The sequence below is a fragment of the Planctomycetota bacterium genome, from assembly GCA_016125255.1.
Lineage (GTDB): Bacteria > Planctomycetota > Phycisphaerae > Phycisphaerales > Zrk34 > RI-421.
The window spans coordinates 1-56,878 of sequence record WGMD01000025.1 but is presented as its reverse complement, the minus strand read 5'-3'; the positions used below and the strand labels follow the sequence as shown (position 1 = coordinate 56,878).

Sequence of the window (56,878 nt, the reverse complement as noted above, 5' to 3'; positions counted from 1 at the left end):
TGCGGAATGAGTCGAAACACGCGGCCATGTGCGGCGCGCATCGTTTCGAAAAGGCCCACGGCATGTTGCACCGACGCATCGAAAATGCTCAGACGCGCCCGGCTGGCGTCGACGAATTTGCCGTTGAGGTAGACCTTCATCGACCGTATCGTCCTGCGCGATGACGGTTTCGTCAACGCAGCCGGGGGGGCTTAAGTCCCCCCGCCTCATGCCAACGCGCGGTCAGTCCACCGTCAGTTCGCCGGCGAGCACGGTGACGGCCTGCCCGCTGAGGACGACGCGGTCGCGCTTGCGATGCGTGCGGACGAATCCGCCGCGCGGCGACGCCTGGTAGCCGACTAGTTCGTCATCGTCGAGTTTCTCGCTCCAGTAAGGCGAGAGCGTGCAGTGGGCGGACCCGGTGACGGGGTCTTCGTTGATGCCGAAGCGGGGGGCGAAGAAGCGGCTGATGAAGTCGTAGCGATCGTCATCGCTGGGCGCGGTGATGATGAACCCGCGCGCTTCGATGCGGGCGAGCCGGGCGAAATCGGGGATGAGCTGACGCACGACCTCCGCCGACTCGACTTCGACGAGAAAATCGCTCACGCCCCGGCGGATATGCACCATTTTCACGCCCAGCGCGTCGGCGATGCCCGGCGGCGGCGGCGTCGGCTGCGGCTCGTCGGCGGGGAAGTCCAGCTCGATCCACGGGCCGCGCTGCCGCGCGGTCAGCACGCCCGAGCGCGTGTGGAATGCGATCGGTCCTTCCGCGCGCTGGGTCTGCCAGAGCGCGTGCGCCGCCGCGAGCGTGGCGTGTCCGCACAGATCGACTTCCAGCAGCGGCGTGAACCAGCGCAGGCCGATGTGGTCTTCGTGAAGTTCGACGAAGGCCGTCTCGGACAGATTCATCTCCGCCGCCACGCGCTGCATCCACGTCGCCTTCGCCGGCCCTTCGAGAATCACCACCGTCGCCGGATTCCCGGCGAAGGGCGTGTCGGTGAACGCATCAATCTGAAAAATCGGCAGGGACATCAAGGACATGATAGCGGCGTGCCGAGGGCGCGCGTCTTAAGGTTTTTGGCCGGATGCTGCGTCGCGCTGTTTGTCGATGAACTCGATCCATTGGGCCGCTTCTTTGGCAATCGCAGCGTCGGGGTAGGCGACCACGATCTTGTCGTATTCCGCGCGGGCCAGATCAAGGCGACCGGCCTGCCGATAATTGTGCGCCATCTGCATCGTCTTGGCCGCCATCTCGTCGGCCGAGGGGGCTGCGGGCGCCGCCGGAGCCGCGGCGGCAGGCGCATTGCCGGGATCGGGAACAATCTTCAGAAGTAGTTCGAGTCCGACGAAGACATCTTCATTGCCGAAGCCCGCTTTGTAGTTGTTCGAAGCTGCGCCGTCATAGCAGAACATGCCCGCCGCTCGAACGAGACCGACGACGTCGTGAACCTGATCGGGTTTCCATTCGGCGACTTCATCGCCGCCGAAGAAATAGACGAAGTGTCGGGGCTTGCGTGCCTCCCATCTCTGGCGCAACATGGCCTTGTCTTCATCCTTTGCCTTGGCGATTTCCTCGCGGGCAGTGCGGGAGAGCGCGGCGGATGATCGCCAAGGAATCTCCATGACAATCAGATAGCGCCGCTTGCGGAAGTCCGCCAAAAGAACCTCATAGCGAGTCTTTTCAGCTTCATAATCCGCGCGGCGCGAGAGCGATTCATTTTCACCAACATACTTTGGCGGACGGGGCGGATCGCGCTGGATGACTTGCAAAACCGTCATTCGCTCGCGGACGGGCAGACCGATCATGGCGTCGATCATCTTGTTGGCCGCGTCATGTTGGTGACCGTAGAACTCGGAGGTCGCCAACTTGTCGGACCCGGCCGGGGGTTGGGCATGAACGATTGTTTCCAGTTGGGTGACCGTGCGCTGCGTCCATAGCGTCAATCGCTGCAACTTCGCGGGATCGGCAGCATCCGGCAATTTGTCGCGATCGCCGTAGATGCGGTAATCCGAGTTGTTCGTGATTATGGGCTGAACGTCATATTTATCGTGGACCAACTTAAAGCCATCCGCGAGCACCGACGGAGCGATGAGAAGTAGCGCGATCGTCATACGAACGTAAGACATGGTGGAGCACTCCGGAATGGGCGTTGACATTTTACCGTGGTGGTGAGATGCGCCAATTCGCACGCGGGGCGGTGCCCCGCCGCTAAACGGTGAGTGCCTGCATGAGGGGGGCGGCTTTGGTGAGGGTTTCGTGGTATTCGGCGGTGGGGTTGGAGTCGGCGACGATGCCGGCGCCGGTGGAGAAGGCGGCGCGGTACGTGGGGGAATCCGGGGCTCCCTGTTTCGCGAAGCCGCTACACATGGCGGCATCGCTGCGCTGAGCATTCGGGTTGGCGGGGGTGAGGAGAATGGTGCGGATGGCGATGTTGAGGTGCAGTTCGTCTTTGGCGATGTAGCCGAGGCAGCCGGTGTAAGGGCCTCGGGGGTTGGGTTCGAGTTCGTGGATGATTTGCATGGCTCGGATTTTGGGGGCGCCGGTGATGGATCCGCCGGGGAGGGTGGCGCGGAGGAGGTCGACGATGTCGCGGGAGGGGTGGAGGTCGGCTTCGATGGTGGCGGTGGTGTGGTCGATGGTGGGATGCGATTCGAGGGCGCGGGGGTCGGTGACGCGGATGGAGCCGTAGGTTGAGACGCGTCCGAGGTCGTTGCGCATCAGGTCGATGATCATGTTGAGTTCGGCGCGGTCTTTTTCGGAGGTCAGGAGATCGGAAACGGGGGGACTCAAGTCCCCCCGCCTTGGGGGGAGCGCGGGGCGGGTGCCTTTGATGGGGCGGGTGGTGATGTGGTTGTTTTTGACGTGGAGGAAGAGTTCGGGGCTGGTGGAGCGGATGGCGCGAGGGGGGGGGACGCGCGGGGCAAGCCCCGCCGCTAAATGGGGGAGTTCCATGTAGGCGCCGTACCAGGCGGGGCTGAGGGCGGCGAGGCGGTGGTAGAGGGCGCGGGGGCTACCGGTGAATTGGGTGGTGAAGGTTTGAGCGAGGTTCACCTGGAAGATGTCGCCGGCGGCGATGTATTGGAGGGCGCGGCGGACGGCGGATTCGTAGGCGTGTTGGGGGAGGTTGGAGGTGAACGCATCCGGGGCTCCATGCTCCGCGAAGCCGCTACGCATGGCGGCGTCGCTGCGCTCATCCCGCGGCTTTGTGGGCGGGTTTCCAGGGGGGAATTCGCGGGTGTGGGGGCAGTAGGCGAGTTGGACGAGGGGCCAGTCGTTGGGATGAACGGGGGTCAGTTTGGCGGGTTCGATGAGGGAGGCGAGGTCGTAACTGAAGTAGCCGAACCATCGACCGGGGAGGGTCGGGTCATTCAAGAGTGAACGCAGGTCGCGCCAGAGGTTGTGGGTCAATGGGCGGTCGAGGCCGGTCAGATGGGAGCGATGATCCGCGGTGTAGCGGAACCATGCGGCGGGCTGGGCGAGGAGGGAGCGGACGGCCCAGCGGGGATGCGGCCGACCGGAGTGCAGAAGCATGAGCGGATCGGCGGTCGCGGCGGCGAGCGCGGCAAGGGCTGAATCGGACTGCACTAATTGACTTGGCATCTGCGGATACTATACTCGACACCCCGAAAGCCACGGTACGGCCGCAAAACGGCGGGCTTTTTTCACGACTTACCGCATCACCAACCACACCGACAAAGGGTGAACGACCAATGGCCAAGAAGCAATCAGCGAAGTGGGTTTATTACTTTGGCAAGACCAAGACTGAAGGCAAGCGCGATCAGCGTCTGCTGCTGGGTGGCAAGGGGGCGAACCTGGCCGACATGACCAGCATCGGCCTGCCAGTGCCCGCGGGCTTCACGATCACAACCGAAGTCTGCGATCAATACTACAAGTCCGGCCGGAAGCTGCCTGCGGGGCTGATGGCGCAGGTCGAAGCGAACGTCGCGACGCTCGAAAAGGAAACCGGCAAGAAGTTCGGCGACAAGATGAACCCGCTGCTCGTGTCGGTCCGTTCGGGCGCCGCGTCGTCGATGCCGGGCATGATGAACACGATCCTGAACCTCGGGCTCAACGATCAGTCCGTGGTGGGCATCGCCAACGCGACGGCCAATGAGCGCTTCGCCTACGACAGCTACCGCCGACTGATCAACATGTACGGCGACGTGGTGATGAACGTCGACCACGAACACTTCGAAGTCGCGTTCGACAAGATCAAGCGGAAGTACAACGCCAAGCTCGACACGGATGTGCCGACGAAGGGCATGATCGAGCTGTGCGACGCGTACAAGGAAGTTTACCGCAAGCACGTCGGCTCGCCGTTCCCGCAGACGCCGATCAAGCAGCTTGAGCTGGCGATCGAAGCGGTGTTCAAGAGCTGGATGCAGCCGCGTGCGGTGCGGTATCGTCAGGTGGAGAACATCACGGGCCTGCTCGGCACGGCGGTGAACGTCCAGTCGATGGTGTTCGGCAACATGGGCGACGACTGCGGGACGGGCGTGGCCTTCACGCGCAATCCCTCGACCGGCGAGAACAAGTTCTACGGCGAGTTCCTCGTCAACGCGCAGGGCGAAGACGTCGTGGCGGGCATCCGCACGCCGCTGCCGGTGGCGGAGATGCCCAAGTGGAACAAGAAGGTGTACGGCGAACTGATCGCCATCAAGAGCAAGCTCGAGAAGCACTACAAGGACGTACAGGACATCGAGTTCACGATCGAGCGCGGCAAGCTTTTCATGCTTCAGACGCGCAACGGCAAGCGGACCGGCGTGGCGGCGGTGAAGATCGCCTGCGACATGGTCAAGGAAAAGCTCATCGACGAGAAGACGGCGGTGCTGCGCATTCCCGCGGCCGACCTGACGCAGCTTCTTCTGCCGAGCTTCGACCCCAAGGCCAAGAAGTCGGCGACCGTGCTGACGATCGGCCTTCCCGCTTCGCCGGGCGCGGCGGTGGGCAAGCTGGCGTTCACGGCCGAGGAAGCGGTCGAGCGCACGCACGCCGGCGAAAAGGTGCTGCTGGTCCGCAAGGAAACCAACCCCGAGGACATCGACGGGATGCACTCGGCGGCGGGCATTTTGACTTCGACGGGCGGGATGACGAGCCACGCGGCCGTGGTGGCCCGCGGCTGGGGCCGCTGCTGCGTCGCCGGAGCCGGTGCGATTCACATCGATGAGAAGAAGCGGATCATCACCGTCAACGGCAGAAAGTACACGCACAACGACACGCTGTCGATCGACGGCTCGACCGGCGAGGTCATGGCCGGGACGATCGCCCGCATGGAGCCCAAGCTTTCGGGCACGTTCGCGACGGTCATGGGCTGGGCGGACAAGTATCGCAAGATCGACATCCGCACCAACGCCGACACCCCCGCCGACGCCAAGCGCGCCCGCGAATTCGGGGCACAGGGCATCGGCCTCTGCCGCACGGAGCACATGTTCTTCGAAGGCGAGCGCATCATCGCGATGCGCGAGATGATTCTCGCGGAAAGCGAACCGGCCCGCCGCAAGGCGCTGGCGAAGCTGCTGCCGTTCCAGCGGAGCGACTTTGAAGGGATCTTCAAGGCGATGAACGGGCTGCCGGTGACGGTGCGCCTGCTCGATCCGCCGCTGCACGAGTTCGTGCCGCACGATGAGAAGGGTCAGAAGGAAGTCGCCAAGGCGCTGGGTGTCAAGAGCGACGCGGTCAAGCGTCGCGTCGCGGCGCTGCACGAGGCGAACCCGATGCTCGGTCATCGCGGATGTCGTCTGTCCGTGACGTATCCCGAGATTCTCGAGATGCAGGTGACGGCGATCACCGAAGCGGCGATCAACTGCCTCAAGAAGAAGATCAAGGCGATTCCGGAAATCATGATCCCGCTCGTGGGCACGAAGCGCGAGCTGGCCGTGCTGCGCGAGCTGACCGAGAAGGTCATCGCCGACATCAAGAAGGCCAGGAAGTACACGGGTAAGCTCGACATCACCATCGGCACGATGATCGAAATTCCCCGTGCCGCGCTGACCGCCGACGAAGTCGCGCAGGAAGCGGACTTCTTCAGCTTCGGGACCAACGACCTGACGCAGATGACCTTCGGGTACAGCCGCGACGACGTGAACACGTTCCTGCCCGACTACATCAAGCAGGAGATTCTGCCCATCGATCCGTTCCAGTCGCTGGACCAGTCGGGCGTGGGGCAGCTTGTCGATATGGCGGTGCGCAAGGGCCGCAGCACCAAGGGCAAGCTCAAGTGCGGCATCTGCGGCGAGCACGGGGGCGACCCGGCTTCGATCGCCTTCTGCGCGAAAGTCGGCCTGAACTACGTTTCGTGCAGCCCGTTCCGCGTGCCGGTCGCCCGGCTGGCGGCGGCTCAGGCGGCGTTGAAAATGTGATCTCTCGGCAGTCGTTTCCCGCTTAACGCCAACCCCCGGCAATGCCGGGGGTTTTTATTTGGCCGTCGTCGCCCCGTCCGATAGGAACGGCGTTTTTTGCGATTGGCGGGGGTAAGGTGATGCCCTGATTGAAGGCATTTGGCTGATTTGTCGATGATAGGAATATCCGCCGTAACCGGGTTCGCGTTGCCTCGGCCATGTCCGCCGCCGCAACGGGCCGTAACTATGAGGAGCCTGCCATGACTGCAGGAGCAAACGACATGTCGACGACCAAGCCGCAGGAACTGATGGAGATGCTTGCGAAGCTCGATGAGCATCGCAAGGATCCGCCCGTCGAAGTGCAGCGCCGCTACCAGCGATTCGTGGTGCGCGGCGAAGCGAAGCTTGAGCCCATCGACGAAATGGAGCTTGAGCATCCGATCCCCATTCTGCTGCGCGACATCAGCCGCGGCGGCGTGGGCTTCCTCTCCAACCAGTTCCTTGAGCCGTGCACCATGTGGCGCGTCCGCTTCGCCACCAAGGACTACGTCATCGGTTCGCAACCGATCATCATCCGCTTCTGCCGGGCCGTCCAGAGCGATCTGTATCTCGTCGGCGGCCAGGCCGTCATCGAGCCCTACATCCTCGGCATGCTCGGCGTCCCCGCCAATCAGCTCCGCCATGAAGACATGTGCACCTTCAGCGACCACGATGTGAGCAACTTCGTGCCGCCCGGCAAACTCGAAGAGGACTAAGCGCCCGATGCGGGAGGGCTGTGCCTTGACCGGATGGATCAGTTACACTGCACGGCGGCGGATCGACGTCAGACTCGTGTGGGAGATACATCCGTGACGCCAGCTTCATCCGACGCGGCCCCAGACAACGAACGTAAAGTCTTCGTCCTCGACACCAATGTCCTTCTGCACAATCCCGAATCGCTCTTCATGTTCGCTGACAACGAAGTGGTGATCCCCTTCGTCGTCATCGAAGAACTCGACGCCTTCAAGAAGCAGAACGACGACGTCGGCCGCAACGCCCGCCAGGTCATTCGCCATCTCGACAGTCTTCGCCGCAAGGGGAAGCTCAGCGATGGCGTGCGCTGGAACGGGCACGGCGGCACCGTGAAGATCGACTTCGCCGTCAACGACCCCCCCGCCGCGCTGCGCAATCCGACGCCCGACAACCGCATCATCTCCGTCGCTTATCAACACATGAAGCGCGGCGACCGCACGGTCTTCATCTCCAAGGACATCAATGCCCGCATCAAGTCCGATGCGCTGGGCATCCCCACGATGGACTTCGAGGCCCAGAAGGTCGACGCCGATCGTCTGTACACCGGGTATGTCACGCTCAACGTCGACACCGCCCTCATCAATCAGCTCTACGAAGAAAAGCAGATTCCGCTCTCGGACATCGAGCCGTACCTGCCCCGGCCCGAAGCGGACCCCGATGCCGAGCAGCACGCGCCCGCCGGAAAGCCGCAGCCGATCAAACTCCAGGCCAACCAGTTCGCCATGCTCCACGACAACCTCGACCCGTCGCACACGGGCCTCGGACGTCGGCTTGGCGAAACGAATCACCTCATCCCCGTCACCGCGCCGCGCAAAAGCGTCTTCGGCATCTTCGCCCGCAACGTGCAGCAGACCATGGCGCTGGACCTGCTGCTCGATGACGAGATTCGCCTCGTCACCCTGCTGGGCACCGCCGGGTCGGGGAAGACGCTCCTCGCACTCGCCGCCGGACTCGCCAAGGCGCTCAACGAGCAGCGGTACGACCGCGTGCTCGTGGCCCGGCCGATCATGCCCATGGGCCGCGACATCGGCTATCTGCCCGGCGACGTCGAGGACAAGCTGACGGCATGGATGCAGCCGATCTTCGATAACCTTACGTACCTGCTCTCCACCCGCGGCGCCGGCTCGCAGCACGCTGAATCCAAAACCCCCGAGCAGCGCATCAAAGCCCTCATCGACTCCGGCCAGATCGTCCTCGAACCCCTGACCTACATCCGAGGCAGGTCCATCCCCAATCAGTTCATGATCGTCGACGAAGCCCAGAACCTCACCCCCCACGAAGTCAAAACCATCGCCTCTCGCGTCGGCGAAGGCACGAAGCTGATCCTCACCGGCGACGTCCGACAGATCGACAACCCCTACCTCGATGGGTCGTCCAACGGACTCTCGTATCTTGTTGAGGCCATGAAAGGCGTCGGCATCGTCGGGCACGTCATGCTCGCCAAATCCGAACGCTCCGAACTGGCCAGTCTCATCGCCGATCGACTCTGATCGATCCGTTCATTTCATACGATGCGTCGCCCACGACTTGCCCTGCGTCGAGTACCCCGTGCCCGACTCCATGTCATCGTTGACGGACATCACGTAGAACTGTTCGAACTTCACACAGATGGTGCAGTTGTTGATCGCCTGCCAGACGCCCTTTCGCCCCGAGGCCGCCACCGCCACGTTGTTCTCCGCGAGGAGCCACTCCGTGAGGTTCGGGTCATCCTGTCGCCACTTCGAGCCGACAAGCCGGCTCGTCAGCGCGGTCTTGTCGGCGGCGGTCCCGGCTGCAGGCGCGGTTGCCGGAGCGCCGGCAGGTTTCTCCGCGCCCAAGAGCTGTTCCTTCGCGTCCTTGATGCGTATCGCTTCTTCGAGATTACCCGCCTTCGTCGCATCGACCATCGCTTCGTTCAGGTCCGCGATGAACTCCTTGCGGGCCGTGTCCAGCGCGCGGTTGTGATCCGCATCCGCCGTCTTGACCGTCTTCTCATACCGCACCGCCGCGCTCTTGGCCTTGATGGAAGTGAACGGCCAGCGCGGCTCGTCCGCCCACAACGCCGCCGCCCCGATCAGCGCCGCCAGCACGCACAGGTACGGGATCGATCGTTTCATCTTGCGTGACTCCATCTGCGTGAGGTGAATCGTCCCCTCATCATCGCGCGCCGGGCCACGTCGATCAACCCAAATCCCACAAAACATGACCGCGCCCGCCTCGTCTTCGGATATGCTCTAGTCATGCAACGTATCGTCGAGCAAATCAACGCTCGTCTCGCCGCCCTGGCGCAGCCCCGACTCATGATCGGCCTCACCGGCCCGCCCGGCAGCGGAAAGTCCACCTTCGCCCATCAACTGGCCCATCCGCTCGGCGGCCTCGTCCTCTCCCTCGACGGATTCCACTTCCGCAATGACCAGCTCGACGCCCGAGGACTTCGACCGCGCAAGGGTTCGCCCCCGACGTTCGATGTCGCCCGCTTCGTCATGACGCTCCAAGCCCTGCGGAAAGCCGATCAGCTTGTGCTCGCCCCCGTGTACTCCCGCGTGTTGCACGACCCGATCCCCGAAGCGATGCACATTCAGCCCGAGCACCGGCTGATCATCGTCGAAGGCAACTACCTGCTGCTCGACGAAGGCCCGTGGGCCCGCGTGCATCCGCTGCTCGATGAAGTGTGGTATCTCGACACGCCGCTCGATGTGTGCATGAAGCGCGTGCACGCACGCCATGTTCTAGGCGGTTCCACCAAGGCGCAGGCCGATGCGAAGATCGAGGCGAACGACAAACCCAACGCCGCGCTGATTCACGCCACGCGCCCGCGCGCCGACCGCATCATTGAACTCGATTAAAGCCGCTCACGGCGTCGCACGTTTACGCCACGACCGGATGCCCCTGCGGCAGGCGCTCCGCCGACCCGCGCGTCACATCGAAGCGCGCCAGCGGATTTGCCGCCGTGTGATACGTCTGGCCGTCGAACACAATCGGCCAAACCGTCATCTCTCCGCCATCGATCAGCACCGCACGGGGCTTCCCCGGAAATCCGTAGCTGCCCGTATTGATCACGACGCGGTCGGCGATTTTCCAGATGCCGTGCCGATGCGTGTGACCGAGAATGATGAAACGCGCCTCGGGCACCATCTGTGCCGCGAACTCCACCGCCAGGTGCGGAATGCGACGCCAGTATGCGAGCACCATCGGAATGATCCACGGCCGCTTGAGCACTTCCAGCGCCGTCGACTTCGGCGGCGCTTTTTCCAGATACGCCCACTCCGCATGCGCCGCGTGCTGCGCCGCCGCCAGCCGCTGCTCCAGATCACCGCGCAGCTCCGGCCGAATCTTCGCCATCGCCAGCTCGTACACCGTGCGGATCTTCTCCGCCGACGGACTCCACGGCGCGATCGACGGATGCATCACGTCGCCATGCGTCACGAACACCCGGCCCTGGCACAGATGCAGATGACGCCGATCGCTCAGATACGGATCGTGATTGCCCGAAAGCATCGTGACCGCCACACCGTCTTCTTCGCACATCTCCTGAAGCGCGACGACCTGCCGCGCCGCCGCTCCTCGGTGCACCGGATGATGCACCTCCGCCACGTCGCCATTCAATACCAGATGATCGACGCGCTGCCACAGCGGCCGCAGCGCCTGCGCCGATCGCGCCGCCGCTTCCGGACGTCCCAGATGCGTGTCCGATAAAATGAGAACGCGACCGTTCATACCGAATCAACATCGGTTCTACGCAACAGGCAATTTAGGGTAAACTCGCAACCGTGAAATCACTCTCGTTACAAACAGTACAAACCGCACTGCTGACCCTCGCCCCGCTTCAATTCGCCGAGGAATGGGACAACGTCGGCCTGCTCGTCGAGCCGACCAACCCCCGCCCGGTGCGCCGGCTGATGCTGACCATTGACCTGACCGAGCCGGTGCTCGACGAGGCGATCGCCCGCAAGACGGACATGATCGTCGCGTATCACCCGCCGATCTTCGAACCGGTCAAACGGCTTGTCGCCGCGCTGCCCAAGTCGCGCCTGCTCGTGCGCCTCCTCGAAGCCGGCATCGCCGTCTACTCGCCGCACACGGCGCTGGATGCCGCGCCCGGCGGCGTCAATGACTTCCTCGCCGACGGCCTCGGCGATGGGGACCGTCATCCGATTCAACCCGCGGCGCCGATCACGCACCATCAGACGCACAAGGTCGTCGTCTTCGTGCCGACCGAACATCTGCACAAGGTGCGCGAAGCGATGGCCTCCGCCGGCGCCGGGCACGTCGGCCACTACGATCACTGCTCGTTCAGTCTCCCCGGCATGGGCACGTTCCGCGGCGATGAAACGACAAACCCCGTCATCGGCGCCCCCGGCCAGCTCGAATCCGTCGAGGAAGTCCGACTCGAAATGGTCAGCGATCAGTGCGACCTCGCGCATGTCGCACAGGCGATTCTGCAAACGCATCCCTACGAAGAACCCGCATGGGAGATTCATCCCCTGACGCCCCGCCCGCGTGTCGGCATCGGCCCCGGCCGGGCGGTCACGCTCGATCGTCCCATTTCGATCGACGCACTCGTGACCCGCATCAAAAAGCATCTGGGCCTCAAGCATGTGCGCCTGGCCCGCTGCGAGCGCCATCGCCGGCGCGGTCACGCCGTCCGGGAGATCAAGCTCTGCGCCGGGGCCGGGGGATCACTCCTCAAGGGGCAAGGCGGGGATGCGTACCTGACCGGCGAGATGCGCCATCACGACATCCTCGCCGCCAACGCCGCCGGCATCTCCGTCATCCTCACCGATCACACGAACACCGAACGCCCCTACCTGCCCGTGCTCAAGGCGAATCTGCACAAATTGCTCGGCAAATCCGTGCGAATCGATATTTCCAAGATAGACGCCGATCCGCTCGTGATCGTCTGACCCCCTCTCCCTTCGGGAGAGGGCCGGGGTGAGGGTGCCCGGCAAAAGGGCGCGTCACATATCCAACGACATCACTCAAAATACGACGCCCGACACCCCGGCGCTTCGGTGATCGTGACTTTTGCGAGCGTCACGCCCCGGGGCAATCGCGGCGCGATCGCCTTGTAAATATGCTCGACGACGCGCTCGGCGGAGGGGTTCACGCCCGCGAAAATCGGCACGTCATTGAGCGATGTGCCGTCGAGCGGCTTGAGGGTTTCGCCGACGATGCGCTCCAGTTCATGAAAGTCCATCACGACTTCGATGGCATCGAGCTTCGGCGCGGTGATGTGCACGAAGACGCGCCAGTCGTGCGTGTGCGATTCCTCCATCGACCCGTCGTAAAGACGCAGGGCGTGCGAAGCGGTAAAGACACGTTCGATGCGAAGCTCGTACATGGGCGACGTTCCATTTGATGCGCGGACCGACGCCGAGTATACCACCGCTATGGCGGGATTCCGATTCAACATCAATACCAGCAGCTCCGGCGGCGGGCCGACCGGGATCATCGGCAAACTGGGCGCGACGCTCTTCTTCGGCATCTTCCTGGCGGCGGGGCTCTTCTTTGAAGTGATGGTGTTTCATCAGTTCGTCGACACGGCCGCGACCTACCAGTGGACCGCCGCACCGTGCACGATCATCGAGAGCCGCATCGCGGAGGACCTCAAAAGCGATCGCCCTTTTGAGCTGGTCGTCTCGTACCGGTACGCCGTCGATGGCAAGGCATACACGTCTTCGCAATATTCAAAAGACAAGCCCGTTTTCGACAAATACATCAAGGTCCAGCATCTGCTCGATCAGTACCCCAAGGGCGCCCAGACCCGGTGTTACGTCAATCCTGCCGACGCGTCAGAGGCGGTGATCCGGCGGGGCAGTCTGCTGTTCGGCTTCACCCTGCTGTTCCCCCTGATCTTCGTCGCCGTCGGCGGCGGCGGAATCTTCTTCACATGGCGCGGCTCAATACAGTCCTCACGCACGGATGCGCCACTCGTTTCCAAAAAGTCGTCGAGCACCGGGCGAACCGTCGGCCTGCTGTTCTTCGGCGTGTTCGCCCTCGTCGGCGGCGGCCTGTCGTGGTTCCTGCTCGTCAACCCGGTGATCAAGTACTCCACTTCCGCAAGCTGGGTCGAAACGCCCTGCGTCATCGAGTCGAGCCGGGTCCGATCGCACGACTCGGACGATGGCACCACCTACAGCGTCGACATTCTCTATCGCTACGAATTCAACGGCCGCACATACAAGTCCAACCAGTACGACTTCATGGGCGGGTCCTCCAGCGGATACCGCGGCAAGGAGGACGTCGTCCGTCAGTACCCGCGCGGCAAGAAGACGATGTGCTTCGTCAATCCCGACGACCCCGCCGAGGCAGTTCTGCATCGCGGGTTCAGCCCGATGATGCTCTTCGGCCTCATCCCCCTGGTCTTTCTCGTCATCGGCGTCGGCGGACTGATCTTCATGTTCAAGTCCGGCTCCAAGGACGGCGGATCGTCGACTTTCGTCATCACCGAACGCGGCGCGCGTGGCCGACGCACGACCTATTCATCGAACGCCGACGATGATGACACCGGCCCCGTCACGCTCAAACCCACCGAATCGCGCTACCTCAAACTGATCGGCGTCTTGTTTTTCGCCCTCTTCTGGAACGGCATCGTCAGCGTGTTCGTGTATCAGGTCGTCGATGGATTTGTCCGCGGGGATCCCGAGTGGTTCCTGACGATCTTCATGATTCCGTTCGTCGCGATCGGCCTGGGCGCGATCGGGTTCGTGTTCTACACGTTTTTGTCGCTGTTCAATCCGCAGCCGACCGTCACGGTCAATCGTCAGTCGATCCCGCTGGGCGGGGCGCTGGACGTGGCGTGGGACATTGTCGGCAAGGCGGAGCGCATCCGAACGCTGAGGATCACGCTCGAGGGCCGCGAAGAGGCGACTTACCGCCGCGGGACCAACACGCATACTGACAAAAATACGTTCCGCACGCTCGAGCTTCGCCGCACGGAGGATCCGGTGGACTTGGCCAGCGGCGCCGCGTCGATCACGATCCCCGTCGACACGATGCATTCGTTCGAGGCGTCGAACAATAAGATTGTGTGGACGCTCAAAGTGCACGGCGACATTCCGCGATGGCCGGATGTGAATGTCGAATTCAAGATCAATGTGCTGCCCGCGGAACTGGAGGGGCAAAGCGCATGAGCATCGTCACGCTGCACCTGGCTGAGAACCGGACCGCCTTCGCCCCCGGTCAGACCATCGCGGGCAGGATCGAATGGCGACTCGATCAGCCCGCCGACGCCATTGAATTGCGTCTCGTCTGGCACACCGCCGGCAAAGGCACGCGCGACGCCGCCATCGCTCAGACGCACCGCATCGAGCGCCCCGGCTCGGTGAGCAGCGAGGCGTTCGAGATGACCGCGCCGAACGGGCCGTATAGTTTCTCGGGCAAGCTGATTTCGATTTTGTGGGCGATGGAAGCGGTGATCGAGCCGTCGGAGTCATCGACGCGGATCGACCTTGTGATCGCGCCGGGCGGGCGCGAGGTCGTGGCGAGCGACACGAAGGACGGCGACTGATGATGCGCCCCTGCGACAATCCGTTCCGCAGCGAATGCATCGACCGACTGACCTATCGCCCGATCGGCACGACATGGCCCGCGATCATTGGTCGGCTTGAAGCGATGCATTATCGTGGTGCGGTCGTCGGGCCGCACGGCTCGGGCAAGACCACGCTGCTGGATCGGTTGTCCGAACACCTGCGGCGCCATGGATGGCGCGTCCGCTGTATTTTCATCAATGACGCCACGGCGCCGGTGGAAGTCCGCTCGATGTTGCCTCTTGTCGAGTCGCTCGGGGCGCGTGACGTCGTGCTGCTTGATGGTGCGGATTTGCTGGGGCGATGGGCATGGCGCACGTGGGAGCGGCGAATGCGTCCGACCGGCGGATTGATCATCGCGTCGCATCGTGCGGGCCTGCTGCCGACGCTGGTCGAGACATCGACGCATGCCGCCCTGCTTGCGCAGCTCATGGCGCAGTTGATCGACTCAGCGCCCGACGCATGCATGGCGCTTTGCGAGGATCTGATCGCGCGACATCGGGGGGATGTGCGTGCGGTGTGGCGCGAGTTGTATGATCGAGCGGCGGAGGATGCGGAATACTTCACGCCGCTGCGGAGGCCGGCGGCGGAGCGGGGCGCGCGACCGCGAGTTTATCGACCGGAAACTGCGTCAGATCGATGACGTGCTCGGTGGGCTGGCCGTCATCGTTGAGGATGCGAATGATCGGGCGGTCGAGTTGCTTGACATTGGTGGCGAGGACGTGGGCAAGGCGGCGGTTACTGAGCATGACATACGAGCCGACGGGGAACAGGCCGGCCGCCTGGACCAGGGCCCGCATGGACTGTTTGCAGAAGATGCCGGCCGCAGCGGAGCGAATCAGTTCCTCCATGACGACATAGGGGAGCTTGGAGGCGTGGTACGAGCGATAGCTGACGGCGGCGGCGAAGACGTCGGCGACACCGAGCACTTTGGCCATGTCGCAGATCTGGTCGCCGCGCACGCCACGGGGGTATCCGACGCCGGTTTCGCGTTCGTGATGCTCAAAGGCCGCGAGCTTCATCACCGGATCAAACCCGTCGACGTTTTCGAGGAGCGCCAGCGTGAACGCGGGATGGCGCTGCACGCGTCCGCGATCGATTTCGGTCAGGGCGCAGCCGCCGGTCCGGATGCGCTCGGGCACGAGCAGCATGCCAACGTCGGCGAGCAGGCCGACGCGCCCGATTTGTTTGACGTGTTGCTCAGACCATTTGAGCTGCGCCGCCGTGGCCATCGCCAGCACGCAGACGCAGAAGGCATGGTCCGGCAGATATTTGTCGCGGCCCTTACACAGAAGGGCCAGTTGCGTCACATGCTGGGGATGAAGCAGCAGACGATCGAAGAGGGCGTCGACAAGCGTGGTGATCCGTTGCGGCGCTGGCGCGATGCCGGCTTCAATCTGGCTCATCAGCGAGCGGATCGTCTGCACATGTCCCTCGCGCTCGGCGATCAGCGCGCCCGCCGCCGGCCATTGCGTCGCCGCGGTCGGCGCGTCGTGCCAGATGTCGGTCGCCTGCGGCGTGATCCGCAGATTCATGCCCGCCACATCCTGCTCGAGCTGTTCGATCAGGGCGTCGGCCATGACCATCCGATCACGGCGAAGGCGAGCCTGCTCCAGTTCCTGATCGCGCTGTGCGGAGTACGCGCCGCCGCTCATCGCATCCATGTGATGCTGCTCGATCTCCTGGCCCTGTTCGATGAGCAGCGTGCCGCCGGCGGCGAGCACATCGCGATCGGCTTTCTGGCCAAGCCGCATGCCGCCCCGATCGATCGCTTTGACGACGCCCTCGGCGACAAGCTCGTCGATCGAATCGGCCAGATACAACTGGCTGTCGCTTAACGAGGCGAAGACGCGCAGGTGGCGCGAAGTGATCTCCACGCCGGCGTTGAGCAGCTTCTGCCCATTGGACATGAACAGCGCATGCTCAAACCGCTGGCCTTGTTTGATCTCGGTGGTCTTGATTTTCTGCATGCAACAACGCCCGGTATGATCCTCGTATCGACGCCCAGCGCGCCCAAAGTGCCTTGACTGCATGAGCATCGGCGTTTTACGAAGGATGGTTAACCGCGACAGCGCCGCCGCATGCGGCACTTTTTTCGGACGTATGTTGTGCGCTTTTGTATCGTGAAATCCGACGCGATCACCCGATGAGATATGAAATTTCCCGAGGTGCAAAGGAACCTTTCATGAATGACTCGACGCTCATGTTGTCCATCAGCGGCCTGCGCGGGCTCATCGGCACATCGCTCACGCCCCCGCTCGCCGCACGCTATGGTGCCGCCTTCGGCAGTTGGCTTCGCAAATCCTCCGGCGTGGAGCATCCGCATATCGTCGTCGGCCGGGACAGCCGGCCGTCGGGCCCGATGGTGCAGAACGCCGTTGTCGCGGGGCTTCTGTCGGTCGGATCCCGCGTCACCACGCTCGGCATCGTCACCACGCCCAGCGTCGCCATCATGACCGAGCACCACCGCGCCCAAGGCGGCATCGTCATCACCGCGTCCCATAACCCGATCATCTGGAACGGCATCAAGGCGCTGCGCCACGACGGCGTCGCCCCGCCGCCCGAACAGGCGGCCCAGATCATCGACCGCTTCCGCAGCGATCAGCTCGATTACGTGCCCGTCGAAGCGATTCAAACACTCGACGAAGACGACTCGACGAATCAGGTGCATGTTGATCGCATCCTCGCGCATATCGACGTCGAAGCGATCCGCAAGCGGCGGCTCAAGGTGGTGCTCGACTCGGTGCATGGCGCGGGCGGACCGGCAACGGCGACGCTGCTCAAACATCTGAATGTCGAATTGATTCATCTGTACGGCGAGCCCACCGGCCGATTCCCGCACACACCCGAACCGACCGAGGAGAACCTCCGCGAGCTGGCGGCGAAGGTGCGCGAGCATCAGGCGGACGTCGGTCTGGCGCAGGATCCGGACGCCGATCGGCTCGCGCTGGTGGATGAAACCGGCCGGTACATCGGCGAGGAATACACGCTGGCGCTTTGCACGCTTCATGTGCTCGGCCGTACGCCCGGCCCGGTCGCCGCCAATCTGTCGACCTCGCGCATGATCGACGACATCGCCGCGCGGTTCGGCTGCATGGTGCACCGTACGCCGGTCGGCGAGGCGCATGTCGCGTCGATGATGCGCCAGCAGCGATGCGTCATCGGCGGCGAAGGCAACGGCGGAATCATCTGGCCGAAGGTGATCCATGTCCGCGACAGTCTCGCCGGAGCGGCGCTCGTGCTTGAGCAGCTCGCCGTGACGGGCAAGTCGCTCTCGCAGGTCGCTGCGGAAATCCCGGCGTATGCGATCGTCAAATTCAAGCAGCCGATTCAGGAGGGCATGGCCGACCGCGCCATCGCCCGGCTCGAACGCGCCTTCACCGGCGAACGCATCGATTTGCAGGACGGCATCCGCATCGATCTGGCGGATGCGTGGGTGCATGTGCGCTCCTCCAACACGGAGCCGATCATGCGGATCATCGCCGAAGCGCCTCAGCCCGCCGCCGCGCAGCAGCTCATCGATCGCGTGCGCGGGCTCATTGAAGCATAAATCTCAAGGGGCCGGCGGGGCAACCTTGCGGTGGGCGCCGACGCTTAGTGGTGATTGAACGACAAGCCGATGGCCCCGCGCATCGGTGAACTGCACGACGAGCTTGAGCTTCTCGTTGGCCGGCGGAGCATCGGGCATGCGGAGGTTGAAGGCGTAGGTGCGCGTGATCGGATCGTAGTGCTGGCGATTCTGCTCCAGCGTCGTCATCGGCGCTTCCCAGAAGAACAGCCGCTTCTCCTGCCCCTCGCGCGACGCGGTGCTGGGCGAGGCGTACAGCTCAAATCGAAAATCGCCCACGCCTTTCGTCGGATCGCCAAGTTGATCAAGCAGCTCCATCCGCACTTCGAGAATCATGCCGCCTTCCGACTCGTTGATCTCCAGCGAGGTGAACGGATGCACGCGCATGGATGTGGGGATGAAAGGCCAGTCATTTCCCGGCCCGGCCGTCGCGGTCGGGCCGCCCTTGAATCCGACGCCTCCGCAGCCCGGCAAAAGTGCGGACGCGAGCACGAGGACGAATAGAGCGGCGGATCGCATCATGAAAATACGATACGATCCGCCGCCCGCTTCATCAAATCCCCAGAAGCCGCGCCACCCATCGATCGACGATGTCGATCGCCGCGGCCGCTTCGTTGAGCATCGATTCGTCCGTCGTCGCCGCATCCAGGGCCGCCCGGTAGTCCGGGTCCTCCGACAGGTGCTCCACGCTCGATTCGATCAGATGCACACGATCGATCGCCGCCGCGAGATTCGGATGCTCCTCCGTAAACTCGTTCCATCGCGTCTCCAGCCGCTGCTCCACCAGGTCGCGCAATTCCGTCATGTTCAGTTCGCTCATGGATCATACTCCATCAAGGGTTGGGGGAACTCTGTGCCGCGATCCACGCCCGCAACTGCGGCGCGTCCCACAAAAGCATCTCACGCTGCTGAAGCACCGACAGCGCCCGATCCAATGCTTCGCTTGCGAGCGTCAGGTTCCGCGCCCGCGTGCGGATCTGCTCAGCCGAGCGCGCTTCGTGTTCAACAAGCGCTTCGCGCGCCGTCACATAGACGCGCGTCCCCGCCAGCACCCAGTCCTTGTCGATCTGCGGATGCGCCGCCAGGTCCGCTTCGTACCCCGCCTCCAGCGACGCACGCTCCTGCTCGTACCACGCGCTATTCCGCGCCTGATCTTCATCCAGATGCTTCCGCTCATCCGCGATTGTCTTCTGCGCGACCTCGACCAGCAGCGGAACCGACGGCGGCGTGGCGCATCCGCCGAGCATCAATACCATCACGATCAGCCACGCCGCCGCGTTAAGCGGCACGATTCGCTTTGCGCATTTCATTTGCCATGCCCTCCAATAAGTCACACATGCGTTTCTGCGCCTGCTCGAAGCCGACCACGGCCTCGGTGTTCTGACGGACAAGCTGAATCAGCTCGCTCAATTCGTGGTTCTGCTCCATGAGCCGATCATGCGACTCGCTGAGCTGCGTCTCCCGTTTGCGGCTGTACATCCGCTCCCACACCCACAACGTCCCCATCAACCCCGCCACGCCGAATTGCACCAGCGACTCGATCATCCTTCCGCCTCCCTTCGCCAGGTCGTCTCGCTCAGACCCGCATCAAACCGGTGCTCGCATCGCATCAGCACCAGCCCGATCCGCCCGTTGACGTCGTCGAGTTGGTCGCCGATGCGGAGCGAGAGCATGGGTCCGACCAGATCGATGACCGCCTGCGCCGGTTCGCGTGACAGCTCCCCCGCTCTTTCCGCCAGCAAGCTCGACAGCTTGGCGCGGTCATCGCGCTCGTCCGCCGATCGGTCGCCGTGGCGCACTTCGTCGTAATGCCGACTCGACGGCGCGACCCGCTGATACGCGAAGTCGGCGCTCACATCGAATCGCTTCGTCGTGAACGATCCCGCGAACGGATTGCCGACCCATCGGGTCGTTTCGGTCGCCAGCGGATTGGTCAGCGATGCAGTGACGCGTACGCGCGCCGACCCGGACTTGCAGGCCGCTAGAAACGCCGCCGGCAAGGCGTCGTCATCGAAGTAGACCGCCGCGCGTTCGGGAAGGATTTGCGCGTGGCCGGCGTATCGTGCCCATGTCGCGCCGCCGTCGACGCTGACTTCCGCAGCGACGCCGATACTGCGCCCCGCATCATCCATGGTCAGCGCATTGACGAATCGCACCGGCGTCGCCGGGATCGAACGGCCCTCGTCGAAGAACGCGGTGAGGTCGAATGCCGGTCCGGCAAAAGCCCCGTCCTCATTGAGCACCCAGAGCCGAAAGACATTCGCATAGGTATCGAAGTCGCTGCTGGCCGATCGCGTGTAGCTCTCGTCCGCCGCCGATTCGAGCGCGGGGTTCCATCCGCCGAAGAGGTCGAAGGTGGACTCGACGCGCTGGCCCGCCGCAAGGGCGATGAGCTTGACCGGCCGGTCGAGCGGCATTACGGCTCGGATCGCATGCGTCGCTCCCGCGGGATTGGCCATCTGAGTCGTCAATAGCCGAATGGGTCGGCCGTGTACATTCAATCGGAGTTCGCGCCGCTCGACGATGCGATGCCCGTCCCAACGCAGCATCCGCCGCACATGCGTGTGGTGCGTTCGACACAATCTCTCGATCCATGCCCCAATCGTCGCGGGCGCCCCGTGCGATCCCCCCGCCGGCCGCGCGAGCGCTTCCGGCGGAATCAGATCAGCCGTCAGGTCGACGCCGGTGCGTTCGTTGATCGCATCAATCGCTTGCCGCAGCGTGAGCGGTGCGTTCCATGTGTCCGTGTCGATCGGCTCGTCGAGCAGCGCATGCCAGCCGCATACGGCATTGAGGGTCATTTGATCCGTCGCGCGATCGAGCCGCTGAGCGATCGACGTGATCCGACCCTGCATCAATGGCAACAGGCGGGCGGCGCCGCCGGCAATGCACACGGGCATCGCGATCATCACCGGCCGGCCCATGCGTCGACGCGCCCGTTCCAGTTCGGCTTGTTCATACCCCGCCTCGTCGCGCCGCAGAAGCAGCGAGGCGCTTCGCACATCGAGCGGGCCGATCTGCGTGAATCGCTCGACCGACAATTCAAGGTCGGGTTGCCCATCGACAAAGACCAGCGGCACGCCCGCCGCCGAGGCCGCCGCCGATCCGTTCAAAGATGCCTGCAATGTCGCCGACGCAAATGCCATCGATCGTCTCCCTTACACATGCACAATCGTTCGTGTTTCGTCCGACGCGAGCGTCAGCCATGCGGACCATGGCGATTCGATCGCCGCCTCTTGCGACGACACCGCCCGCAGCCGATATCGCGTCACGTCATGAGCCGGCGAATCGACCAACTCGATGGCGCGAGCGTGCGGATCGACGACTTGCCAAACCACGGTCGCCGGAGCTTCACCCATCGCCTGACGCACCAGCTCGACGCGCGCCACATTCATTCGCTCGAAGCGGTCCGCCCATGCCGCGGTGAGGCGCCAGGCGTGCCCCTGCTGCACCGCGCCCCAACCCGGCGCGACGGGCCATACGGGCGCCGTCGGCAGCGGCGCGAGTTCGTCGCCGATGCGCTGGACTGAAACGGCTGTGAACCCCGCTTCCGATCGTCCCATCGCGTCAATCGCCCGTAACAGGTACAGCCCTTGTTCGCCATCGGCGAGTTGATCGGCGGCGGCGAGTGCGATGCTTCGCTCTGTTGATCGAAGGGCCGCCGTCGGAATCGTCGTGTCGACGTCCGTCCATGTCGCGAACGGACCGTAGACATTCCATCCCGCGCGCGGTGTCATGACCGTCATCAACGGATCGCCCACGAGCATGAGTCCGCATCGCAGCACCGGGCTGGCCGCGAACCACGCCTCCGCAAGCGTCCATCCGTTCCGCATCGCCTCAAAGAACGGCCCGATGCGCGGGACGCCCGAAGCCGTGTAGCTGCGACTGCTCCCCCCCGCCGCCGCATATCCCGCTTGGACCGCCGCTATCGCCCAGTTGTCGTCGCCCGCGTCGCGCAATGTTGAAGCCGTGGCGTGATTGAAGCTCAACTGAACGCTCAGCACGCGCCGGCCCGCCGGCTCGGCGAAGAACCCCGCCGGCGCGGTCGCCTGCTCCCAACCCCAGAAAAATGCGTCGCCGCTGATTTCGTCGAACTGCACATCCACACCCGGATCGCTGTCAGCCGAGAGTACGAGCGGCAGGCGAAGCAATTGACGATCGATGCTCCCGGCCCAGGTCGCCATCTGCTCGCGCCGCAGGTCATACAAGCTGCCGGTCGGACCGTAGGGATCGAGCCAAAGTCTGCCGTCCTCATCATTGAGCACGCTCGCGGCGACGTTCAACGCTCGCGTCGTCAGCGCGATACTCTGCGTCAGCGTCGGGCTGTCGATCCGCGCGGTCAGTCGATGACCGGCGAGATTGGCCTGTGTCGGGCGAATCAATTCATCCTCGTCCGCCAGCGGCGCCAGCGGATTGCTGATCTCCGTGGTCAGACCATCGACGCGATGAAGCTGACCGGCGATGGCTTCCGCGGCGCCGTCGCTGCGCGTGTACATGCCCGGCACGTCATGCCCCAGAAGGATGCCGAGGATGATGTCGTTCATGCCGTTGAACGCGAGGTAGTCCGCAATGGCGTCCCGCATTGACTCGAACTGCGCTTGCGTCACCTGCTCCGTCGCCGGCAGACTCAGGCCCAGCAGATTCGAATACGGCACCGCGCGGGCGGCTCGATACGACTGCGCCCATGCGATCGAATCGGCGCTGGCCGCGTTGTAGACGACCAACCACCGCGCGGGATCGTCCGCATGTTCGCTCACCGGCTCGACACGCACAGGTCCGATATAGGCATCGGCGATGACCCATTCGTCGAGATAGCATTCGCCGATCGCCGCCACGGATTTCGATGTTGCGCCGATCCACATCGTCCGGGTTTCGAGCGTGTCCATATCGCCGTCGTAGTCATCGATGGAACGCCCGTTGAGCCAGAGTTCGGCATGCCCCGCGTCGGCATCGATGCCGCACTCGATGCAATGCCAGTCGAGCGTTTGCGGCAGCGTGCCCCAGAGCGTCGCTCCGCCGGCGAGCGACAATGTGATGGTGCGGGAGGACGATGCATATGAGACGCGCAGTGTTTCGTCGTCGCTTTCGTCGACGCCGCGCAGCAGCGTCACCGAGCCATCCGAGAGCGTGGCGGGATTGAACAGGACGCGCGTGAACAATCGCCGGCGCGGCTCGATGAGATCTTTCGCCAGGTACTGCCCCGCCGTGCCGACGACCAATTCGACCTTCAGCCCGACGCCGCCGGATCGCGGCCGATTGGGGAAGGCCGCGTCGGCGGACTGCGTGAGCGTCGCGCCTTGATCCGTCGGCCCGGCAATGCCGGACATGGCGATGACGCGACGTATCACCGTATCGCGGCGGGGACGGAGCATGGCGAACGGGTCGGCATTCAGGCGGCGGATCATCGAAGCCGTCAGCCCGATCCGCCATCGGGCCGCCATCACCATCTCGCCGCGAAACGTCGTCGAGCCCGAAGCGCCGAACGCGATCCTGTCCACCGAGATCGTGGTGGTGTTCATCGTGAACGCCGTGTCGAGCTTGCCGTCGACCCATATTTCCGCGCTCGATCCGCGTACAGCCAGGACGATGAGGTGATACCCCGGCAAAACGGCGGCGCTGGCCGTCACATTCGTCAGCTCCACGCCCGCATCCGATCGGCGATACACCCGCACCGAATTCCCCGGCGCCACAACGCTCATCGTCAGATTCGGCTGACTCGACGCCGACGAATACTCGCCCCAAAGCACGCGATTGGCCGACCGCGGCTGACAGAGGATCGCGTAGGTGTACCCGCTCGTATTCGCCAACGGCCGGGCGGTGTTGAGCGTCAGCGAAAACACATCGTTGGTCGTCATCTGCGGACCGGACAGACCGACCGCACGGCCGGGCGTACCAGCGAGCGTCGCGGACGTCGCCGCACCGTGCTGATTCGCCGCAGCGAGATTCGCCATTGATCGGCCGGGCAGGAAATACGCGTCGAGCCCCGCCGCCAGCGGATGGGCGGGATCGAAAGCGATGACACCGGGTTGTAGCGGATTCCGATTCATGCTCACGCGCTCGCCAGACTGGTCAGCTCATGCCCGAACGCCTCGACCGTGACGCCCTGGCCCGTGTTGCCGGTGAACACCGTGCGGGCGTACATCCATTCGGCGCCGAGGGCGAGCGCGAACTCCGACACGCCGCTGTTATCCGTCGCAGCCAGATAGCTGGCGAACGTCTTCCAGTTGGTGTTGTCATTGGACACTTCGACCTTGAAGGTGCATCCGACGGTCGGTCCGGTCGCGCCGTTGGTCACCTTGGCCGTGATGGCCAGTCCCATCGCGGCGGTCAGGTCAATGGCGGAGCCGGTCGTGGTGCCGCCGGCGGCATTGGTCGTGCTCGACTGAAGCGTCCGAGCGGTCTTGGTCGCGGTGATCGTGGACATGAAAGTCTCCTCAGCGGTGAATTCGTTTACGAGCCGGTGATCGTCAGCGGGCCTTGTTCGAACTCGCCGAAGTCCGGCACCTGGAAGTCGATGTGAATGCGCCAGGTCATGGTTCGCTCCTCATTCGGGTTTGGACGCGCGGATCACGACCAACACGACGACATTCGTCGCTTCCGTCGTCACCGAGCCGCTGACGGTCCGCGTCAGGTCGAGCGTCAAGACCTGCCCGCGCGTGACGTTCTGTGTGCCGTCGGACTTGACGACCGCGGGCGTGCCGTCGCCGGCATCGGTGGAGCGGAAGCCGGCCCCCGCCGCATCCGAGAGCGCCGGAGCCGTGCTCGTCACCGCCGCGCCATTGACCATGACCGTCGCACTGATCGCATCGGCGGGCGTGTCGGTGTCGAGGTTGGATCCGACCGAGAGAATCACATTGCTCACGACGCCGTCGATGGGCACGACGCCGATGAGCTTGCCGGTCTGCGACGCGGTGAGCGCGCCTTCGTGGGCGAACTGCATGTGCGTCGTGCCGACGAGCGCATACGCCTGACCGAAGGACCGCTGCTGAAGATAGCCGGTCGCGATGTCCGGCAAGAGATCGACGACGTCGGGCATGCGGTTGGGCAGATCGAAGCGCAGCATGATCATCGCTGACGAACCGGCGTTGCTGTTCACCAGCCGAAACTCCGTTTCGTCATCCGCATCGGTATAGAGCTGCTCGTGACGATGCTCGGCGTCGGCGGTCGATGTCGGGCCGGCGGTGAGCGTGGTCAACGCGGCGGCGTCGACAGTCGCGGCGATGCCGTCGAGGGCCTGATTGATTTCGTCCGCCGTGGCGGTCAACCCCAGTGCGGAGGGATTGGGAATCATGACCATCGCCTCGCTGCGCCGATCGAGGATCGACGTCACCGCCCCGGCGTCCGTCACCACCTCCGCCAGCGGCACGAAACTCGCCCGGTCGGCCGGCATGGCGTCGGTGGCGATCTGCACCGCCCCCGCCGCGTCGAGCCAGAGGTAGTTGGTCGCATTGTTCGTCAGTGCGATCGCCGCATCGCCGTCGAACGTCACCAGCGCGTTGCTGATGACGTAGCGCCCGCTTCGCACGCCCACCGTCATCTCGCCGTCCTGGTAGACGCGCAGATCGTTGGCCCGCCCGGTCGCCAGCAGCATGCGCTGCACGAGCTTGCGGAAGTGCAGGTAGTACGGGCTCTGACCCGTCGGAATGTACTCGACGCCCGTCGCGGCATCTTCAGTCAGGGCGAGCAGCGTGCTGTCATCAGGGTAACGCTCGGTCATGGCAAGCTCCGTGTTCTGTGTTCAGTTCCATCGCAGCGTGAAATCGTTCTCGATCGTCAGGTTCGCTGCCGGCGTCGGCACGGCGTCGATCGTGACAAGTTGTTCATCCGCATCGCTGAGCAGCCGGCCGCGCGCGTCTTCGATCCGCATGCCGATCGTGTGCTCGCCGGGAAGCAGATCATCACGCTCCCAGCGGAACGCGAAGTTGTCCGTTCCGAAATCCGCGATCCCCATCTCGCCCAGCCCCCAACCGGGACTCGTCGACGTGTCATGCCCGAACGGGCCCACACCCAGCAGCCCGCCGAATCCGCCGCGCGGGTCATCGGCTTCCCACAGCGGACGGCCCGCCTCATCGACGCCGTCGATCGTGACGATCACGCGGCTGTCGATCGGCAAGGCCTCGTCGCGCACGATGGCGAGACTCGCGCGGGTCGCAAACGGCGGCGACCAATTGGCAAGTTCCGCATGTTGATTCACCCATGCCTGATCCGCCGGCGCCGCCAATAGCCCCACGCGATGCGTCCGCGCCCGGTCCAAATGAAGCCACAGTTCGTTCTGCGTCGCATCGGCGATCACCTCCGTCAGCACATCGTTGACGTACACCTGCACGACATGCTCGCCAAGCTTCGTTGCCCGCCAGGTCAACAGCGCCAGCGGCGAGCCGCTCGCCTCGGCCGGTCGCAGCAGCACATGGCTGAAGATGTCCTGCGCCCAATCACTCACGGCTGCACCTGCATGTAATGAATCGTGTAGTCGATGGCCAGCCGTACGCCCACGCGCCGTATCGGCCCCGGCTCGCAGGAGAGCATGAGCACGTTCGCCCAGGTGCGATCCGTGTCATCCACCAGATCGCCCGGCTCGTCGTTCATCGCCGCCTCGATCGCGCGAAGCTGCACCTGCATCGGAGCGATGCCGTCGGCCAGAAGCGTGCCGGTCTGGTCGATCGACCGTCCGGTGCGGCCCATGACCGTGACGCGCACGCCGTCCGCCCCCGGCAGCTCGTGATCGACATGCCGCTGGGCGAGCCCGTGCACATGAAACCGGTGCGGACCGGAGTCAAAGAGCGATTGGCTTTTGTAGCTGCTCATTTGCGCCTCCCTGACATTCCAACATTCTCAAGAATGTTGGAATGTCGGATGGATGTTTCAGTCGCGCACGAGACGGGCCACGCCCGGCGAGCGCCACACGTCCGCCTCGCCGTCGCCGTCGGTGTCGATGAGCACCTGCGCGCTGGCGAGCGCCCGTGTGAAGCGAAGGCGATAGCGCTCCGCTTTTGCGTTGATCTCCTTGTTGTCGCCGACCAGCGCGATCGCCCCGGCGTACGCCCGGCTCAGCGTGCCGATCGCCTCGAGCCGTTTCATCAGCGTGACCGACACGATGGCGTCCTCGTCGAGTTCCTCCGCGGGGTCGTCCATGTGGATGTTCACCGCGCGGAGCAGTTCATCGTGCACGACCGCCGCCTGCGGGCGCATCGTCGGCACGATGAGCGTCAAATCCTCCGTCGCTGACAACCCCACCGGCGCCGCGGTCAGCTCCAGCGTGTGATCATCCGTCACGACGGCGACCGCATACGCATTGCCTTCGAGCATCACGACATTGCCCGCGCCGAGGCTGGCGAACCCGCCGGTTTCGCTCGTCACGATCGACCCGCTGACGCTCGCGTCGGTCACCTTGAGCAGGCGCTGCGATGCGAAGGGAAGCTCGGCGAAGACATTCGGTTCGTATGCGAGCAGGTCGCCATCGGTGGAGAAATTGGGCATGAAGCGCTCCTTGATTCGAGGCGGGGGGACTTGAGTCCCCCCGTTTCAAAAGACGCGCCGGGCTTTCGCCCGGCGCGCCCGGGTGGGGTGGGGTCAGGCGACGGCGAGGCCTTCGATGAGCCCGTGCGCGTTCTCGTTGCGCAGCTCGAGCGTGTATTCACCGATGACCTGGCCCATTTCCTTGTCGCCGTCGGAGGCGAGGCGCTTGAAGTGGAAGCTGCGGCCGGCCAGCGGGAGCACATCGACGCGCGTGCTGTCGAGCAGGAGCACCGTGTCGGCGGGGACCCAGCGGCTGAGCACCACGCGGCAGACGCCAAAGTCGCTCTCGTAGATGCCGACCAGGTCGCGGAAGCGGGCGTCGGCAGCGTCGTAACGCCGGTTGGTGGTGATGAAGCTGTTGATGCGGCGCTTCTGGAAACCGTTGACGACGATCGTATCGACCGCGCCCGAGGACTGGTCCCAGATGGTGCGCAGCGCCTGATTGAGCTGCGCCTCGGTCAGCGACGCGTCGTTCGGGAAGCCGTTGACATTGGGCGCGAACCGGTTTGTCGTGAGCGAGGGGATGAGCCCGTTCATCGTGCGGCGGACGGTGCTCGAACCTTCGCTCGTCGAAGCCGGGGCGACGCCGTTGATGACGCAGTTCTCCAGGTCACGGATCAGCTCGCGCAGCCGCTCCTGCTTCTGGTAGTCCATCTCGTCCTCGACGCCGACCTGGGCCACGGCCAGCTCGGTCCCGCTGACTTCGACGGCGGCGGTGAAGATCTGCGTCCAGTTGCTGCGTCGCACGCGATTGGAGAAGCGCGTCTCGGGATGATCGGCGCCTTCGAGCGCCGCGTTGCCGAGGATGCGGAGGACATCGCTGGCGGCCAGGTCATCGGCCGTGGTGGCGCCGTAACCGCGCACGACGGTGAGCGTGTCGCTGGTCACGTCGGTGACGAACATCACCTCGCGCGAACCGGCGGCCTGGATCTGATCGCCGACGCGGAAGCGCTCGCCGTGATCGACGACGAAGCTCGTATCCACATCGGGATCGGTGAACGTGTGACTCGCGTTGATCGCATCCGAGTTGGGCAGCAGTTCGTCTTCGAGCCATTCGTGACGCGTGCTCGTGGCGGCGCGGTTCGGGTCGCCCAGGTGATCGAGCAGCGGGGTTTCGTAGGGGCTGACGATGCCGATGATGTCGGCGACGTCTTCGACGATCTCCGGCAGCGTGGAGCCGGCGGAGTAGGTGGCTTTGCCAGTGAAAGGCATGGTGGTCTCCAGATGAAAGAGGGTCAGGGATCAGGGGTCAGGGATCAGGGTCCGGGGGTCAGGGTCCGGGGGTCATTTGCGCCGGCGCATGCGCAGGTAACGCAAGAGGTCGCGCCGGTCGCCGGACAGTGCGGCGGTTTCGGCCGCGTCGTTGAGGCCGCGCCCGTTCCGGCGCGGGCGAGGCGAGAGCGTCCCGCCGGCAGGGCGGGCGGTTGGCGTGCGGAAGAGGTACGGCTTCTTCTGGCGCAGCTCGCGCACCGCCTCCTCCACATCCGCTTCATCCATCTGCATCACCGCCGCCTCCGTCAGCAGCCGCGCCGCCTCCAGGTCGATCGCGTCCGCTTCGACGAGCAGCGCATCGATCCGCTGCCGCCGCTCCACCGCCTCCATCTGCTCACGCGTCGCCTCCAGCGATCGGCGAAGCTCATCGCACTCCGACGCAAGCTCCGTCGCCTTCCGCTCCGCGAGCTGCGCCCGCCGCCGGTACCGGATCGACTCACTGACCGGCACCATCCGCGGCGTCTGAACAATCTCCCCCTCCGCCCCGTCGCTCGTCGCATCCGCGACCACGTCTTCGGCCTCTGCCGGACTGACATCCTGTTCGATCATCGCAGGCACTCCTTGTGCAGTTGAAAGTTTCGATTAACCCGCCGCGCCGCACGTCGCGCCGTACCCCAGCTCCGCAAGCACCTGCTCGCGCGGCACGCCGATGTCGAGCTTGAGCTTCGCTTCCGCGAGCCGCTGCGCCTGGTCCTCCGGCAGCGGGCTGGGCCAGTGCAGCGTGACGCGGCGTTCGTCGTCGCTTGTCCGCAGCACGCCCGCCGTGTGCATGGCCCGCAGCACCATCTCGCACACCCGCTCGATGCCCTTGCCGTAGGTGACGCGCTTCTTCTGCGTCCGGGCGAGCAGGCCCATCATGACAATGCGCAGCGCGTTCTCGCTGGTGAGGTTGCCCACCTTGTTGCGCAGCAGCCCCGCGGCGACGGCCGTCACCGCGCTGGTCTTGTCCATCGCTTCGCGAATCTCGTTGATGTGCGCTTCTTCGGAGGGGCTTTCGCCGTCGCCGCCGAAGGTTTCGATCGACGCCTCGGGGTTGTCGGTCTGCCACATCTGCCCCGGGCCGATCGGGCGTTCGACGAAGTTGTCGATGCCTTTGCCCAGGTACATCTTGAACGACTGCATGGTGACGCGATTGGCCCGGTCGCTCAGCCGCGTGTTCAGTTCATCCTGCAAAGGAATCAGCGGCTCGACTTCGCTGAGCCCTTCGTAAAAGAACGGCTGCGGCAGATTCTGCATATGCACCACCGGCAGCACGCCGAGCCGATGCGGCGTATGCGCGACGAGTTCGTGATCGTGATAGGTCCACACGCCGCGGTCCGTCCAGATTTCGGTCACCTCCATCGTCGCCTGCCGGGCGCGGGGGTGACCGCCGGCATCGACCAGCCGACTGAGCAAGGAGGTGTGGTCCACTTCGTTGAGCGCCTGCGTGTAGTGGAGGATGTAGCCGACGAGTTTGCGGTAATCCGCCGGGTCCAGCACGGGGATCGCCCGCGGCGCCTCGACCGTCTCAAGCACCAGTTGCGAGGCGAAACGGACGGCTCGCTCGTGGGGTTCGGGTTCAGACGCGGGTTGATCCGGGGCGGAGGCCCCCATGCCGGTCCCGTCGGAAGAAATGTGACGAGGGAGTCGATCGGTTCGCAGGAGCACATCGACGTAGCCGTACACCCCGCCGAGCAGCGCCATGTCCTGCAGGAAGCACACGCCGCCGTTGGCTTCGAATGTCGCATTGAGGACGCGTTCGATGAGTTGGGCGCGCTGCGGGTCGGCGGCGCGGGACTGGATGTGCACGCTCTTGCCGAACATGAAGTCGACGAGCGTATGCACGCGCCAGCCGATGTCGTTTTCGATGACGATCTCACGGCGAGCGCCGTCGGCGTCGAAGGGCCGGGCCGGTGCGGGGCCGGTGCGCGTCAAACGCCAGGGCAGCCCCTGCTGCTGCGCCGCGCGGTACGGCCGCTTGTCATCCGCGAAATCGAAGTCCAGGTCATTGCGGTAGTAGTCCCAGAGCCGCTCGAGCGCCGGCCGCGTGTGCGAGCAGTGGTCGCGGATGAGCATGGCCACGAGCTGTTCGTCGAGCGGATGATTTTCAATCGTCGTCGCGGTCTGAAGCATGGTCGGCCCTCGGGGTTTGACTTACACCCTTGGGCGAACCGTGCGATCGATGCGCATGCGATCGTCGTCGGACAGGGCCTTGACCATGCCTAACTCGCGCATGCGAACACGGATGAAATTTTGAGATGTTTTTTTGAGTGCGCGCCCGAATCGACCTCCGCATGTGCGATCACGACATTGCGGGGCGCATCAGGGCGTCACATCAGGTCGCGTCGCACAGACCCGACTCATCGATGACTTCGATGTGCGTGTACTCATCGAGGATGAGTTCGGTAATCTCGCCGTCGGCCTTGCGGAGGACGAGGCGGTCGAGCCAGAGCTTGTCGTCCTTGGCATGGGCGAACCAGGAGCCGGTCTTGGCCTGGGCGAATTTGACGATGGTGCCGCGGACTTTGCTGGTCCACACCTCGTCGCGCTGGGGGATCTGCTGGGTGACTTCGACGACCATGCCGGGCTTGAACTGGTCGGTGGGATGGCTCATGGCGAATGCTCCTGAGCGGGTAGTTTAGCCCGGCCGAGCCGGTTCGTCACGCCCTTCGATCCGCACATCCCGCCGGCCCCGCATGTGGTAGCGAATGCCCGCCCATGTGATTCGCCGGCCCAATGCCGTGCTGAGCACGATCAGCCAGTGCAGCGCCATCCACAGGGGCGTCGAGAAGATATCAAGCCGCAGCGCCCCGGCGAGGCGGCGGGCGGTTTCGTCGCCGAAGAGGGCCCGCACGACGCGCCGCCGTTCAAACCCGCGGGCGATGTCGAAGGTCATGACCAGCGCGATGGCGACAAGGGCGTCGCCCATCCCGGCGAACAGACCGGCGATCGCGCTGACCCAGCCGGCGAGATAGAGCGAGAGAATCGCCAAGACGCCCAGCCAGGTCCACGGGGCGTAGATGCGCGTGATGCGGTACTGCCGGCGGGCGAATTCGATGAGCCGGGCCCATGTGAACTTGGCCGGCGAGGCGGCCATGCCGCGCGACATGAAATACACACGCCGACCGATCGACCGCACTGCCCGCGTGAGCTGATAGTCATCGCTCAGGGCGCCGTCAAAATGTTCGACGAGTTTGCACTCGGTCATGAGCGATCGCTTGATCGCCATGGCCCCGCCCCAGGCGTGATTGCGGTATGCCGGGCCGAGCATCGTGGCGGCGGAGGAGTTGAGCACGCTCGCGAGGCGACTGGCGAAGGCGTCATCGGCGGGAATGAACCATCGATAGCCCGTCGCGGCGCCCATGCGCTCCTTCTGAGCGGCGATAACCATCGACTCGAGCCAATCATCATCCGGCACCGCGTCGGCGTCGGCGAAGACGATCACCGCTTCGGTGTCATCGAGCGTCCGCAGCGCGGCAAGCTGATTGTGCACCTTCTGTCCGCCGCGCTGTGCGACGCCGGCGGTGATGAGATCGACGCCTTGCAGGCCCTCCGCCCGAGGCGCGCCGGCGATCAGGTCGGCGAGCGCGACATGGGCCGGTTCGTCGGCGGACTGCGTGACGAAGAGGAGGCGATAGTCGAAATAGCCCTGGTGCATGAGGCCCCGGACGTGCTCGGCGAAGTGGTCATCGACGCCCTTGACGGGCACGATGATCACGGCGGGCAGGTCGCGATGCCGCTTGCGATGCGGGGCGCGGCCCACCTGCTGCGCCAGCCGCCGCCGAAACCGCCCGACATTCCACCAGCACCAGACCGCCTGGCAAACCCACAGGGCCCACAGCGTGACGAGCCAGATTGGCGGGAGATCAAATCGCATGCGGAAAACCTGCGGCGGATGTGGTGCGATTGTGTTCGCTCAGGGCAAAAGCGACTGACCCGTCATGGCCGGCGGCTGGGGGAGGCCCATCAGTTTGAACGCCGTCGGGATGATGTCGGCGAGGCGGCCGCCTTTGGTCAGTTCGACTCTCGACCCGGCGAGCTTCGGGCTGACGAGGATGCATTCGACGTCATAGGTGGTGTGCGCGGTGTGTGGGGCGTTGGTTTGCGGGTCGAACATCTGCTCGGCGTTGCCGTGGTCGGCGGTGATGATCAGCGACCCGCCTTTGGCGAGGGTTTTGTCGGTGATGGCGCCGACGCACTGGTCGACGGTTTGGACGGCCTTGATGGCGGCGTCGAGTTTGCCGGTGTGGCCGACCATGTCGCCGTTGGCGAAGTTGACGATGATCAGGGCGTAATCGCGGTCGAGCGCTTCGAGCACCGCGTCGCGCACGCCGGCGGCACTCATCTCGGGCTGCAGGTCATACGTGGCGACCTTCGGGCTCTGCACGATGACGCGGTCCTCGCCGGCGAACGGCTCGTCGCGATAGTCGTTGAAGAAGAACGTCACATGCGGGAACTTTTCCGTCTCAGCGCAGCGGAACTGCTTTAGGTTGTGCTTGGCGATCCACTCGCCGCCGATGTCGCTCATCTTCGGCGGCTTCGGGAAGGCGACATGGACCCACTGCCCCAGCGCCTCTTCGTACGCCGTCATCGTCACGTAGAAGAGATCAAGCTTGGGCCCGCGATCGAAGCCCTTCTCGCCCGAGTCGGGCGAGGGTTTGACCTGGCCGTAGAACTCGGGCATGACGAACGCACGGGTGATCTCGCGCGGACGGTCGCCGCGGTAGTTGTAGAAGATGACGGAGTCGCCATCGCTGATGCGGGTCGCGGCGACGTCGGAACCAACGACGCGCGGCGTGATGAACTCGTCGCCCTGCTGGGAGTTGTTGGTCGGGTGATCGTAATAGTCCTGCATGGCGGCGGCGGGCGAATCGAAGGTCGGCAGCTTGTCGTTGCGGCCGGTCAGCATGTCGTAAGCGCGCTTGACGCGCTCCCAACGATTGTCGCGGTCCATGGCGTAATATCGCCCGCAGATGCTCACGATGCATCCGACGCCCTGCCGTTTGCACTCGGCGTCGATGCGCTCGATGAAGCCCTTGCCGGTGTACGGGCCGGTGTCGCGGCCGTCGGTGAAGGCGTGGATCACGACTTTTTCATGCCCGACTTTTTTGCAGAGGGCGAGGCAGCCGTAAAGATGATCCATCAGCGCATGCACGCCCGCATCGGAGGCGAGGCCCATCAGATGAACCGTTTTGCCCGCCTTCTTGGCACGTTCGACGGCTTCGCGGGCGGGCTTGTTGTCGAAGAACTCGCCGGTGCGGATCGCCTTGGTGATTCGGACGGATTCCTGATCGACGATGCGACCGGCGCCGATGTTCTGATGGCCCACTTCCGAGTTGCCCATGGTGCCTTCGGGCAGGCCGACGTCTTCGCCGGAGGTGTGGATGAGCGTCCAGGGATAACGTTCGCGCAACTGATCGCAGCGCGGCGTGTTAGCGAGTTTGACGGCGTTGAACTTGTCGTGCTCGGGATGCGGGTTCGTGCCCCATCCGTCACGGACGATGACGACGACGGGCGTGTGCAGTGACTGGCTCATGAAGCAGCTCCATCGACAATGAAAAATGCGCGTGATCGAAGCGGTGATTGTACGGGCGCGGCGCGACATGGACAACGCGACGCCGGCGCTGCGCATGCTACGTACGACGCGCGCCGACGTTCGCGCGGAAGGCGCGAAAGCGCTGATTGCGAGGGCGCGCGGCGCGTCGAAATCGTCGATTGGAGGAATTTTGTCTCAAGGGATGCGCCGCGCCCGGCCGATAAAATTTTTCAACAAACGATCACTATTCAGTTGACAGAAATTTCAACTGAGCGTTAGATAGACAAAAGCTCCAACCGGCCTTGCATACGGAGACCAAGCCATGGCTAAGAAATCCAAGAAGAAGGCAACCAAGAAGAAGGCTACGAAGAAGAAGGCTGCGAAGAAGAAGGCCACCAAGAAGAAGGCCAGCAAGAAGAAGAAGCGCTAACGTTCGTTCGCTCCGCACTCGGTGCGGAACTCCCACCGTTGAGCACCCGCCTGCTCCGAAACTAGGCGGACTCGGCAAAACCAAAACGAACAAGGCCACGGAGCAAGTTTTTAGAGAGTGCCGAACGTCGGCACTCTCTTTTTTTATGCGCGCATCAAAGCGCGCCGCCCGTGCAACGCGCTCGCGCCGGGCAGCGGCGTCGCCAAACGGGCGCGACGGTCCATGTCCGATCCCCGACCCCTGATCCCCGGTCCCGCTTTCAACGTCTTGCCTGCCCCCGCCGCATGGATATACTTTGGGTCACGGACGCATCCGGCGTCCGCCTCTACTCGTATGCCCCATGGGCAAGGATCCCAATCATGTCCCACTACATCGGCGAAACTTGCATCGGCACGAAGGACACCGCCTGCGTGGATGTGTGCCCGGTCGACTGCATTCATCCGACCAAGGATGAGCCCGACTTCGAAACACAGGAACAGCTTTTCATCGACCCCGACACCTGCATCGACTGCGGCCTGTGCGTCGACGAATGCCCGGTCAAGGCGATCTTCCCCGAAGAGGACCTGCCCGAAGAATGGAAGTCCTACATCCAGAAGAACGTCGACTATTACGCCAACAAGTAATCCCCGACTTCCCCCGCATCCAACGACAAGCCCGACGCATCGCGCGTCGGGCTTGTTTATTGATGTTCACATGTGACTGCGCGTCGCGCGGGCTTCACGCCGCCGAATCTTCCGCCGCCGGGGGCATCGCCGGCGCGTCCGGCCGCTCCGTCCAGTCCTCGGTGTTGGGCAGATTCAGCTCGCTCGCCGTCGTCTTGCGATACCCGAGCTTGCGGATCACTTCGAGCACTTCCGTCCACGTCGGAAACGACCGGTTGTTGACGCGCTTAAAGGCGTCGATGGCCATGACGAACAGAAACTGTTCGTTGGTCATTTCGCCTTCTTCAGCTTTCCGGGTGAAATCGGTCCGGCGTCGTCCGGGGCCGCGCCGATGCTCCAGTCCCGTGCGCGAGCCGGTCTGACGGTCGCGCCGATCCAGGCCGCTTCGACGATCCACCACGCTCTGACGCCGGGCCTCGTCGCGCTCCTCATCGGGCGCGCCCGCCTCTTCCATCAACGGATCGATCATGGCTTCGCTCCTCTTCTTGCGGTCCGCGACGCCTGATCCCGATCCGTCTCAACCCCCGCGGGCCGAGTTACTCGTCGTCGAGATCGACGTCCTCATCGTCATCGAAATCGTCGTCGAAGTCGTCGTCAAAGTCATCGTCGACGTCGTCGCCGAAGTCGTCATCATCATCATCGTCAAAATCGTCGTCGTCATCCATGTCGTCGTCGACAATTTTCGGCTCAATTTCGGACCAGGCCGTCCGGGGCCACGCATGACCCCGCCACGACACCGTCCAACGTCCCGATGCGTTTATTTCAAGCTCCACGCTGTTCACGTTCGTGACTCCATCTAGTTCGTGCCCATCGGCTCATTTCCCGGCGACGCCGCGACCGGATCGGGTGACCACCACCCATGATCCGATCCCGCCCACCCGCCGGGCCTTACCTCCGGGGACGTAACGCGGTACACTACCCCAACTTTGACGCTTGTCAAATCGTTTGACCAGCCGCCCGATCGAATTTTTTCACCGCCGCGCCGACCTCCGATTCCGCGGCCAACGTACAAGCCCCGTGCCCTCCAAACAACCCTCCCATTCCAACGCCCCGAACATCGCCCTCTGTTGCATCGCCGCATGGTTCGTCCCCGGACTCGGACACTATCTCTTCGGCGAAAAACAACGCGGACTCATCGTCGGCATCACCCTCCTGATCCTTTTCACCATCGGCCTCCTCATCGGCGGCATCGACGTCGTCGATCACCGCGAAGACCCCCTCTGGTTCGCCGGCCAGGTTCTCATCGGTCCGCCAAGCATCATTGTTGACGCCATCCACACACACTTCGATTCAAAATATCCCCCCTCCCCGCCCACACCCGACAGCCCGCTCCCCGACTACGAAGTCTCCGTCGGTCGCGTCAACGAACTGGGCACGCTCTACTGCACGCTCGCCGGCGTCCTGAACCTGCTGGCCATCCTCGATCTCTTCGGCCGCGCAACGACGCCCGCCCCAACCGCCAATGACGTTGTTCCCTCCAGCGATCCGCTCCAGGGGCGCATCGTCACGCGAGGCGACCACTCATGAACACCCTCGCCGCACTTACACTCGCCTACCGACCCTTCCTCGAGCCGCTGGATTTTCATAGCAGTTGGCTCTTCCTGCTCCCCCCGCTCGTCTTCGCCATCGCCCTCGTCTACAAAGCCCTGAAGATGCCCACACTCAAAGGCCTCGCCCTCGAAACCCTCCGCCTCACCGCCTACATCCTCACCCTCCTGTGCCTCGCCGCCGTCGCGCTGTGGGGCATCGTCGAATACGTGTGACTGGTTAACGGGTGGGAAGCATCTCGCGGCGGGCGGGCTCTTTGCCTTGACCAGTCAACGAATCAACCCGTCAACCCTTCCTCACCATTTGACCACGCTCACGCCCCCCATCGCTTCCAGATTCATCACCATGTACCGCAGCGCATCGACCGCGTGGTCGTATCCGTCCTTGACCGGGTCGCTCGAATGCGGGCGGTCCGCGTCGAAGTGGTAACAGCTCAGCGATTCGATGAGCCGCCGGCAGCGCGGGTGAATCGTCAGCGTCGGCTCGCCCGCCGCCGGGTCCAGTCGCCGGCGGATCGACGCCAGTCCGTCTTCGAGTCGCGTGCGGTTCGCACGCACCGTGTACCCCGCTGCGCGCAACAGGTCGATCGTGCTCCGCCCCGTCTGACTGCTCCGCTGCCGCCCCGCCGGGTCGACGCCGAGCCATGACACGACCGGCCAACCCCGCTCGCGCATCCGCTCGATGAACACATCCACGATCACCTCCGACGCCACCTGCTCATCCAACACCTCGATGCACATCCGCCCGTCCGCACGCTCGCGCACCTGGGCCCAGAGCATCACCGTCGGATGACGCAATCCAAAATCCATCCCGCCGATAAAGCGCAGTCCCGACTCCGCCTCCATCGCCCGCACGTGACGCGCCGGATCGAACTGGCTGAACACCGCGTCCGATCGGCTCGGCCGCCGGCTGAGCATCTCGCTCTCGAACTCCAGCTTCCCGCTCCGACGCTTCTGATCGATCACATCCTGCACGCTCACAAACCCGCGCCCCCGCTTGGCCCGCCCCCCGCACTCCTCCCACAGCGCGCAACCCACGCACGCCCGCTCCGCCTCGCATCGCGCCATCACATCCATCGCGCACCACTGAAACAACCGCCACCCCCCCGCCCCGAACGCTGAGGGAGGGCCATCCCGCAGCGTCCCCTCCGCTTTCTCCTCCCCTCGCGCCTTCCCCACCAGCTCGCTCACGAGCCCGAACGGCCGATGCATCGTGCTCATCACCTCCACCGACCCGCGCACGTGCACATCCCCGCACATCGCCGACCGCGTCACGAACTGCGCCGCCGCCCATACCTCCCGATCGAACAGCTCCACCTCGTCGCACCGCAATTTCTGAACCCGCTGCCCGCGCACCGAGGTCTGCGACTGCGCGAGCAGTTCGACTTCCGATCCGTTGATGAGCTTCACGCCGCGCCGCGTCATGCGCCCGTCGATCAAACCCCGAAGCCCCGGCCGATCAAGCATCCCGCGCAGATACCCGTACATCCGCTCCGACTGCTCCAAGCTTCCGCCCAGAATCCGCACCGACACGCCCGGCTTGAACACCAGGTCCAACAGCGTCGCCACCGCGCCGTAAAAAGTCTTCCCGCCCCCGCGATTGGCCCATACGACCGCATCCCCCCCACGCTCAAAGAACACGTGATCCAGATAGTCCATCGGCGACTCGTGCCCCTCGCACATCGCATGCATCGGCGTCTCCAGGCCCAGCACCCACTTGAGCCACCCGCGCAACGCCGCCCGCGACCCCGGCCGGAGCCGCCCCGGCTCCGCCTTCCATCGTTTGCCCGCATCAATCCTCATCCAGCCCCTCCTCCGTGCCGATCGCCGTCAGCGCGTGCTGCATCGCCGTGATCATCGCCGGCGGAAACGACGCCGCCCCGTCGCCGTCCCTGCGCCGGTACTGCATCGCCCGCTCGTGTTCCTTCATCAGATTCGCGCTCAATAGATCCTCGCAGGCCTTCCGCGCCGACTCCGCATTGCCCTCCTGCAACGCCAACTGGCACAGCCGGCTCACCGCCGCCAGACGCGACCCGTTGATGGCGATCTGCGCCTGCATGTTCAGCCAGCACAGAAGCCCCTCGACCATTTCGTGCGTCGCCGGGTCCATCGCCCATGTCGCCACGCGCTCCAGCCGCACGCCCAGCTTCTGTTCCAGCGCCGCGATGTCCACGTCCGCGTGAATCAGACTGCGCAGCAGAAGATCCTGCTCGGGCGGCGCCGGCGTGTCGTTGTGCATCACATCCTCCTTTGACTGTTCAAGCCCCATGCGATCGCACCAGCGTCATCAGCGCCGCCTCGCGCGTCGGGCCGATCGAATCCAGCGCCGCTTCGAGTTCCGCCCGCTCCGCGCCGCTTAGAAAAAAGTGCATGCTCGCCGGCAACTCCGCCAGCGGACGCGCCGGGGCCGGGCGCGGCAGGTGCTCCTTCAGCGCCAGATACTTGCGAATCTGATCCGTCGCCTCCGGCAACAGCTTCGCCATCTGCGCCGCCGTCCGCCCCGTCCGCTCGCGCAGTTCGCAAATCAACGCCGCCCGGCGGTGCGGATCATCCGCGCCCTGAAGCCGGTTGAGCGTGCTCATCAGCACCAGCGCCCCCGCATCATCGACCTCCCACACCACGCACGAAGCCGCCGCTCGACCCAGCCGCTCCAGCACCTTCCACCGGTGATGCCCGTCAAGCACCTGATAGATTTCACTCCCTCTCCCCCCGGGAGAGGGCCGGGGTGAGGGTGGCCCCGAAGTCGACGCACCTTCCGAATCATCCGCACCCTCCGCACAAAGCTCGCGCACAATCAGCGGCGGATAATGCCCCGTCCGCTCAATGTGTCCCGCCAGTTTCGCGAGCAACCCCTCGGGCATCACGTTGCTGTTACTCGGATGCGCCCGAAGTTGCGACAATGCGATGTCAACGATCTGCATGAAGCCCCCTTTGGTGGAAATGACCAATGACCAAGCACCAATGACCAGGGACGTCTCTGAAACACCTCTCCCTCCGGGAGAGGTCGGCCCGACGGGCCGGGTGAGGGTGCGCCCAATCACTGACCGCGCACGTTGCGGAACGCGCCTTCATTCGAAGCCACCCTCACCCCAACCCTCTCCCGGAGGGAGAGGGAGTTTTTCAGACCTCTCCATTAGGCATTCGGACATTCCCTTGGTCATTGGTTGGTCATTGGTCATTCTTCTTGAGGTAATACACCGGCTCGCACAACAGGCGATCGCGCGCCAGGGCGAGTTGTTCGTCGAGCGTGTCGCATGTGTTCGCCCAGCGGCGCAGTTCGCGATGAAGCAGCCCCGCGTGCGGTCCGTCGTCGCTGATGTGCTCCGCCATGCGCTGCGCACTGGCCAATTCCCACAACTCGATGCCCGCATAGCGCAGCGCGTCGATGAGCCGCTGATCCTTCGCCAGCGGCCAGCGCTGATAGGCCCGCATGCCCGCCAGCTCGAAAAACGGATGCACCCGTCCCATCGCCGCCAGCGCCTCGGTGCAGGGCGTCGTCGCCGTGGCCAGCGCCCACTTGACGAGCCGCACCGCCAGTCCGAGCCCGCGCCATTGCGGATGCACGATGACCCGGCTGATGCAGCGCACCTCGCGATTGAGCAGCCGCGCCCCCGCCCCGCGGTCCGACCACCCCGCGTACCGCCGCCGCGTCGCCGCATCCCGCAGCGCGCAGCTCAGCGCCGGCAACGACTCGATCAATACGCCCACGACATGCGCCCCCTCCAAAGCCCGGGGATCGCCATCCCTCAGCGTTCCCCGCCCTTCGCACGCCCCCGCAAACCGCATCGCCACGCCCGGCGCGACATCCTCCAGCACCAGCACGCGCTCGACGGACCAGGGCTGATGACGCAGATAATGAAACCCCGCCAATTGACGGTAGTCCGCCAGCGTCCCGGGCCGCGCCCGCAGCGACGCCGCCGGCGAGGGCGCGGGCAACGAATTGAAACGATCCGCAAGTGTCATCTTCCGCTCCGTCCCCGCCGCAATTTCTGAAACACATTTAGGCTAAATGCTAAATGACTTTTCTTCTCATCGTCGTCCGGATTGCCTTTGTTTTATGGTGTTTCCGTCCGCGTGAGCACTTGCATCGCCTCGCCCGGGTGCTGCACGACGAGCACGTCCGGCTCCAGCGCCTCCAGTAAGTCGTCATGTGTCGTGGCGGCGACGAAACACACGCCGCTGCGCACCGTCCACTTCCGCACGTTGCGCGCGATGATCTGCGCGGTGGTGCGATCGAGCGTCGCGCCGAACTCATCCGCGAGTACGACCGTCAGCGCCGCCGGCGACGCGCGTTCCGCTTCGCGCATCGACTGAGCGAGACGAAGGCGGTAGCGCTGGCCGTCGGACAGTTCGCGCGGGCGGCGCAACATGACGAACGCGTCGTTGAGGCCCGCCAGCGAGAGGTATCGCACCGCTTCCTCGAGCGTGTCGCCGAGTGATTCGACAAGCGGTTCGTCCGCGGCGTCGTCCGCCGCGGCGAAGTCGATGACGCGCCCATCGTCGCGGGACGCCAGCGCGGCGGCGAGGAGGCGCAGCAATGTCGTCTTGCCGCCGCCGGAGGCGCCGGTGATGAAGATGACCTGCGCGGGCGCGAGGCGCAGGGTCGCGCGCGGGACGATGCGGATTTCGCGCTGCGCGTCGACGCCGAGGCCGAACATGGCGGCGACCTCGCAGACGCGCCGCGTGGGCGTGACGGCGGTGGCCATCGACTTTTCGACGGTGATCTCGATCATCCCGTTCGCTCCTTCGTGTTCGATCAGACGGCCAGGGCCCTGACGCTCTGGATAAACGCATCGCCGCTGCGCGCGGTCGGCTTCGGGGAGGTCATACTCGCCGCACGCCGGGGCCGACGGCGAGGCGGGGCGACGTCGTGTTGGATCAGACTGCGGACCGCTTCGACGTGGCGGCGCACGTGATGCAGCGACAGGCCCAGGTGTCCGGCTGTGCGGCGCAGCGTCCACCGCCGCACCCACACCGCCAGCCCGACCTGCGCCATCGGCTTGGCCCATTTATGATGATGCCGCAGCACGTACATGACCTTCGGGTCGGTGAGTCGGCGGCAGAGCAGGGCGACGCGCCGCTGAATCGTCCGCGTACTCCGGCCCGCCACGACGGCCACCTCGCGGGGCTTGACCGCATGCCCAAGCACCTGATCGAGCAGCGCCCGGTCCGCCGCGTCCAGAAACTCGGCCCGGCGCAGCACATCCTCACACAAATCACGAACACCACGTGCGTTACGATGCTCAGCAATCATGGCTCTGGCTCCCGAAGAGGTTTACTTCCCGCTGAACGACTTGACAACAAGTATACCAAACATTATACTAACATCAAGTCCGGGTTCAAAGATTTTTGAACCCTGGCGAGAAAGCGAGGCGGGTCATGACGGAACTGGGTCAGGCGGTGCGCGAGCGGCGGCGGCAGGTGGGTTGGACGCTCGATCGGCTCGCCGCCGCGGCGGGGTGCTCCAAGGCGTACCTGTCGGGCATCGAAAATGCGCGTCACGCCAATCCGCCCAGCGCGCGGCTTGTCGAGGCGATCGAGTCGGCGTTGTCGATCACGCCCGGCGAGCTGCGCCGGCTCGCCGACTGGCAATCGACGCCGCTGACTGTGCGCGAGGACTATCAGCGCATGGCGGCGATGCTCGATCGTCGGATCGACGGGAGTTTGAATCTCGATGCGCTCTACCAGAGCGGGGCGCTTCAGCGCAGCGTTGAAGCGAGCGCGGGGAATGTCGAGCCGATGCGCGGCGTGTGCGTGCAGGTGCCTTTGATCAACAAGGTCGCGGCGGGATATCCGCGGGACTTTACGGACCTGGACTATCCGGCCCGGGTGGCGGACGAGTATGTGTCGTGCGGCCAGATCAATGACCCGGATGTGTTCGCGGCGCGCGTGGTGGGCGAATCGATGCAGCCGACGTACCGCGAAGGCGACATCATCGTCTTCTCGCCGGCGATCGAGCCGTACGAGGGAGCGGATTGTTTCGTGCGTCTTTTGCCGGATCATGACACGACGTTCAAGCGGGTGTATTTCGAATCGGAGGATCGCGTTCGGCTCCAGCCGCTCAACCCGGCGTTCGGGCCGCGCGTCGTGGCGCTGGATCAGATCGCGGGGCTTTACCCGGCCCTGTTCCGCATTCAGCGCCTCGGCAAGCCGTAGCGCGGGCCACACCCTTACCGCGGGCGAGCCGCTGATGCGCACCTTCGCGTCATCGGCGGCGCGCCCGATGCGCGCAAGTGGCGATGCGCGGCGTGGGTGAGGAATTGTCGGATTTTTTTGAGAGTCGCGCGGATGAAGCGCCACCGTGTGCGCGAGACGAAAAAAGAAAGAAAGCTCGGGGATCGCTATCCCTGAGCTTCGTGGAGTGGTGCGTATCAGGTGTTCGGATCAGCGGCGGCGGCGCGTGCGGTTTTTATGGGAGGGGCTTCGGACGACCATTCCGCAGCCGCCCATGAGCGCCAGGATCATCAGCGCCGACGACGGCAGCGGCACGGGCAAGGCCGTGAACTGCGCCAACATCGGAAGGATCCATTCACTCATGATCAGGCGGGTTTGGACGGATCGTGCGTCTCAGCGGTGGTGTCGATGACTCGGCGATGCGACGCGTGCCCGTTGCCGTTGGAGTGGCCATTCCCATTGGAATGCCCGTTACCGTTGGCGTGTCCATTGCCGTTGGCGTGGCCGTTGGAGCGGCCGTTGCCGTTGGCGTGACCGTTGCCGTTCGCCGAGGCGTACTGGTACTCGTAGAACGCGCGGTAGTTGCGGCGGAAGTAGCCGCCGGCACTGGAGCGGATGTCGTTGAGGACGATGCCCAGGCAGTCGGCGCGGAGGCCCTGAAGCTGCTGAAGCATGCGGGCGACGAGGCCGCGCTTGTCCTTCATCGCACGCGCCACGAGCACGACCGCATCGGCGCGATTCGCCAGCACGCGCGAGTCGCCGACGATCGACATGGCCGGGGTGTCGATGAGGATCAGGTCATAGCGGCCTTCCAGCTGCGTCAGCGCCCGACGGAACGTCTGGCTCTCGAGCTTCTCGAAGACGCCATCGTGCATGTGGCCGATCGGCATGACGTCCAGGCCGTCGGTGCTGGTGGCGTGAATGGTCTGATCCAGCTCGTGCTCCTCGGCGAGGAGGTCGGCCAGGCCGGGCGCCTTGGGGTCGATGTCGAACATCTTGCCGAGGGCCGGGCGGCGGAAGTTGGCGTCGATGAGCAGGACGCGGCGGTGGTTCATGGCGGCGGCGGCGGCGATGTTGGAGGCGATCACGGTGACGCCGGCCCCGGGCTGGGCGCCGACGATCATGAGCGTGCGGTATCCGCGGCGCTCCATGCGGTCAATCACTTCGCCGCGAAGCTGACGCAGGGCCTCGGCGATGAGTCCCTGCGGGGCATGCTCGACGATGCGTTCGATGCGGCCGTCGGAACTGGGGTCTTCCGAAGCGCGGGGGATGACGCCCAGGAGGTCCGCCGGGGGAAGCAGGCGGCAGCAGCCGGGGGTTTTAAGCCGCTGATCGAGCGTCTCGCGCAGGAACACGATGCCCGCGGTCAGGAACAGGAACATCATCGCCACGCCCGGCACCATCACGCCGTAGCGCGGGAAGCTGGGGCTCTTGGGGGTGTCGGCCAGCGACTGAAGCTGCACGCGCACCGCGTCGGGACGAGCGGTGGTCAATTCCATCTTCGTGAGCGTATCGGTCAGGTTCGCCAGGTCGGCGAGGCGCTGAGCGTGCTTATCCTTGAGCGAGTTGTACTCGGTGAGCTTCTGGTTGAGCTCGCGCATCTGCACGCGGGCCTCCTCAAGCTGCTTGTTGAGGTCGGCGAAGCTGGCTTCGAGGACCTGCACCTGCGTCTGGGCCTGCGAGAGGCGAAGCTGCTGAAGCTGGCGGAGCAGTTCATCGCGCTTCTGCTGCTTCTCCGCCTCGATGGCGGCAATGCGCTGGTCGATTTCCGTCACGGAACGGTGGGCCTCGCCGAAGCGTTCCATCGCCACGCGGCGCTGCTCCTTGAGGAGCAGAATGCGGTCGTCGCGCGTATGGATGAAGGGGTTGTCATCGATGGTGGCCAGTTCCTCGGGGGTGTACTGGAAGCTGTTGTCCTTCTGTGCGCGGACCAGCGAGTCGTACGCCGCCCGGGCCTGCAAGAGGGCCTGCTCCGTCTGCTGCGTCGACTGGAAAAGCTGCTCGTGCTTGAGGACGACTTCGTTGTGCCGATTCTCGGTCGCCGAGAGCTGGGCCTCGTCCATGATGAGGCGCATCTGCCGCTCCAGGTCGTTGATGTCCTGCTGGGCGCGGTTGCGGTAGGTGGTGAACAGTTCAGCGAGCTTGGAGGACTTCTGCTGGTTGGCGAGGTTGACTTTGTCGAGGTAGACCTGCGCGACGTTGTTGGAGAGGATCGCCGCATCGTTGGGGTCATGGGCCGTCACCGCCACCGACAGCACGCTCGTGCCGCGGACGATTTCGACGTCGAGGTTCTTCTTGAGGTCGCCCAGCGCCTTGTCGGCATCGAAGCGCGAGGAGCCGGAGCTGGCGTCCTTGACGGAGAAGTCGCGGTACCAGTTGGTGCGCGTCACGTCCGCGCGGCTCAGCACGCTGCGCAATACGTCATCGGAGGCGATGATGAACGCCTGCGTGCGCATTTCGGTCTGAAGCGAGTGATCCTCGGTGGGCGAGGGGGCGGTGGTCGAGTAGGGGTTGGTCATCTGACCGATCACCTTGAGCGTCACCTCCGCTTCGTACTCCGGGGCGGTGCGGACGAGGATGAAGGTCAGGACGCCGCCGATGAAGGCGCCGACGAGCGTGACCGCGATGAGCAGGATGCGGTACTGTCGCAGGACGCGCATCGGGTCGACGGGCGTGAAGCGCGGCGTACCGGTCGAGGGGCCGGTGCGCGCGGCGGAGTGAACGGGGTTGTGGGACGCATGCTGAGAGTTCATGGCTTGGGAGCTCCTTCGGCGGCGCCTTCATCCACCTTCTTCATGAGTTCAACCGACTGCTTGATACTATCGGCATCCTTGGCGTCTTCAGCCAAGCGACGGGCCGCGTTAATCTGCTGTCGAGCATCATCTTTCTGTCCCCGCTCCAGCAGAAGCTGGGCCAGGTGCAGATGCACCGGGGCGAGGGGGTTCAACTGGATACTGCGGCGAAGGGTGATCTCCGCCTGATCCAAGTTTCCGTTGCGATATTGTACCCAGCCGAGCGTGTCGAGGATACTGGCCTGCGCAAGTGCCTGTTTTGGCGCGAGTTTGACGGCCTTTTCGGCCATCGGCAGCGCGTCCGCCGGGCGATGCAACTGCTCGGCGAGGATGTAGGCGGAGTTATTGAGCACCTGGAAGTTATCGGGCTGCCGCTCGAGCACCTTCTGATAAATGCCCCAGGTCTTGTCGTACTGCTGGCCCTGAAAATACGCGGCTGCCAGAAGCTGCTGGGCGGAGGAAAGAATGTCGCTCTTGGGGTCGAGGCGACCGGTGAGGGCTTCGAGGCGCGTGATCGCCTGGCTCTGCTCGCCCTTCTGAAGCTGAAGCTGCGCGATGAGCAGATCGGTCATGCCCGTCGGGTCCGCATCCGCCCGTTTCTGAAGCAGGCCCACCATCTGGTCCTCGCTGAGCACGGCGCGCATTTGCGTGATCAGTTCGTTGATCTGCGTCGGGTCGTTGCTCGTCAATTCGAACGCCGCGGTGAACAGACCCACCGCCTTCTCCGCATCACCCAATGCCGCCACCGCCCGGGCCCGCAGAGCCGACAGCACCGCTGACCGATCCGTCAGACTCGACGCCTTGTTCAATACATCCAGCGCCGCCTGCGACTCCTTGGCTTCCAGGAGCGACAAGCTGTAGGCATACAGCGTCGACGGGTCCGGCCGCTGCTTGTACGCCTTGGCCAGTTCCGCCAGCGCATCGGCGGAGCGGCCCTGATCGCGCAGCGAACGCGCTCGAAGCTGGTACCACACCGTCGCATTGGGCAACATCTTCACCGATTCGTCGAGCAGTCGATCCAGATCGGGATAACGCTTGGCCTTGAGGTAAAGCTGCGCGAGCTGCACGCGGGCTTCGTCCATGTCCGGCGCCTGATCGATGAGGCGGCGAAGTTCGATCATCGCCGACTCATCATCGCCCCGGCGGGGATCGAGGTAGTACGTCACCAGCATCTGCCGCGCGGGAATGAACGCCGGGTCCAGCGCGATCGCCTTCTGCAGGTCCGCCTTGACCTGGTTCTGCGTCTGATCGTCATCGCTGTTGAAGTGATAACGGGCGCGATACAGGTACGCCTGGGCATTGCTGGGCCCAAGCTGAACCGCGCGGTCGAAAGCGCGGTTGGCGCGGTCCGCCTCGGCGGCGCCCATGTTCGAGTAGATCAGCCCTTCGAGCAGAGCCGTCTGCACATCCTGTCCGTGCTCGGTGATGAACTTCGTCAGGGCGTCGCGCGCCGCCTCGAACTGGCCGGAGCGGACCAGCGTTTCGATCAGGCGGCGGGCCACGCGCGGATCGTGCGTCGCTTCCAGCAGCGGCTTGTAAAGCTCAGCCGCCTGCATGTGCTCATTGCGCGCAAAGTACCAGTCGCCCAGTTCGCGCGTCGCCGGGCGAATCTTCGGGTCTTCGACGGCGATGCCGCGCCGGTACGCCGCCTCCGCCTGCGCGGTCTGCTTGGCGTCACGCAGATAGCGCGCCAGCGTCAGCCAGTCCTCCGCCCCCGCCTTCTCGCCCAGCGAGCCGATGTAGTTGACGAGCAGCTTCTGACCCGCCGCCGTGTCCCCCGTCGCCGCGTAAAAGTCCGCCATCGCCAGCACGTTCGCCAGAATCTCCGGGTGCTCCTTCATCAACGCGTCGAGCACTTCCTTCGCCTTGGCCGTGTTGCCCATCTGAAGATACAGCGTCGCCAGCGAGCGGCGGTTGGGCATGTCCTGAGGCACGGCCGCGAGCAGCTTCTGACGCTCCGCCATGACTTCCTTCGGATCGCCGTGCTCCGCCTTGTACGTCAGGTACTGCTCGAAGAGCTCCCGATCGCGCGGCGCGAACTCGACCGCCTTCGAAAGCGTCCCCAGCGCCAGTTGATAATTGTGACGCATGTCGTGCAGGTGGAACTGCGCCTTGAGCGCCGAGACGTTGTTGGGCTGAAGCTCCAGCGCCCGCGTCAACGCCGCATCCGCGCCGGTCAGATCGCCCGCCTCGATGCGCGCCTGGCCCAGCAGGCGCCAGCCCTCCGAATAGCGCGGCCGCAGACTCACGCCGCGGTTGAGCGTGGCGACGGCCTGCGTGTAACGCGCCCGCGCCATCTCCACTTCGCCCACCCAGAACATGCCCTGCGCCTCATCGAGATTCAGCTTCGACGCACGGTCGGCGATCGCCTCCGCCTTCGTCCAGTCCGCCTCCGACAGGGCCGCATCCAGCCGCGCCCGCAGCACGCTCGCGTCATTGGGCTTGAGACTCTCGGCCTGCTTGATCGCATCCTCCGCCTTCCCCGCTTCGCCCGTCCGCTTGTAGAACGCATAGAGCCACATCGCCCGCTGGAACGGATCGTCCTGCGCGGCGAGCAGCTCCTCGACCTGCCCCTGCAAGTCGCCTGTGCCGGCGAGGCGGTCGCGGATCAGATGAAGCACCTTGACGATCTTCTCGTCCTGCGGCGCTTTGAGGGCCGTGTCGATCCGCGCGATCGCCGCCTCCTTCTTGCCCTCCGCCAGATCCACCTGCAAAAGCTGCCTCAGCGCGATGAAGTCGGTCGGGTCCTTCTCAAGCAAGGGCTCGAGCAGCAGGCGCACTTCGTCGCCACGGCCCTCGGCCTGATACAGCTTGGCGAGCTGGAGCCGAACCGGACGATCATCCGCCTTGGGCATCGTTTCGAGAATCCCGATCGCGTCATGCAGTTTTTTGGCCGCCTCCGGCGAACCCGAAGCCGACAGATCCTGATACTGCGAAGCGAGGATCGCCGCCTTGAGCTGAAGCGCCGCGGGGTCCGTGGGCATCGCGTTGAGCAGCGCCTGCACGTACTCCATCGCCTTGTCGTCTTCGTGAAGCTGAAGCTCCAGAATCGCCAGTTCGCGATAGGCCGGCCAGTAGCGCTTGCCGATCGGCGACTCGATGGCCTGCGCCAGCCGGTCGCGCGCGGCGCCAAGCTGGCCGAGCTGCTGAAGCGCCTTGGCCTGAAGGATCGACGCTTCGGGATTGTCGCCCTTGCTCTTTTCGTTGGCGGCGTTGAGCTTCTGATCCGCCAGCGCGTAGTTGCCTTCCGCCAGCGCGATCTTGCCTTCCAGCAGATCGATCGACCCCGACGATTCGCTCGCCCGCGTCTTCATCTGTTCCAGAAGCTGCCGCGTCTTGTCCAACAGCGACGCCCGTACCTGCTCGTCCGTCGTCACCTCGCGCTGCGACAAGTAAAGGTCGCCCAGCTTCGAGATCGCCAGTAGCTGCACGTACCCTTCGTACTGCGCCTTGATGCTCGGCGTCATCGGCCGGTCGGCGATCGACGAAATCAGCAGCGGCACCGCTTCGTCGCGCCGGTTCTGATAAATCAGATTGTCCGCGAGCTTGTACTGGATCAACACGTCGTCGGGATGCTTTTCCAGAAGATGCCGCAGCAGCTTTTCCTCGCGCATCCGGCCGGAGGTCGTGCCGGTCGGCGTATCCGCATCGTTGTCATCCCCGCTCGCCGCCTTGCGGTCGATCGTGATGATGAACTGGCCGATCTCCAGCGTGTTGTCGATGTCGTCGATCTGCATCATCTGCTTCTCGAGCGACGCGAGCATCACCTCCGCCTGCGTGTTGTCGCGCGTGATAAGCAGGACGCGCATCAGGTTGAGCTGCGCATCGATGCTCTTGGGGTGCGCGTCCAGATACGCCTTGGCGATCTTCACGCCTTCGTCCGCCAGCTTCTTGCTCTCCGCCGCCCGACCGGCCCGCTGCTCGTAGAGCGACTCGAACAGATACCACTGCGCGACCGCGTAGCTGAGCTCCGCGTCGTCCGGGCTTTCCTTCAGGGCGGCGTCAAGGTCTTCCTTGGCGAGTTTGCGGTCGCCGGCCTCGACGTCCAGCCGCCGCATGCGCTGCACCTGCGCGATGCCGCGGTACTTGCGGGCCAGGAGCGATTCGGCGTTGCCCGTCTGGCTGAGCATCTCCACCGCCGCGCCGTAGAGCCGGTCCCACATGGCGATCTGGTTGAACGTCTTGGCGGCGTCGTAGTAGTAGGCCATGAGCTTCTGACGCGCTTCGGTCGCCTGAGCGCTGTCGGGGGCGACGGTGATGACCTTGCTCCACATCTGCGTCATCTGCATCAGTCGCTCGTTCAGATCATGCGTCGTCGTCACGGGCATCTTCGACGACGCCTCCGTGTACTTCATCATGATGACCGGGCTCGTGCGGTCCAGGCGGAACGCCCGGCCGTACCATTTCTGGGCCTCGTCGTACTGGCCCTGGCTCATCATCACGTCGCCCTTGGCGATGTACTCGGCGGGGTCCTTGAGGGTGGCGAAGTACCAGGCGGCGCCCAATACGCCCGTCACGACCACGAGGATCGCCAGAAGAATCATCACGAATTTTGTGTTTACGCGTCCAGCCATATCGGTATCCCGCGATGCTTATCGCTTGTTGGTTTTCTCGACCGGGTATCGACCCGCGCGGACCTCCGTCCAGTCCGGCAGGCAGCCCATGATTTCGGGCATCATCTGTGACAAAAACGCCGCACCGATCCGCTTCGCCTCCTCGTGGTCCTTCACGCCGAAGGGAAGCAACTCGATCTTGCACCAGTAGGCGTATCGCGACGAGAGGTCGAAGACGAGATTGCGCACATCGCGCGGCACGGCGATGAGCTTGCCGTTGGCGGCGAAGAAGTACATCACCGTCGCCGGCTCCTTGGCGTTGTGCGGCACGAAGTCGAAGAGCCGAATCGGAATCTCGCGCCCGGGCAGATGCACCGTGCGCCCCATCGAATCGGTGGCCATCAGCTCGTCGTTCGCCACCGAGTAGATCGCCGGGGAATCGAGCGTGAGCGTGTCCTGCGTGCTGTCCTTGGGCGTCGCCCCGCCGCCGACGTAGCATCGCTCCGGCACGTGCGGAATCGCATCGGGCGTGCCGGTGTAGTAGGCGATGTGCAGGCGAATCCGGGCGCCGGGCTCGTCGGGCTTGAGCTGCGTGTTGGTGTAGGTCCAACTGATGTACTGATCGGTGCCCAGTTCGTCGACGACTTCCTTGGAGAGCGTTTCCTCGGCGACCTTCTGATAAGGCCCGACGTGCTCGGGGATCAGGTACAGCCGGCGGCGCAGCGGGACCGGCTCCTTCATGAGGAAGATCTCAAAGGCGTGCACGACCGACTGCAACCCGACCAGGCCCACGAACAGCAGCACTGTCGCGGCGATCATCGATGGGCTAAAGACTTTCTTGAAGTCCATGGTCGTTCCGTCCGGTTCAGTGGTCGTTGGCGTCGTTGTGCGAAGCGGGGGCATCACCGGGGGGACGCTGAGCCGGGGCCGCGACGGGGCGGGCGGCTGCGTCGGTCAGGACGATCTTGTTCATGACCCATCCCAGCAATAGGAACATGCCCAGCGCCGGGACGAGCATCAGCATGCCGATGAAGATGTGCGAATCGCCAGCGGAGTATTCAGGATTGACTAAATACACCAGGCCGATGACGGTGACGCGGCCGACGTTGACGGCCACGGCGATGGGCACGGTCAAGGCGACCATCGTGAGCCGCGCCCACCAGGGCCGATCCCACAGATACGCCACCGCCACGCCCAGCGCGATGAAGGTCATGAGCATGCGAAGCCCGCTGCACGCCTCGGCGACGTTGAGCGAGCCGAGCGGCTCCATGCCCTTCCACAAGTCGATCGTCGTGCCGTTGACCGTCGCGTCGATCGAGAACAGTTGCAGGACGACGACCGCGGCCTTGGCGGCGATGACCTGAAGCTCCGACGCCAGCTTGCCCCAGTACTGCTGCGTCACTTTGACGGCGAACATGAGGTAGATGATCGGCAGCCAGACGACGCGGATCACCGCCGGGCCGGCCATGAGCAGCACGAGCCCGAAGATCTCCCCGATCATGCAGTAGCCCTTGAGCATGTCGTTGCGGATGGGGTAGATCGAAAGGAAGTAGCCGCCGAGGCAGATCAGGATGATGGGCAGGCCCCACCAGCACGTCCGCGTGGGCGTGTCGAGGAGGCGCTGCTTCTGCTGATAGACGAAGTAGAGACTGATGAAGGGGACGAGGAAGGCGTGGGACCAGTCGCCGTCGGTGAGTGCGAATTGCGTTAACCGCCAGAGAATGTCCCAGTGCAGCGGAATGAACAGCGCGGCGAGAATCGCGATCCGCACCCAGACATGCGAGGGGATCAGCGGGTCCAAGCGCTGCATCGGTTCGGGCGGGCGCTTGGTTTGAGTGCGTGTCACGCTGACGGTGCTCATCGTCTCCGTTCCAAGGTGCGTCGAGGGGCCCCCAAATGTACGACCTTGTTCGGCCATGGGTTCACCCTCTGCCGAACGCGACGGGCGTTCGGATTGAGCCCCGGACATCAGATTGCTCAGCACACCTTTCTTACCGTTATCTGCGTGCACGATCCGACGGAGCGACGCCCAGCACGTCCGACCCGAAGTTGCGGTCGAGCAGGAAGCCGAAGCCGTAGCTGAATCGGAAGGAGTTGCGGACCACCGCGGCGAAGCTGGCGACCGCGTTCGTGCCGATGTTGATCGTGTCGTTCTTCTTGAGGTAGATGTCCGGCTGGACGCCCTCGAAGATCGCGCGCAGGTTCAACCGCACCGTCGCCTCCTGGTTCTTGCCCAGTCGGCGGGTCAGGTCCACGCGCTCCGGAATCGCCGTCGGAGCCAGTCCGCCGGCGCTCATGATCAGCTGCTTGAGCGTCAGCGTCCGCTCGCCGGGCAGCGCGTACGTGCCCGGTCGGCTGATGTGCCCGCCGATGTACACGTTGCCCAGGTCCTGCGCGGGCAGGCGGACGATATCGCCGGCCCGGATGACGATGTTGTACTTGGCTTCACCGCGCACCAAAGCATCGGCGTCGATGTCGATGACGCGCTGCGTGACCATCTGGTCCGGCGGGGGCAGCGTGCTGTCGCCGGGCAGGTCGGTCGCCGGCTCGCCTTTGGCCGCCGCAGCCGCCGGGGCTGCGCCTTCGCCCGCCTTGCCTTCGACCCAGACCCACTTGCCGTTGAGATTCACGAATCGCCCTTCCGCACTCTGACCCGGCTCCAGCGCGCCGCCAAGCTGCGGGGCGGCCGGCTTCTCGCCTTCCTTGGGCTTCTCGCCCTCAGCGGGCTTCTTGTCGTCCTTGGGCTTTTCCGCGCCCTTGTCATCCAAACCCTTGCTCAGCGATTCGATGAGCTTGGCCGGATCGAGCGCCGGCTTGTCCGTCGCCGGAGCTTCGCCGGGCACCGCGCCGGTCGGCGTCTCGCCCGTCTTGTGCAGCGGGGGCTTGTGAGCGCCGGGCTCGATGTCCTGCGGGTTGTAGCCCTCTTCCACTTCGCGCAGCAGCGGCACCTGCCGAATCACATATACGTGATCCATCCCCGATGTCGGGGCCCGCGAGATCGCCAGAGCGTCGAGCAGCCGGAAATTGTTCTGCACGATCTGATACGTCCCCGTCGCCTGTCCGCCCACGACGCTGAACGTCTTTTGCCGACCTTCCTGCACGATCACCGACACGGTCGGGTTGCGCAGGATGGCCGGGTCGAGAATGTCGACGATGCGCTGTTCGAGCTGCTTGGTCGTCAGGCCGGCGCACTTGAGCTGCCCGATGACCGGCAGGCGCACGAAGCCCAGCTCATCAATGCGGCGGGTGACGATGGTTTCGACGTTGGGCGTGATGAGTTCGAAGATGGTGAACGTCAGCAGGTCGCCGGCGCCCAGTTCATATTCGCGGATTTCGGGAATGAGGTCTTCGCTGCGGATCTGCGAGAGGCCGGGGATGTCCTGCATCGGCTCATCGATCACGTCCAGCCGCTCGATGATCGGCAGCAGCACCGGCGTGTTCTCCCACCGGCCGACCTCCGACGGGTCCATGAACGAATCCATGTCGCAGCCGACCGGGGCCAGACACAACAGCGCCAGCACCGCCAACATCATCGACGATCCGACCGGACGCTGAAAATTCCGACGCTTGTGCGACGTGCTCACACGCCACTCCTTTCGCACACGGGTGCTAGTGATCATGCAGTGTCGTTCCCTGATCCGTATCGACCGTCATCGCCAACTTCCAATTCCACCCAATGACCGGTCGCTTTTGACTTTAACAGCACCCAAGCGGCCGATCAAACCTGCGCCCAGCGCGCAGACGGGTAAACCATATGCTCCTCCAGCCCCAAAAGCATCGGATACATTCGACCCCGCCGTTAATATATGATGCCCCAAACTTATCGGCCCTGCCCCGTTTTCCGCCGCTTGCGGCTTGGCACTCCCCCCTCCTATCATGGCCTGCATGGTCCGCATCAGTCTCTCCAACCAGATCCTCACACCCGCCCCCGCCCCCGCGGACTTCGTCCGCAAGGGTAAGCCCCGCTGGCTCCGCATGCAGCTCCCCCAGTCCGAGCACTACCACCAGCTTCGCCAGCTCATCCGTGACCACAAGCTCCATACCGTCTGCGAAGAGGCCCGCTGCCCCAACATGGGCGAATGCTGGTCCGCCGGCGTCGCCACCGTCATGATCCTCGGCGACACCTGCACCCGATCCTGCGGCTTCTGCAACATCAAAACAGGTCGGCCCCCCGTCCTCGACCTCGATGAACCCGTCCGCGTCGGCCAGTCCGTCGCCCTCATGAACCTCAACTTCGTCTGCATCACCTCCGTCAACCGCGATGAACTCCCCGATGGCGGAGCCTCCATCTGGGCCCATACCATCCGTGAAATCCGCCGCCAGGCCCCCAAAACCCAGATCGAAACCCTCATCCCCGACTTCTGCGGCGACTGGGACGCCCTCCAACGCGTCCTCGACGAAAAGCCCGACATCCTCAACCACAACCTCGAATCCGTCCCCCGCCTCTACCCCGCCGTCCGCCCGCAAGCAAAATACCCCCGCTCCATCGAACTCCTCCGCCGGGCCAAATCGCAGGGTTTCACCACCAAAACCGGTATCATGGTCGGCATCGGCGAATCCGATGACGAAGTCACCGCCCTCATGCACGACGTCCTCGAAGGCACCGCCGGCCCCAATGGCCCCTGCGACATCCTCACCATCGGCCAATACCTCCAGCCCTCCGCCAATCACCTCCCCGTCGCCCGTTTCGTCCACCCCGACCAGTTCGCCCGCTACAAAGAACTGGGCGAGTCCCTGGGCTTCCCCCACGTCGAATCCGGCCCCATGGTCCGCTCCTCCTACCACGCCGACAAACACGCCAAACTCAACCCCTGATCCCCCCGCCCCGGCCCGCCTCGCTTCAGCGAGGCGGAGCTTCCCGCACCCCCCGCGCACCCCGCGCACCCGCCCGTCAATCCGCTCCAACTCCCCCCATCCCCATAAACCCCGCCCCGGCACCCCCATTCCGTGCCCCTTGACGCCCCCATGCGCACCCCACCGGTCGCCCTCGACACCCCCATGCGCGTCAACACTCGACTTACATCACCCCCGCGCCGCCCCCGTGCGCTTCTCGACCTCCCCATGCACCCCTTTCCAGTGTGGAATTCGGAGTGCAGCGTGCGGAATCAAAACCCCAAACTCCACACTCCCAACTCCGCACACCAAACTCCACACTCCTTCCATTCCCCGGCCTGAGGGCAGGCCGGCTCTGACTCCCCTCGCCTGTTCAAACGTCCCGCCCACCCCGCCGGTTCACCTTCTCCTCCCCCGCGCCGCAAAGCACAACGCTCACCCAACCCCTCGGCAAGTCCGAGCCGGCGTGCCCCCACGCCGGTGCCTTTGCCGCATGTGGTATCATGCCCGCAGTTCAACCTTTTTCCGAGGTTTTTATGTCTTTCAAGCGCCCCGAAAAGTCCTCGCCCATCAAGGAACATCCCCTGCGCGTGCCCGGGCAGTCGCTTGTCACTCAGATCAATGACCACATCGACGACAAGGTTTTTACATGGTGGCTGTATGCTGCATTTCTCTGGGCAATGGTGCTCATGGAATGGATGCGATGGTTCTTCAACTCACCCATCAGCCCGTGGACCATCACGGCCATCGCGCTCATCGCCACGCCGTTTTGTCTTTGGCGCGCTTGGCGCGGACTGCAAGTTGTCCGGCAAATCCGTCTCGGACTCGATGGTGAGCGCTCTGTCGCGCAAGCACTTCATGAGGGTTGCCCCAAGGGCTACTTCGTCATCCACGACATCGAAGAAAAGAACCCCGACGGGTCGCGGTTCAACATCGACCATGTCCTCATCGGCCCCGGCGGCATCTTCGTCATTGAAACCAAGACGCGCACCAAACCGACGCCCGACGCCAAACTCCACGTCGACGCCCGCGGCATCCGACTCGCAGACGGTCCGCCCGATGAACACCCCATCCGCCAGGTCCTCGCCAACGTCTCCCACCTCCGCAAAATCCTCGAACGCACGACCCACAGCACCAACATCCCCATTCAACCCGTCGTGATGTACCCCGGTTGGTACGTCAAGGGCAAACGCAACGACGTCTGGGTCCAGAACACGGACACGTTCCTCAAATACATCAACAACCGCTGGTCCCGCCTCGGTCATGTCCTAAACTTGCTGTAAATTGAGAAGGGGTGGACCCTATCGGTTGGACCAACAACCCACAAGGAGCCACCCCATGAGTCAGAGAGTACCACCGAGCGTGCGAACGGGCCAGAAGATTCGGGATTTGATCGCC

The 56,878-nt window shown here is 64.4% G+C and carries 53 protein-coding genes and 1 pseudogene (1 of these 54 cut by a window edge); 17 read left to right on the top strand and 37 right to left on the bottom strand.

The annotated features are described in order from the left end of the window. The 4 genes from GC162_16985 to GC162_16970 form a co-directional block, all read right to left on the bottom strand. Positions 1-140, bottom strand: the 5' end (the start) of a protein-coding gene (locus tag GC162_16985) for a hypothetical protein (GenBank protein ID MBI1370332.1). Its footprint begins 757 nt before the window's first position; 140 of the gene's 897 nt are visible here — the first part of the coding sequence; the start codon lies at positions 138-140; its stop codon lies off the left edge, out of view. A gap of 82 nt (positions 141-222) precedes the next feature. Further along, on the bottom strand, positions 223-1,011 hold the full coding sequence (locus GC162_16980; protein MBI1370331.1) for a PhzF family phenazine biosynthesis isomerase: 789 nt from the start codon (positions 1,009-1,011) through the stop codon (positions 223-225). Positions 1,012-1,047: 36 nt separating this feature from the next. Then, positions 1,048-2,106 carry a hypothetical protein gene (locus GC162_16975; protein ID MBI1370330.1) on the bottom strand — a complete coding sequence of 353 codons (1,059 nt, stop codon included), beginning with the start codon at positions 2,104-2,106 and terminating at the stop codon, positions 1,048-1,050. Between the two features lie 82 nt (positions 2,107-2,188). Then, positions 2,189-3,580 carry an aminodeoxychorismate synthase, component I gene (locus GC162_16970; GenBank protein ID MBI1370329.1) on the bottom strand — a complete coding sequence of 464 codons (1,392 nt, stop codon included), beginning with the start codon at positions 3,578-3,580 and terminating at the stop codon, positions 2,189-2,191. Between the two features lie 110 nt (positions 3,581-3,690). On the opposite strand from GC162_16970, the gene GC162_16965 reads away from it, so the two are divergent. The 3 genes from GC162_16965 to GC162_16955 all read left to right on the top strand — a co-directional run bounded on the left by GC162_16965 (position 3,691) and on the right by GC162_16955 (position 8,600). Further along, positions 3,691-6,339: a pyruvate, phosphate dikinase gene (locus tag GC162_16965; protein ID MBI1370328.1), complete on the top strand. Its 2,649-nt coding sequence runs from the start codon at positions 3,691-3,693 to the stop codon at positions 6,337-6,339. Between the two features lie 260 nt (positions 6,340-6,599). Continuing rightward, on the top strand, positions 6,600-7,073 hold the full coding sequence (locus tag GC162_16960) for a hypothetical protein (protein ID MBI1370327.1): 474 nt from the start codon (positions 6,600-6,602) through the stop codon (positions 7,071-7,073). 33 nt (positions 7,074-7,106) lie between these two features. Continuing rightward, positions 7,107-8,600: an AAA family ATPase gene (locus GC162_16955; protein ID MBI1370326.1), complete on the top strand. Its 1,494-nt coding sequence runs from the start codon at positions 7,107-7,109 to the stop codon at positions 8,598-8,600. A 9-nt stretch (positions 8,601-8,609) separates the two neighbouring features. Here GC162_16955 and GC162_16950 read toward each other — a convergent pair whose 3' ends face one another. Further along, positions 8,610-9,206, bottom strand: coding sequence for a hypothetical protein (locus tag GC162_16950; protein MBI1370325.1), 597 nt, complete (start codon positions 9,204-9,206; stop codon positions 8,610-8,612). Positions 9,207-9,329: 123 nt separating this feature from the next. Here GC162_16950 and GC162_16945 point away from each other — a divergent pair, with 123 nt between their 5' ends. Next, entirely contained in the window at positions 9,330-9,935 is a 606-nt protein-coding gene (locus GC162_16945; GenBank protein ID MBI1370324.1) for an AAA family ATPase, read from the top strand. A 22-nt stretch (positions 9,936-9,957) separates the two neighbouring features. On the opposite strand, the gene GC162_16940 is transcribed toward GC162_16945, so the two are convergent. After that, positions 9,958-10,806, bottom strand: a complete 849-nt coding sequence (locus GC162_16940) for a hypothetical protein (GenBank protein MBI1370323.1) — start codon at positions 10,804-10,806, stop codon at positions 9,958-9,960. 53 nt (positions 10,807-10,859) lie between these two features. Here GC162_16940 and GC162_16935 point away from each other — a divergent pair, with 53 nt between their 5' ends. After that, entirely contained in the window at positions 10,860-11,993 is a 1,134-nt protein-coding gene (locus GC162_16935; protein ID MBI1370322.1) for a Nif3-like dinuclear metal center hexameric protein, read from the top strand. 71 nt (positions 11,994-12,064) lie between these two features. On the opposite strand, the gene GC162_16930 is transcribed toward GC162_16935, so the two are convergent. Continuing rightward, positions 12,065-12,574, bottom strand: a complete 510-nt coding sequence (locus tag GC162_16930) for a 6-carboxytetrahydropterin synthase QueD (GenBank protein MBI1370321.1) — start codon at positions 12,572-12,574, stop codon at positions 12,065-12,067. On the opposite strand from GC162_16930, the gene GC162_16925 reads away from it, so the two are divergent. Genes GC162_16925 through GC162_16915 form a run of 3 tightly spaced genes read left to right on the top strand, consistent with a single transcriptional unit; the run spans position 12,414 to position 15,261 of the window. Beyond that, positions 12,414-14,222, top strand: coding sequence for a DUF3592 domain-containing protein (locus GC162_16925; protein MBI1370320.1), 1,809 nt, complete (start codon positions 12,414-12,416; stop codon positions 14,220-14,222). The genes GC162_16930 and GC162_16925 overlap by 161 nt on opposite strands. Then, the gene (locus GC162_16920) at positions 14,219-14,599 is read left to right on the top strand and encodes a hypothetical protein (GenBank protein ID MBI1370319.1); all 381 of its coding nucleotides are present in this window, start codon (positions 14,219-14,221) and stop codon (positions 14,597-14,599) included. The genes GC162_16925 and GC162_16920 overlap by 4 nt, the downstream gene beginning before the upstream one ends. Continuing rightward, complete coding sequence (locus GC162_16915) at positions 14,599-15,261, top strand: hypothetical protein (protein MBI1370318.1); 663 nt, start codon at positions 14,599-14,601, stop codon at positions 15,259-15,261. The genes GC162_16920 and GC162_16915 overlap by 1 nt, the downstream gene beginning before the upstream one ends. On the opposite strand, the gene GC162_16910 is transcribed toward GC162_16915, so the two are convergent. Then, on the bottom strand, positions 15,182-16,657 hold the full coding sequence (locus GC162_16910) for a hypothetical protein (protein ID MBI1370317.1): 1,476 nt from the start codon (positions 16,655-16,657) through the stop codon (positions 15,182-15,184). The two genes, GC162_16915 and GC162_16910, sit on opposite strands and share 80 nt — an antisense overlap. Before the next feature lie 107 nt (positions 16,658-16,764). Here GC162_16910 and glmM point away from each other — a divergent pair, with 107 nt between their 5' ends. Next, positions 16,765-18,168: a phosphoglucosamine mutase gene (gene glmM / locus GC162_16905; GenBank protein MBI1370316.1), complete on the top strand. Its 1,404-nt coding sequence runs from the start codon at positions 16,765-16,767 to the stop codon at positions 18,166-18,168. A 3-nt stretch (positions 18,169-18,171) separates the two neighbouring features. Here the strand turns inward: glmM and GC162_16900 are convergent, their stop codons facing one another. The 17 genes from GC162_16900 to GC162_16820 all read right to left on the bottom strand — a co-directional run bounded on the left by GC162_16900 (position 18,172) and on the right by GC162_16820 (position 34,489). Beyond that, positions 18,172-18,708 (bottom strand): hypothetical protein, encoded by a 537-nt coding sequence (locus GC162_16900; protein ID MBI1370315.1) that lies wholly within the window; start codon positions 18,706-18,708, stop codon positions 18,172-18,174. Between the two features lie 31 nt (positions 18,709-18,739). Continuing rightward, entirely contained in the window at positions 18,740-19,006 is a 267-nt protein-coding gene (locus GC162_16895; protein ID MBI1370314.1) for a hypothetical protein, read from the bottom strand. A gap of 13 nt (positions 19,007-19,019) precedes the next feature. Next, positions 19,020-19,496, bottom strand: coding sequence for a hypothetical protein (locus GC162_16890; protein ID MBI1370313.1), 477 nt, complete (start codon positions 19,494-19,496; stop codon positions 19,020-19,022). Beyond that, positions 19,465-19,731, bottom strand: a complete 267-nt coding sequence (locus GC162_16885; protein ID MBI1370312.1) for a hypothetical protein — start codon at positions 19,729-19,731, stop codon at positions 19,465-19,467. Before GC162_16885 ends, GC162_16890 begins: the two co-directional genes overlap by 32 nt. Further along, entirely contained in the window at positions 19,728-21,332 is a 1,605-nt protein-coding gene (locus tag GC162_16880; protein MBI1370311.1) for a hypothetical protein, read from the bottom strand. The genes GC162_16885 and GC162_16880 overlap by 4 nt, the downstream gene beginning before the upstream one ends. A 12-nt stretch (positions 21,333-21,344) precedes the next feature. Beyond that, positions 21,345-24,233: a hypothetical protein gene (locus GC162_16875; protein ID MBI1370310.1), complete on the bottom strand. Its 2,889-nt coding sequence runs from the start codon at positions 24,231-24,233 to the stop codon at positions 21,345-21,347. A 2-nt stretch (positions 24,234-24,235) separates the two neighbouring features. Further along, positions 24,236-24,610, bottom strand: coding sequence for a hypothetical protein (locus GC162_16870; protein MBI1370309.1), 375 nt, complete (start codon positions 24,608-24,610; stop codon positions 24,236-24,238). Positions 24,611-24,730: 120 nt separating this feature from the next. Further along, the gene (locus GC162_16865) at positions 24,731-25,903 is read right to left on the bottom strand and encodes a hypothetical protein (protein MBI1370308.1); all 1,173 of its coding nucleotides are present in this window, start codon (positions 25,901-25,903) and stop codon (positions 24,731-24,733) included. Between the two features lie 21 nt (positions 25,904-25,924). Then, positions 25,925-26,626, bottom strand: a complete 702-nt coding sequence (locus tag GC162_16860) for a hypothetical protein (protein ID MBI1370307.1) — start codon at positions 26,624-26,626, stop codon at positions 25,925-25,927. Further along, positions 26,623-26,991, bottom strand: a complete 369-nt coding sequence (locus tag GC162_16855) for a hypothetical protein (protein ID MBI1370306.1) — start codon at positions 26,989-26,991, stop codon at positions 26,623-26,625. Before GC162_16855 ends, GC162_16860 begins: the two co-directional genes overlap by 4 nt. 57 nt (positions 26,992-27,048) lie before the next feature. Further along, positions 27,049-27,663 carry a hypothetical protein gene (locus tag GC162_16850; GenBank protein MBI1370305.1) on the bottom strand — a complete coding sequence of 205 codons (615 nt, stop codon included), beginning with the start codon at positions 27,661-27,663 and terminating at the stop codon, positions 27,049-27,051. Positions 27,664-27,756: 93 nt separating this feature from the next. Beyond that, positions 27,757-28,914: a hypothetical protein gene (locus GC162_16845; GenBank protein MBI1370304.1), complete on the bottom strand. Its 1,158-nt coding sequence runs from the start codon at positions 28,912-28,914 to the stop codon at positions 27,757-27,759. 72 nt (positions 28,915-28,986) lie between these two features. Next, on the bottom strand, positions 28,987-29,523 hold the full coding sequence (locus tag GC162_16840) for a hypothetical protein (GenBank protein MBI1370303.1): 537 nt from the start codon (positions 29,521-29,523) through the stop codon (positions 28,987-28,989). Between the two features lie 33 nt (positions 29,524-29,556). Further along, positions 29,557-31,086 carry a phage portal protein gene (locus tag GC162_16835; protein ID MBI1370302.1) on the bottom strand — a complete coding sequence of 510 codons (1,530 nt, stop codon included), beginning with the start codon at positions 31,084-31,086 and terminating at the stop codon, positions 29,557-29,559. 202 nt (positions 31,087-31,288) lie between these two features. After that, positions 31,289-31,567 (bottom strand): hypothetical protein, encoded by a 279-nt coding sequence (locus GC162_16830; GenBank protein ID MBI1370301.1) that lies wholly within the window; start codon positions 31,565-31,567, stop codon positions 31,289-31,291. A 24-nt stretch (positions 31,568-31,591) separates the two neighbouring features. Then, entirely contained in the window at positions 31,592-32,830 is a 1,239-nt protein-coding gene (locus tag GC162_16825; GenBank protein ID MBI1370300.1) for a glycosyltransferase, read from the bottom strand. Positions 32,831-32,869: 39 nt separating this feature from the next. Beyond that, a complete protein-coding gene (locus GC162_16820) occupies positions 32,870-34,489 on the bottom strand; it encodes a 2,3-bisphosphoglycerate-independent phosphoglycerate mutase (protein ID MBI1370299.1) in 1,620 nt (539 codons plus the stop codon). A gap of 25 nt (positions 34,490-34,514) precedes the next feature. Between GC162_16820 and GC162_16815 the strand changes: the two genes are divergently transcribed. Next, positions 34,515-34,745 carry a hypothetical protein gene (locus tag GC162_16815; GenBank protein ID MBI1370298.1) on the top strand — a complete coding sequence of 77 codons (231 nt, stop codon included), beginning with the start codon at positions 34,515-34,517 and terminating at the stop codon, positions 34,743-34,745. A gap of 533 nt (positions 34,746-35,278) precedes the next feature. Then, positions 35,279-35,542 (top strand): 4Fe-4S dicluster domain-containing protein, encoded by a 264-nt coding sequence (locus tag GC162_16810; GenBank protein ID MBI1370297.1) that lies wholly within the window; start codon positions 35,279-35,281, stop codon positions 35,540-35,542. Positions 35,543-35,636: 94 nt separating this feature from the next. On the opposite strand, the gene GC162_16805 is transcribed toward GC162_16810, so the two are convergent. Further along, on the bottom strand, positions 35,637-36,050 hold the full coding sequence (locus GC162_16805; protein MBI1370296.1) for a hypothetical protein: 414 nt from the start codon (positions 36,048-36,050) through the stop codon (positions 35,637-35,639). 67 nt (positions 36,051-36,117) lie between these two features. Beyond that, positions 36,118-36,255 (bottom strand): annotated as a pseudogene (locus tag GC162_16800) (DNA primase). 343 nt (positions 36,256-36,598) lie between these two features. Between GC162_16800 and GC162_16795 the strand changes: the two are divergent. Then, the gene (locus GC162_16795; GenBank protein MBI1370295.1) at positions 36,599-37,108 is read left to right on the top strand and encodes a hypothetical protein; all 510 of its coding nucleotides are present in this window, start codon (positions 36,599-36,601) and stop codon (positions 37,106-37,108) included. Further along, complete coding sequence (locus tag GC162_16790; GenBank protein ID MBI1370294.1) at positions 37,105-37,344, top strand: hypothetical protein; 240 nt, start codon at positions 37,105-37,107, stop codon at positions 37,342-37,344. Before GC162_16795 ends, GC162_16790 begins: the two co-directional genes overlap by 4 nt. Before the next feature lie 81 nt (positions 37,345-37,425). Here the strand turns inward: GC162_16790 and GC162_16785 are convergent, their stop codons facing one another. The 5 genes from GC162_16785 to GC162_16765 all read right to left on the bottom strand — a co-directional run bounded on the left by GC162_16785 (position 37,426) and on the right by GC162_16765 (position 42,137). Beyond that, positions 37,426-38,931: a hypothetical protein gene (locus GC162_16785; GenBank protein ID MBI1370293.1), complete on the bottom strand. Its 1,506-nt coding sequence runs from the start codon at positions 38,929-38,931 to the stop codon at positions 37,426-37,428. Continuing rightward, on the bottom strand, positions 38,921-39,367 hold the full coding sequence (locus tag GC162_16780; protein ID MBI1370292.1) for a hypothetical protein: 447 nt from the start codon (positions 39,365-39,367) through the stop codon (positions 38,921-38,923). The genes GC162_16785 and GC162_16780 overlap by 11 nt, the downstream gene beginning before the upstream one ends. A gap of 19 nt (positions 39,368-39,386) precedes the next feature. Beyond that, positions 39,387-40,049 carry a hypothetical protein gene (locus GC162_16775; protein ID MBI1370291.1) on the bottom strand — a complete coding sequence of 221 codons (663 nt, stop codon included), beginning with the start codon at positions 40,047-40,049 and terminating at the stop codon, positions 39,387-39,389. A 247-nt stretch (positions 40,050-40,296) separates the two neighbouring features. Further along, positions 40,297-41,091: a hypothetical protein gene (locus tag GC162_16770; GenBank protein ID MBI1370290.1), complete on the bottom strand. Its 795-nt coding sequence runs from the start codon at positions 41,089-41,091 to the stop codon at positions 40,297-40,299. A gap of 92 nt (positions 41,092-41,183) precedes the next feature. After that, a complete protein-coding gene (locus GC162_16765; GenBank protein ID MBI1370289.1) occupies positions 41,184-42,137 on the bottom strand; it encodes an AAA family ATPase in 954 nt (317 codons plus the stop codon). Between the two features lie 2 nt (positions 42,138-42,139). Between GC162_16765 and GC162_16760 the strand changes: the two genes are divergently transcribed. Then, on the top strand, positions 42,140-42,481 hold the full coding sequence (locus tag GC162_16760) for a hypothetical protein (GenBank protein MBI1370288.1): 342 nt from the start codon (positions 42,140-42,142) through the stop codon (positions 42,479-42,481). A gap of 26 nt (positions 42,482-42,507) precedes the next feature. Beyond that, on the top strand, positions 42,508-43,284 hold the full coding sequence (locus tag GC162_16755; GenBank protein ID MBI1370287.1) for a helix-turn-helix domain-containing protein: 777 nt from the start codon (positions 42,508-42,510) through the stop codon (positions 43,282-43,284). 383 nt (positions 43,285-43,667) lie between these two features. Here GC162_16755 and GC162_16750 read toward each other — a convergent pair whose 3' ends face one another. Genes GC162_16750 through GC162_16730 form a run of 5 tightly spaced genes read right to left on the bottom strand, consistent with a single transcriptional unit; the run spans position 43,668 to position 54,267 of the window. Then, positions 43,668-46,055 carry a polysaccharide biosynthesis tyrosine autokinase gene (locus GC162_16750; GenBank protein MBI1370286.1) on the bottom strand — a complete coding sequence of 796 codons (2,388 nt, stop codon included), beginning with the start codon at positions 46,053-46,055 and terminating at the stop codon, positions 43,668-43,670. Then, a complete protein-coding gene (locus tag GC162_16745; protein ID MBI1370285.1) occupies positions 46,052-50,668 on the bottom strand; it encodes a tetratricopeptide repeat protein in 4,617 nt (1,538 codons plus the stop codon). Before GC162_16745 ends, GC162_16750 begins: the two co-directional genes overlap by 4 nt. 18 nt (positions 50,669-50,686) lie before the next feature. Next, complete coding sequence (locus tag GC162_16740) at positions 50,687-51,550, bottom strand: exosortase-associated EpsI family protein (protein MBI1370284.1); 864 nt, start codon at positions 51,548-51,550, stop codon at positions 50,687-50,689. Next, entirely contained in the window at positions 51,513-52,616 is a 1,104-nt protein-coding gene (gene xrt / locus GC162_16735) for an exosortase (protein ID MBI1370283.1), read from the bottom strand. Before xrt ends, GC162_16740 begins: the two co-directional genes overlap by 38 nt. Positions 52,617-52,644: 28 nt before the next feature. Beyond that, complete coding sequence (locus GC162_16730) at positions 52,645-54,267, bottom strand: hypothetical protein (GenBank protein MBI1370282.1); 1,623 nt, start codon at positions 54,265-54,267, stop codon at positions 52,645-52,647. A 256-nt stretch (positions 54,268-54,523) separates the two neighbouring features. Between GC162_16730 and lipA the strand changes: the two genes are divergently transcribed. Together lipA and GC162_16720 are read left to right on the top strand one after the other, a co-directional pair. After that, complete coding sequence (gene lipA / locus GC162_16725; GenBank protein MBI1370281.1) at positions 54,524-55,462, top strand: lipoyl synthase; 939 nt, start codon at positions 54,524-54,526, stop codon at positions 55,460-55,462. A 521-nt stretch (positions 55,463-55,983) separates the two neighbouring features. Then, positions 55,984-56,763 (top strand): hypothetical protein, encoded by a 780-nt coding sequence (locus tag GC162_16720; GenBank protein MBI1370280.1) that lies wholly within the window; start codon positions 55,984-55,986, stop codon positions 56,761-56,763. Positions 56,764-56,878: the final 115 nt, after the last annotated feature.

Excerpts from the sequence above, each read along its gene's own strand:
- GC162_16980 (MBI1370331.1), bottom strand. The coding sequence starts at position 1,011 with ATGTCCCTGCCGATTTTTCAGATTGATGCGTTCACCGACACGCCCTTC.
- GC162_16975 (MBI1370330.1), bottom strand. The coding sequence starts at position 2,106 with ATGTCTTACGTTCGTATGACGATCGCGCTACTTCTCATCGCTCCGTCG.
- GC162_16970 (MBI1370329.1), bottom strand. The coding sequence starts at position 3,580 with ATGCCAAGTCAATTAGTGCAGTCCGATTCAGCCCTTGCCGCGCTCGCC.
- GC162_16965 (MBI1370328.1), top strand. The coding sequence starts at position 3,691 with ATGGCCAAGAAGCAATCAGCGAAGTGGGTTTATTACTTTGGCAAGACC.
- GC162_16960 (MBI1370327.1), top strand. The coding sequence starts at position 6,600 with ATGTCGACGACCAAGCCGCAGGAACTGATGGAGATGCTTGCGAAGCTC.
- GC162_16955 (MBI1370326.1), top strand. The coding sequence starts at position 7,107 with ATGGATCAGTTACACTGCACGGCGGCGGATCGACGTCAGACTCGTGTG.
- GC162_16950 (MBI1370325.1), bottom strand. The coding sequence starts at position 9,206 with ATGAAACGATCGATCCCGTACCTGTGCGTGCTGGCGGCGCTGATCGGG.
- GC162_16945 (MBI1370324.1), top strand. The coding sequence starts at position 9,330 with ATGCAACGTATCGTCGAGCAAATCAACGCTCGTCTCGCCGCCCTGGCG.
- GC162_16940 (MBI1370323.1), bottom strand. The coding sequence starts at position 10,806 with ATGAACGGTCGCGTTCTCATTTTATCGGACACGCATCTGGGACGTCCG.
- GC162_16925 (MBI1370320.1), top strand. The coding sequence starts at position 12,414 with ATGCGAAGCTCGTACATGGGCGACGTTCCATTTGATGCGCGGACCGAC.
- GC162_16930 (MBI1370321.1), bottom strand. The coding sequence starts at position 12,574 with ATGCCGAAGAAGAGCGTCGCGCCCAGTTTGCCGATGATCCCGGTCGGC.
- GC162_16920 (MBI1370319.1), top strand. The coding sequence starts at position 14,219 with ATGAGCATCGTCACGCTGCACCTGGCTGAGAACCGGACCGCCTTCGCC.
- GC162_16915 (MBI1370318.1), top strand. The coding sequence starts at position 14,599 with ATGATGCGCCCCTGCGACAATCCGTTCCGCAGCGAATGCATCGACCGA.
- GC162_16910 (MBI1370317.1), bottom strand. The coding sequence starts at position 16,657 with ATGCTCATGCAGTCAAGGCACTTTGGGCGCGCTGGGCGTCGATACGAG.
- glmM (MBI1370316.1), top strand. The coding sequence starts at position 16,765 with ATGAGATATGAAATTTCCCGAGGTGCAAAGGAACCTTTCATGAATGAC.
- GC162_16900 (MBI1370315.1), bottom strand. The coding sequence starts at position 18,708 with ATGATGCGATCCGCCGCTCTATTCGTCCTCGTGCTCGCGTCCGCACTT.
- GC162_16895 (MBI1370314.1), bottom strand. The coding sequence starts at position 19,006 with ATGAGCGAACTGAACATGACGGAATTGCGCGACCTGGTGGAGCAGCGG.
- GC162_16890 (MBI1370313.1), bottom strand. The coding sequence starts at position 19,496 with ATGAAATGCGCAAAGCGAATCGTGCCGCTTAACGCGGCGGCGTGGCTG.
- GC162_16885 (MBI1370312.1), bottom strand. The coding sequence starts at position 19,731 with ATGATCGAGTCGCTGGTGCAATTCGGCGTGGCGGGGTTGATGGGGACG.
- GC162_16880 (MBI1370311.1), bottom strand. The coding sequence starts at position 21,332 with ATGGCATTTGCGTCGGCGACATTGCAGGCATCTTTGAACGGATCGGCG.
- GC162_16875 (MBI1370310.1), bottom strand. The coding sequence starts at position 24,233 with ATGAATCGGAATCCGCTACAACCCGGTGTCATCGCTTTCGATCCCGCC.
- GC162_16870 (MBI1370309.1), bottom strand. The coding sequence starts at position 24,610 with ATGTCCACGATCACCGCGACCAAGACCGCTCGGACGCTTCAGTCGAGC.
- GC162_16865 (MBI1370308.1), bottom strand. The coding sequence starts at position 25,903 with ATGACCGAGCGTTACCCTGATGACAGCACGCTGCTCGCCCTGACTGAA.
- GC162_16855 (MBI1370306.1), bottom strand. The coding sequence starts at position 26,991 with ATGAGCAGCTACAAAAGCCAATCGCTCTTTGACTCCGGTCCGCACCGG.
- GC162_16850 (MBI1370305.1), bottom strand. The coding sequence starts at position 27,663 with ATGCCCAATTTCTCCACCGATGGCGACCTGCTCGCATACGAACCGAAT.
- GC162_16845 (MBI1370304.1), bottom strand. The coding sequence starts at position 28,914 with ATGCCTTTCACTGGCAAAGCCACCTACTCCGCCGGCTCCACGCTGCCG.
- GC162_16840 (MBI1370303.1), bottom strand. The coding sequence starts at position 29,523 with ATGATCGAACAGGATGTCAGTCCGGCAGAGGCCGAAGACGTGGTCGCG.
- GC162_16835 (MBI1370302.1), bottom strand. The coding sequence starts at position 31,086 with ATGCTTCAGACCGCGACGACGATTGAAAATCATCCGCTCGACGAACAG.
- GC162_16830 (MBI1370301.1), bottom strand. The coding sequence starts at position 31,567 with ATGAGCCATCCCACCGACCAGTTCAAGCCCGGCATGGTCGTCGAAGTC.
- GC162_16825 (MBI1370300.1), bottom strand. The coding sequence starts at position 32,830 with ATGCGATTTGATCTCCCGCCAATCTGGCTCGTCACGCTGTGGGCCCTG.
- GC162_16820 (MBI1370299.1), bottom strand. The coding sequence starts at position 34,489 with ATGAGCCAGTCACTGCACACGCCCGTCGTCGTCATCGTCCGTGACGGA.
- GC162_16815 (MBI1370298.1), top strand. The coding sequence starts at position 34,515 with ATGCGCGTGATCGAAGCGGTGATTGTACGGGCGCGGCGCGACATGGAC.
- GC162_16810 (MBI1370297.1), top strand. The coding sequence starts at position 35,279 with ATGTCCCACTACATCGGCGAAACTTGCATCGGCACGAAGGACACCGCC.
- GC162_16805 (MBI1370296.1), bottom strand. The coding sequence starts at position 36,050 with ATGATCGATCCGTTGATGGAAGAGGCGGGCGCGCCCGATGAGGAGCGC.
- GC162_16790 (MBI1370294.1), top strand. The coding sequence starts at position 37,105 with ATGAACACCCTCGCCGCACTTACACTCGCCTACCGACCCTTCCTCGAG.
- GC162_16785 (MBI1370293.1), bottom strand. The coding sequence starts at position 38,931 with ATGAGGATTGATGCGGGCAAACGATGGAAGGCGGAGCCGGGGCGGCTC.
- GC162_16780 (MBI1370292.1), bottom strand. The coding sequence starts at position 39,367 with ATGCACAACGACACGCCGGCGCCGCCCGAGCAGGATCTTCTGCTGCGC.
- GC162_16775 (MBI1370291.1), bottom strand. The coding sequence starts at position 40,049 with ATGCAGATCGTTGACATCGCATTGTCGCAACTTCGGGCGCATCCGAGT.
- GC162_16770 (MBI1370290.1), bottom strand. The coding sequence starts at position 41,091 with ATGACACTTGCGGATCGTTTCAATTCGTTGCCCGCGCCCTCGCCGGCG.
- GC162_16765 (MBI1370289.1), bottom strand. The coding sequence starts at position 42,137 with ATGGGCCAAGCCGATGGCGCAGGTCGGGCTGGCGGTGTGGGTGCGGCG.
- GC162_16760 (MBI1370288.1), top strand. The coding sequence starts at position 42,140 with ATGATGATGCCGCAGCACGTACATGACCTTCGGGTCGGTGAGTCGGCG.
- GC162_16755 (MBI1370287.1), top strand. The coding sequence starts at position 42,508 with ATGACGGAACTGGGTCAGGCGGTGCGCGAGCGGCGGCGGCAGGTGGGT.
- GC162_16750 (MBI1370286.1), bottom strand. The coding sequence starts at position 46,055 with ATGAACTCTCAGCATGCGTCCCACAACCCCGTTCACTCCGCCGCGCGC.
- GC162_16745 (MBI1370285.1), bottom strand. The coding sequence starts at position 50,668 with ATGGCTGGACGCGTAAACACAAAATTCGTGATGATTCTTCTGGCGATC.
- GC162_16740 (MBI1370284.1), bottom strand. The coding sequence starts at position 51,550 with ATGCCCCCGCTTCGCACAACGACGCCAACGACCACTGAACCGGACGGA.
- xrt (MBI1370283.1), bottom strand. The coding sequence starts at position 52,616 with ATGTCCGGGGCTCAATCCGAACGCCCGTCGCGTTCGGCAGAGGGTGAA.
- GC162_16730 (MBI1370282.1), bottom strand. The coding sequence starts at position 54,267 with ATGATCACTAGCACCCGTGTGCGAAAGGAGTGGCGTGTGAGCACGTCG.
- lipA (MBI1370281.1), top strand. The coding sequence starts at position 54,524 with ATGGCCTGCATGGTCCGCATCAGTCTCTCCAACCAGATCCTCACACCC.
- GC162_16720 (MBI1370280.1), top strand. The coding sequence starts at position 55,984 with ATGCCCGCAGTTCAACCTTTTTCCGAGGTTTTTATGTCTTTCAAGCGC.